Below are 42,340 nucleotides of genomic sequence, written 5' to 3' on the forward strand. Positions count from 1 at the left end.
CCCTCTATCGGGCCGGCGCCTGGCTCGTCATCGACGGTTCACTGGCTCAATCCTGCATCCGCCAGGCGAGGAGCCTTGCAAATGGGTGAAGTCGAGCGGCTCCGGACGCGATTTGCCAGGGTGCTGATCGCGATCCTGTGGGCCAATGTCGTCCTGCTCCTGGTCGGAACTCCGTCTGGCGGGCCGGCGCAGTCGAACCTCACCGCGACGGGCGTGGCATTGGCGATCCTGGGAACCCTCGCCTGGCGGATCGACCGGATCGGCTGGATCACGCGCCAGGTCTCCAGCGTGGTGCTGGTCGGCCAGGTCATGCTGCTGGTCTACGCCTTTGGCGGGCACCCCTATCAAGCCGACCTGCACATGTATTTCTTCGCGATGTTGGCGGTGCTGGTCGGCTGGCTGGACTGGCGCATCTTCGTGCCGGCGACGCTCGCCATTACCGCTCACCACCTCGTCCTGAGCGCCGTCAATTCGCTGGGCGTGTTCCCCGGCGGCGGCGATCTGCGCCGCGCTTTGCTGCACGGCGCGATCGTGGCAGTCCAGGCGATAGCCCTGAGCTGGATCGTCTGGTCGCTGCGGCAGGCGGTGGAGGCATCCGAGCGGGAGCGGAGCGAGGCGCTGGCGGCGCGTTCCATCGCCGATGAGGCGCGCCGGGACGTTGCCGAGACGACGGCGCGGGCGGCGCATGAGCGGCGGCGCATCCTGCATGACCTCGCCAACGAGTTCGAGCGCAAGATCGCCGGCATCGCGCGGGCGGTGATCGCCTCGATCGCCTCGCTCAGAGCCGCATCCGTGCAGATGCGGACCGGCGCGGAGGAGGTGTCCCAGCGTTCCGTCGCCGCATCGCAGGCATCGCGCTCTTCGTCCTCGAACGTCGTCGCCATCACCGAGGCGACCTCGGAGCTCGCAAGCTCCTTCATCGAGGTCGACCGCCAGGTGAATGAAGCGGCCCGGCTCGTCGGCGACACCACGCAGCAGGCGCTGACCGTGCTCGACCGGGTCGGCGATCTCTCGCGCAAGGTGCACGAGATCGGCAACGTCACCCATGTGATCTCGACCATCGCGCGCCACACCAACCTGCTGGCGCTGAACGCCTCGATCGAGGCCGCCAGGATCGGCAATATGGGCGGCGGTTTCGCCGTGGTCGCGCACGAGATCAAGGGCCTGGCCGACGAGACCTGGCGGGCGACCGAGCAGATCCAGAGCCAGATCGACGCGATCGGCCTTTCTGGCGCCGATGCGATCAGCGCGATCGACGCGATGACGGCGACGATCGACACGCTCAACCAGATTTCGATCGCGGTGGCGGCGGTGGTGGAGAAGCAGAACGTGGCGACGGCGGGGATCGCCGAGAATGTCCGGCGCGCTGCCGACGAGACGGTCACGGCCGGCGGGCATATCGACATCGTCAGCCGCGTCGCCGAGGAGACCGGCGAGGCGGCGAATCATGTGGCGGATTCGGCCGATGTGCTGTCGCTCCAGTCGGCCGATCTCGACAGCGAAGTCGCCGATTTCCTCGGCCGGATCCGGGCCGCTTGAGGCGCCGCTTTCGGCTGGGGCGCGGCGGCATCGGAGCGGGACGGGCAGTCCTCCGGAGCGTCGGAACCCGGCCACGCTTTTCAAAGCTGCGGTGGTCCTGTCCGGAAACGGAAAAAGCCCCGAAGGGCTGTTTTCGCAAAATCTTGAATTATCTCGGGAAATTTTGGTCGGAGTGGCAGGATTTGAACCTGCGACCCCCTCGTCCCGAACGAGGTGCTCTACCAGGCTGAGCCACACTCCGATCAACTGGTGGCCGGCTTATAGCCAGCCGCTCGCCGCAGCGCAACAGCCAAGGAGATGGGTTGGACGATCTTTTTCCGCAAAGGCCCTGAGTGCGCGCGGCGCTGCGCAGATGCCGACCCGGGGACCGGCGATCCGCTGTTGCACGCCGCGGCGGCGCGCTCTAGAAGGCAGCGCAGATTGGGGCGTCGCCAAGCGGTAAGGCAGCGGTTTTTGGTACCGCCATTCCCAGGTTCGAATCCTGGCGCCCCAGCCATTTTCTCATAAAACGCTGATTTTCAAGCGGTTTTTCTGCCTCTACCGGCTCGGCAATGCGATTTGCCCACCCGGTTGCATCGCCAGTACAGATATGAGGTTCTAACACACTGGGCGAGTTTAGCTTTTCGCGGTCGTTTTCCAGAACCGTTCCAACTCGATTGTGGAAGCGCTTCAACCCCAGTCTACGCCCGGTAGAGGAGGCGGCCGATGGCCCAGGGCGGACACCCGGCATGTCCGCTTCCTAGCCGTTCAATTTGGTTACAGGCAGCGCGGGCGGTCTCTGATCTGATTTCCAAACCAACTTATGCGGTCGAACATCCATATCGCGCATCCGACGGAAGCAAGTTGCTCCCGAGTCGCTTTCCGATCGTCGAAAATCGGGCTCGCGGTTCGAGGAGACAGATCGTCTTGCGTCGGCGCCCGGGCCGATGCGGCATTTATCCCATCGCGGAAGTGAAACCCACACAAAGTCGCCTTAGTGCGACGACGTAGGGGTTGCGCGCCAAAAAGCTGGCTTCGCCGAAGTAGATCGGAATTTCGGGTAATTCCGGCAAGCCGATCACAGTAACCGTGTTTTCGGTACTATCCATGCACCAAGCGGGGATGATCGCGTAGCCGAGCCCGGTCTCGACGCAGCGCTTCACGCTCGAACTGCCGGAGGTCGAGATCGCAATCTCCATCTCCGATCCGTCCGGGCGCAGATAGTCGATGGCGAGGTTGCGCAGCAGCTGGCCGGGCTCATAGGTCACGAAGGGGCGGCCCTTTGCCCATTCCCGGATCGCGCCCGGTGCCGGCGCCGCTCCCCAGGCGGTCGGGAAGACCAGCGCCGGCCGATAGGTGCAGACCAGATGCTGCGGCACGTTTGGGTCGCCGAAATAGCGCTCGGTGATGCACAGGTCGAGGCTGCCATCCTTGATCATCTCCGGCAGAGCGGTGTCGCGCTCATAGGCGAGGATCTCGACCTGCGGGAAGAGCTCGCGGAACCGGGCCAGGATCGGCGGCAGCAGATAATAGAAGATCGCCTGCGGCAGGCCGATGCGCAGCACCGGCCGCTCCTTGTCGAGCGTGCGGTCGAGCCTTGCCAGCACCGTGTCAAGCTCCGGCAGCAGCAGCTTGTAGAGGCTGCGCCCACGCGGTGTCAGCGTCACCGTCTTGGCGCCCTGCTCGGACAGGACGAGGCGCTCCTCCAGCACCTGCTCGAGTCGGCGGACATGGTTCGCGGCCGACTGGTAGCTCATCCCCAGCTTGCGTGCCGCGGCCGAATAGGAGCCGTCGCGCGCGACGATGAAGAAGGTCTGTATCAGCGTCAGATTGGCTTCGCGCATGGTTCGTTCCGCGGCGGGGAGCCCCACTCTTATCCATAGGCGGCCCGTTTCCGCCACTTGCAAACAATGGTGCAAGTCGGGGTGGATCATTTGGATCGACCCGAAAGGCCAAGCGAACGAGGTTCGCGCATCGCTTTTCAGGACGCCCGTCGCCTCGCATGGCTCGCTCTCCTTCCCTCCATGTCGCTGTGATCGGCGCCGGAATCGTCGGCGCCGCCGCCGCGCATTTCCTGGCGGCCGCCGGGGCGCGGGTGACGCTACTCGACGCTTCCGGTCCGGCCGCCGGAGCGACTGGGGCTTCGGATGGCGCAGTCTCGGTCGCGAGCAAGAAGCCCGGGCCGATGATGGATCTCGCCCGCCACGCCCGCGCCTTCTATGGAAGCTGCGAGGCCGATGGATTGCTGCGCGGCTTGTTCCATCGCCGTTCGACCTTTCTGGTCGCCCGCACGCCGCTCGAAGCTAAGCTCGTCGCCGAGCACGGCGTCGATCTCGCCGCAGCTGGCGAGCGCGTGCTCGATGTCGACCGGCCGACGCTGCTCAACCGCATTCCCGGCCTTGGCGACGGTGTCTGTTTCGCCCTCGAAATCCCCGATGACGGGCATGCACTCGGCTACGAGATCACCCAGCGCCTGCTGCAGAGGAGCAGCGTCACGGTTCGGCGCAACACACACGTCTCCGAGATCGTCATGCGGGCCGGACAGGCCGTCGGCGTCGCGGTCAGGGGCGAAATGCTGGCGGCCGATGCCGTGCTGGTCGCGGCCGGAATTGGCTCAGTCGGCCTGCTCGGGCTCGGCGACATCCTGATCCCGCGCAAGGGCCAGATGGTGGTGACCGACCGCGCCGCCGCCGGTCGGCCGGCGATCGACGGGCATCTGATGGCGGCCTCTTATCTTGCCGCCAAGCGCGGCATCGTCCGTGACAACGCCCATATCGGTCTCGTCATCGATCCCCTGGTCACCGGCCAGTTCCTGATCGGCGGCAGCCGCGAGGACCATCGCTCCGACCAGACGACCGACGCCGTGACGATTTCGGCGATCTTGCGCGATGCGCTCGATCTCTACCCGCCGCTCCGCGAGCGCCGCGTGCTGCGAACCTTCGCCGGCGTCCGCACCGCATCGCGCGACGGCCTGCCTATCATCGGCCCGCACCCGCATTTCGGCGGCGTCACGGTCGCCACCGGCTTCGAGGGCGACGGCATCTGCCTTGGCCCGTTCATGGGCGCTTGCGCTGCCCGGATGATCCTCGGCGAGGCCCCGGGCGTCGATCTTTCCCTGCTCGCGCCGCAGCGCTTCGCCGCCGTCGAGGCCCTGGCATGAATCCCTGCTTCTATTGGATCGACCGCCCGGTTTTCTTCCGGCCGGGCGAGACCATCGCCGCCGCATTGCTGCGCGCCGGTATCGCCGATCTCGGCGCCGAGGGCAGCACCGTGCGCGGACGCGTCTTCTGCGGGATCGGCGCCTGCCAGGCCTGCGTCGTCGCGGTCGCGGGTGAGGGCGCTGTCGAGGCCTGTCTGACTCCGGCGCGCCCGGGAATGCGCCTCGCTCCGCCGCCCAGCCTCGGACAGCGCCATGAGTGAGCAGGCCATGACTGAGTTGCCGGTTCTTGTCGTCGGAGGCGGGCCTGCGGGGGTCGCTGCGGCCGTGACCCTGGCGGAAGCCAGTCTGCGGGTCCTGCTGATCGAGCAGCGCGACCGGCTTGGCGGCGCCATCCATCGTCAGCCGGCACCCGGTGCGCCACAGATCTGGAGAGGTCCGGCTCGGCATCGGCGCAACTGGACCGAGCTGACGTCCCGCTTGGAACGGGTCGCGGCACGGATCGAGCTGCGGACATCCAGCGTTTTCCTCGGCGTCGATGGCGCAGGGCGGTTCCTCTTCGAGGATTGCCGGGTCAGTCAGGTCTTTGCGCGCCGTGTCCGGGCAGCGATCGTCGCGGTGGGCGCGATCGAGAGGATCCGCCCGTTCGAAGGCTGGGAACTGCCGGGCGTGATGAGCGCTGGTGGCGCCCAGATCCTGCTCAAGGAGACGGGCCGGCCGCCCGAAGGCCCGATCGTCGTTGCTGGCAGCGGGCCGCTGCTGCTTGCCGTCGCGGCGCAGCTAGCCCGCGCCGGCAATCCGCCGCTGGCGGTTCTGGAGCGCGGAAATCCCTGGCGCCGGCCGAAGGCCCTGGCCAGCCTGATGACGGCTGGGCCGCAGCTCGCCGAGGCGGCTGCCTATGGAACGGTGCTCGCCTTGAAACGCGTGCCTTATCGCATTGAAAGCGAGGTGCTCGGCGTCACCGAGACAGGGCAGGGGCTGACGATCCGCGTCCGGCTCGGCAAGGTCGAACGCCTGCTGCAGGCCCGCCACCTGCTGGTCCATGACGGGCTCGAACCGAACCGCATCGGCATCCCCTTGCCGGCTCCGGAGGCGGACGTCCCGGTCTTCCTCGCCGGGGACGGTCGCGAGATTCACGGCGCCGATGCGGCTATGCTCGATGGCCAGCGCGCTGCCGCCGCAGTGCTTGCGAGCTTAGGGCGCACGGCACCCGTTGCAGCGCTGGAAACAGCGCTCGGCAAGGCGCGCGCTTTCCAGCGCGATCTTGCCGAAGCGCTGCGCAGTCCGCCCACGCTCCCGTCGCCCGAAACCATGATCTGCCGCTGCGAGGGGCGTCGCTATGCCGATTTCACGGCGCTGCCGGCCGACGCCTCAGCCCGGGAAATCCGGCTGATGGGTCGCTTCGGGCTGGGTGCCTGCCAAGCGCGCTTCTGCGGCCCGATGCTGGCGGAACTGCGGGGCGAGCCACTGTCCTCGGCTTCGCCGCCGCGCTGGCCGCTGCGGCCGGTTTCTCTCGCCGCGCTCGCCAATTTCTCGATGGATCAAACGGAGACCTAGAGCCGTGAATGGCACTCTCGCAAAATCGTTCAGAAATCGCGCCCGGCCGATGATCGACGTCTTCAACCCCTTTTCCAGTGCGAGCGTCGGCAAGGTCGAGGCCGCCGATGAGGTCGCGGTCGCCGATGCGCTGCGTGCGGCCCGCAAGGCCTGGCGCGCCTTCCGCTTCAGCACGCCGGCCGAGCGCAAGGGCCTGCTTCACCGCCTCGCCGAGCTGCTCGCCGAGGATGCCGAAGGGATGGCGCTGATCATCTGCGCCGAGGTCGGCAAGACCATTGCGGAAGCGCGCAACGAGGTCCGCCGCGCCCAGAACACGCTGCGCCTCAGCGGCGATGCGATCACCGTGCTGCATGGCGAGGTGCTGCCGACGGCGATCGTGGCGGGCACCCCGAGCAAGCTTGCCGCGATCACCTATGAACCGGCCGGCGTCGTCGGCGCGATCACGCCCTTCAACTACCCGCTCAACCTGCTCTGCCACAAGCTCGGCCCCGCCATCGCTGCCGGCAATGCCGTTGTCGCCAAGCCGTCGCCGAAGGCTCCGCTCGCAGCCAATCGCCTCGGCGAGCTCGCGGCCGAGGCGGGCTTCCCGGAGGGGTTGTTCAGCGTGGTTCATGGCGGGGCCGAGGTCGCCGCCATGATCGCCAGCGGCGATATCGACCTGCTGAGCTTTACCGGCGGGCCTGGCGCGGGCCTCGCGCTTAAGAACGCCTCCGGCCTCGTGCGCTGCCTGATGGAGCTCGGTGGCAACGACCCTCTGATCGTGATGCCGGATGCCGATCTCGACCGTGCCGCGCAGACCGCGATAGCGCATCGCTTCGAGATCGCCGGCCAGAGCTGCGCCGCGGTGAAGCGCCTCTATCTGCATGAGGAGATCCGGGGCACGATGATCGAGCGCATTGCGGCGCGGATCGGGGATGTCCGCACCGGCGATCCCGCCGACGAGGCGACCGTGATGGGTACGCTCATCGACGAGCCCGCGGCGGCGGAGGTCGAGCGGCGGGTCAAGCTCGCCGTTGCGCAGGGCGCCAAGCTGGTCGCAGGTGGTCGTCGCCGGGGAACGGTGTTTGCGCCGACCCTGCTCGACGATGTCCCGGCGGAAGCCGAGCTCGTTCGCAGCGAGACCTTCGGCCCGGTGCTGGCGGTGCGGCGGTTCAGCGATCCCGACCAGGTGATCGGCGAGGTCAGCGACAGCCCCTACGGGCTGCAGGCCGGCGTCTTCACCAACGATCATGCGCTGGTGAAGCGCTTCTCGCGCGAGCTGCGGGTCGGCGGCGTGATGATCAATGAAGGCCCGGATTTCCGCGCCGAGAACGTCCCCTTCGGCGGCATCAAGTCCAGTGGGCTCGGCCGCGAAGGCATCCACATGACCTTGCGCGAAATGAGCGAGACCAAGGTCGTCATCGACTGATTGAGAGGGAAGAGAAAGCCATGATCGATTCAGAGCTGCGCCGGCGCCTCTCCGGCGTCTTCACCGCCCTCGTCACCCCGTTCCGCGACGGCGCGGTCGACGTGCCCGCCCTCGAGCGCCTGATCGCAGTCCAGCTTGCTGCGGGTGTCGTCGGCCTGGTGCCGGTCGGGACCACAGGCGAGGCCGCTACCCTGTCCGATGAGGAGGCCGACGAGGTCATCCGCATCACGGTCGTCGCCGCCAAGGGCCGCGCCTTCGTCATGGCCGGCACCGGCTCGAACGCGACCGCTCTTGCCGTCGCCAAGGCGAAGCGCGCGGAGGCGCTCGGAGCCAACGGCATCCTCGTCGTCACGCCCTATTACAACAAGCCTTCGCAGGATGGGCTGTTCGCGCATTTCGCGGCCGTTGCGGAAGCCGTGACCATCCCGATCATGCTCTACAGCGTGCCCGGGCGGACCGGCGTCGAGATCGCTCCGGCGACGGCGGCGCGGCTGGCCAAGGCCTATCCCAATATCGTCGGGATCAAGGAGGCCGGCGGCAGGACCGAGCGGATCACCGAGCTGCGGCGGGCGCTCGGCGAGGATTTCGTCATCCATTCCGGCGATGACGGGCTGACCCTGCCATTCCTCGCGGTCGGCGCCGATGGCGTCACCAGCGTCGCCTCGAACCTGCTGCCGCGGGAGATCGTGGCTCTGTGCGCCGCCTGGGGCAAGGGCGAGACGCGCGAGGCGCGCCGTCTCCATCAGGCTCTGTTCGATGTCACCGGCCACCTTTTCATCGAGAGCAACCCGGTGCCGGTCAAGACGGCCCTGGCGCACAGCGGCGCGATTTCGGCCGAGGTGCGCGCTCCGCTCGCGCCGCTCCGGCCTGAGAACCTGAAAGCGCTCGAAGCCAGCCTGGCGGCCTTCGAAAGCGCCCGGAACATATAAGAAAACCGGTAGGCGAGCGGCCTACTCTCGCATTGTTTGCGGAGGTGCCTTCCTTAGGCTCCTCCGATAACCCGGCAAGCCGGGGGCAAGACCGAAGATCATCGGCAAGGGAACGGAGGCAATTATCGTGAAGAAGATCATCAGTGCCATTTTTGCGGCCGGCCTGGGGCTGGCGGCATTCCAGTCGCCGGTTCAGGCGCAGGACAGCATCGAAGCCGTGCGTTCGCGCGGCGTGCTCCGCATTCCCGGCATCATCAACGAGGACCCGTATTTCAACAAGGATCCGCGCACCGGCGAATGGCGCGGCTTCGCCATCGAGATGGCGCGCGACATCGCCAAGACGCTCGGCGTCAAGCTGGAAGTGGTGGAGTCGAGCTGGCCGAACTCGATCCTCGACGTGCAGAGCGGCAAGGTCGACCTTGCGCTCGGCGTAACCGCGACGCCGCAGCGCGCCATGTCGGTGGCCTTCTCGGCGCCGACCTATTTCAACAGCTTCGTCATCGTCTCACCGAAGCCGGAGCTGTCCAAGCTGAGCTGGGCCGAGCTCAACGACCCCAAATATACCTTCGCGGTCGATCTCGGCTCCTCGCAGGACCTGATCGCCCAGCAATATCTGCCCAAGGCCAAGATGCTGCGCTTCAAGACGCGCGACGAGGCGATCGTCGCCGTCGTCAGCGGCAAGGCGGATGGCCTCGTCAACACCATGCTCAACGGGCTGGTGATGACCAAGAAGGCCAACGGTATCGGCAAGGTGATGGTGCCGAGCCCGGTTCTCTCGACGCCTTCGGTCGTCGCGCTGAACTGGAAGGGTGACGAGAAGTGGCGCTCCTTCATCTCGGCCTGGGCCGAGTACAACCGCCGCATCGGCAACAACCAAACCTGGATCGTCAACAGCCTGGCGCCGTTCGGCATCACGCTCGACGACATGCCGGAAGGTTTTGGCTTCGGCGGTTGAAGCATAGGGCGGCCCGAAAAGGGCCGCCCTCCAAGGAAGGCTAGCAAGACATGTATACTTGGAGCTTCGCCCCGATCATCCAGGCCAGCGATCTCTTCCTGTGGGGGGCGTGGATCACCGTCCTCTACACGGTGGGCTCGATCGCGATCGGCCTGGTCCTCGGCCTCGCCGTCTGCTTCGCCAGGCTCTCGGGCATCGGGCCGCTGAACTGGTTCGCGCAGGGCTTCCAGGAGCTGTTTCGCTGCACGCCCCTGCTGGTCCAACTGCTCTGGATCTATTACGCGCTGCCGCTGCTGCTCGGCTTCGACATGCCCAACTGGGCGGCGGCGCTGCTGACGCTCTCTCTCTACGCGGCGGCGTTCTATGCCGAGGTCTTCCGCGGCGGCATCGTTTCGATCGACAAGGGCCAGTTCGAGGCCGGCGCGGCGATCGGCATGTCCGGCTGGCAGGTGATGCGACGCATCATATTGCCCCAGGCCATCCGCCGGATGATGCCGGCTTTCATCAACCAGTCGGTCACCCAGTTCAAGAACACCTCGCTGGTCTCGGTGATCTCGGTCGCGGACCTGACCTACATGGCTAGCATCGTGAACGGCCAGACCTATCGGCCGCTCGAATCTTACACGGTCGTCGCAGTGCTCTACTTCGTCATTCTCTTCCCGATGATGAAGTTCGCCGACTACATCGAATACCGCATGCGCCGCGGCAACTGAGCGAGAGCGCCCATGACCTCCGTTTCACCCGCACCTGCTTCCCCGGCATCGGCTTCTCCCCAGAACGCCTCCGACATCGTGCTCGAGGCCCGCGGCATCACCAAATGCTTCGGCGCGCTGACCGTGCTCCACGGCATCGATCTTGCCCTCAAGGCCGGCGAGGTCGTCTCGATCATCGGCCCTTCGGGCTCCGGCAAGTCGACCTTCATCCGCTGCATGAACATGCTGGAGAAGCCGGATGCCGGCGAGATCCTCTTCCGCAACCGCCGCGTCGGCGAGAAATATCGCGGCAGCGGCGATCTGCTCGGGCAGGGCGAATTGCGTCGCCATGTCGGCATGGTCTTCCAGCACTTCAACCTGTTTCCGCACATGAGCGTGCTGGAGAACGTGATCGAGGGCCCGGTGATCGTGCAGCGGAAGTCGCGCGCCGAGGCCGTCGAGATCGCGATGGACTACATCGCCAAGGTCGGCCTTGCTGAGAAGCGCGACGCCCGGCCGGACCAGCTCTCGGGAGGTCAGAAGCAGCGCGTCGCCATTGCCCGGGCGCTCGCCATGCAGCCGGACGCCCTTCTGCTCGACGAGGTTACCAGCGCGCTCGATCCCGAACTCGTCGGCGAAGTGCTCGGCGTGGTCCGCGATCTCGCCAACCAGGGCATGACCATGGTCATCGTCACCCACGAGATCTCCTTCGCTGCCGATGTCTCCGACCGGGTCGTGTTCATGGAGAACGGCCGTATCGTGGCACAGGGCTCGCCCGAGACCATCCTGCGCCGCCCCGACAATGAGCGCCTCAAGGCGTTCCTCTCGCGCTTCCATGGCTGAGCCCGTGCGACAGGCCGAGCATCCGTTCAAGGTCGTCATCGTCGGCGCCGGCCGCGTCGGCTCGGCGTTGGCGCTGCTCCTGAAGGAGGCACCGGAGTTCGAGGTCATCCTCGTCGACCCAACCGAGCCGGCCCGCCGCAGGAGCGAGGAACTCGGTCTGCCGATGGCGGAGGTCGATCCAGGCAATAGCGCTCTGTTCGACCGCCTCCTGGCGCAATCGCAGGCCGTCGTCGCGGCCCTGCCGGCCTCGGCGACGCCGATGGTCGCCGCCGCCGCGCGCCGCAGCGGCATTCATTATCTCGATCTCGGCGACGATACCGCCGGCCTCGATGCCGTTCGCAATGAAGCCGGCATGGCCGCCGGCTGCTTCATCCCGCAATGCGGCATTGCGCCGGGGCTCGTCTCGCAGCTGGTGCTCGATCTGGTCTCCCGGACCTCGGGGTCGGCCGAGGTCGATGTCCGCATCGGCACCTTGCCGCGCGAGCCGGCCAATCGGCTCGGCTACGGGCTGACCTGGGATGTCGATGCCCTGCTGCGCGAATACATCCAGCCCTCGACGGCGCTGGTCGACGGCAGGCGTGCCAGCCTGCCGGCCCTCAGCGATCTCCGCCGCTTGCGCCTCGGCGGGCGCGACTATGAGGACTTCGTTTCCGGCAATATTCCGGCGAGCCTGTGCGCGCGCCTGGAAGGCGAGGTCGCCCGGCTGACCTCACGCACGATCCGCTATCCCGGCCATCTCGACTATATGCGCTTCCTGCTCGACGACCTGAAATTGCGCGGCAGGATCGACCTCCTGCGCAACCTCTTCCTCAACGCGCTGCCGGAGATCGTCGACGATCACCTGCTGGTCTCGATCAGCGCGACCTCCCGGCAGGATGGGCGCAGCGTCGAGGAGCAGTTCACCCGCGAGGTCGTCCCGGCGCAGATCGGCGGCAGCACGGTCAGCGCGATGCGCCGCACCGCCGCCGTCCATGTCGCGGCGGTGCTCGATCTCTTGCGTACCGGCGTGATCGGCGCGCCAGGTCTCTGCGCACAGGAAGAGATTCCATTCTCTGCACTGAGCGCCAACCGCTTCCTCTCCTGGTTCTTCGCGGCTGGTGCGGAGGAGGGCGGGTTGACGAATCCGAGGAGCGCGGCATGACCAACGGCACGGACAGATCGCGCGCGCAGGCGGGGACGGTCGGGGATCTCGGCATCGGCATCCTGATGCTCGACACGCATTTCCGTCGGCTTCCGGGCGACATCGGCAATGCCAGGAGCTGGTCCACCCCGGTGCAGTTCCGCGTCGTGCGCGGCGCCGACCCAGCCGCGATCGTGCATGGCCGGCCGGGGGATTTCCTGCAGCCCTTCATCGATGCGGCGCTCGATCTCGTCTCCTGTGGGGTGCGCGGCATCACCACGAGTTGCGGCTTCCTCGCCCTGTTGCAGAAGGAACTCGCGGCGGCGCTCCCCGTACCGGTCGCGACCAGCAGCCTGCTGCAGGCGCCGCTGATCGAGGCGATGCTGCCGGCCGGGCAGCAGGTCGGGATCCTGACCTTCGCGCCCGAGGCCTTGAGTGCCCGTCATCTCGCTGCCGTCGGCGTGCGGACGGATACGCCGATCGAGGGTCTGGCGCCGGACAGCCTGTTCCGCCAGGTCTATGGCGCCAAGGGCGGCGTCTCCGATTTCGCAACGCTGGAGCAGGAGGTCGTCGAGGCGGCGCTCGCTCTGGTCGACAAGCATCCGAATGTCGGGGCGATCCTGTGCGAATGCACCAATCTGCCGCCGCATTCGGCTGCCATCGCCAGGGCGACGGGGCGTCCGGTCTTCGACATCATCGGCTTCGTCGAGTGGTTCGGGCACGCGATATCCCCGCCGAATTTCCGATGAGATTTCGCGAAGAGCGCGGCCTAGCTTGCGCCCTAGAGACAAGGTCGTGTGCGATTGAGGTGCTCGTCGCACGGAGGGACTAGGCGTATTCCTCGGGGAAGGTCGGGCCGCCTCGCCCGGATTCGCGAAAATCTCCCCTCCGATCTGTTCATTGCGCCAACCGACTATTCTGCAAGCCGATACGTGACCTATTTCAGTAGCGGGCGAGAGCGGGCGCTACCGACGTCGACGGAGAAGGACCGCTTTCGGGCGAAGCGCCAACGTCCGCTCCTGGCGCGGTCCGACAGCATAAGGGTGGCGCGTGCAAACGCGTAGGTCAGGGGCGATCAGCCTACAAGGTGAAGGCGATCGCTTGCCCAGGATGCGATAACCGGCCGGCCGACAGACAGCCCATCCGATTCCCCGCTCGGCCGGCAGGCGATGAGCATACCTCCATGCGCCGGCTGGAGATGGTACTCGGTCATTGAGCCGCGGTGAACGATCCGTGATACCGTCGCCAGCACGGCATCGACACCCGGCTCGGCGCCCGCCGTCGCGGGAGCGATGCGGATCGCTTCGGGGCGCAGGCACAGAACGACGGTCTCACGGTCTGCGGCCGCACGCGCGGTCATCAGGATGCCGCTCTGCGTCGTCGCCAGCGGCCCGTGCGGACCTGACTGCGTGACCTTGCCTTCGAACAGGTTCGACACGCCGATGAACTGCGCGACGAAGCGCGTCGCCGGCCGATCGTAGATCTCGCCAGGTGGCGCATATTGCTCGATGCGGCCGTTGTTCATCACGGCGATCCGGTCGGACATGGTCAGGGCCTCTTCCTGATCATGCGTCACCATCAACGTGGTGATGCCGATCCGCCGCTGCAGATCCTTGATCTGGATCTGCATCTCTTCGCGCAGCTTGCGGTCGAGCGCCGCGAAGGGCTCGTCGAGCAGCAGAATCTGCGGCTCGATCGCCAGCGCCCGTGCCAGCGCGACGCGCTGCTGCTGGCCGCCTGACAATTCGTGCGGATAGCGCTCGGCGAAGCGCGAGAGCTGCACCATGGCCAGCGCCTCATCGACCAGCGCGCGGTTGCGGCGCCGGTCCTTGCTGCGCATTTCGAGCCCGAAGGCGACGTTGCCCGCCACGGTCATGTGCGGGAAGAGCGCATAGTTCTGAAACAGAACGCCAACATTGCGGTGATGGACCGGGACGCCGGTGACGTCCCGCTCGCCGAACCGAATCCTGCCGGTGCTCGGTGTGATCAGGCCGGCGATCATGCGCAGCGTCGTCGTCTTGCCGCAGCCCGAGGGCCCGAGCAGCGAGATCAGCTGTCCAGGTTCCACATCGAGATCGACGCCGTCGACCACCGCCGCCGCGCCGTAGGTCTTGCTCAGGCCCGAGAGGCCAAGCGCGACGGCAGCCATGCGCTGGCTGCCGGGAACCATCATGTTCATGCGGAGAAGATGCGGTTGGCGCTCTCGGTCCAGGCCGCGCGCTGCTTGTTGATATGGGTCCAGTCCGGCATGAACAGGCTAAGCTCGTCCATACGCTTGTCCGGATAGGCGACGTATTTCTGCGCCTGAGCCGAGAGCTCGACGCCGGAGACCGGCGGCGACACCAGCGCGAATTCGGCGAGCTCCTTCTGCACCTGCTTTGAGAGCATCCGGTTCATGAAGGCGGCACCCAGATCCTGGTTCGGCCCGCCCTTGACCAACACCTGGCAGTTCACGCCTGCGAAGCAGCCCTCTTTGAGGAAGACCATGTCGATCGGCGCGCCCTTGGCGGTGTAGGGGTAGATGAACTTGGAGTAGTCGATGCCGCCGAGTATGGCCTGGCCCTGGGCGATCTCGTTGGCCGCCTCGACGCCGGAGGTGTAGACGTTTTGGATATTGGGCTTGAGCTCGGCGAGTTTGGGCCAGATCTTGTCGACCTCGTACTGTGCTTCCGCGAAGGGCTTGCCCGTCACGATCGCCGCAGTGGCGATCAGGAAGAACAGCCCCGAGGTGTTCTGCCAGCTGTTGAGCTTGATGCCGTTCTTGTAGCGCGGATCCCAGAGTTCGGCGAAGCTGGTCGGCGCCTTCCCAGAGGTGTTGCGATACATGGTGCCGATCGAGATGCCGAGGCCGGTGCTGTAGCCGTTCTCGTAGTTGAAGCGCGGGAACAGGTTGGCCATGTTCGGCATCTTCTCGACCGGCAGCGGCGCGATCAGATCCTCGCCCTTGCAGATCGGCACGGCGAGGTCGTCGACGAACATCACGGTATATTTCGGGTTCGATTTCGTCGCCCGCATCTTGGAGATGTTGGGCAGGGTGAAGCCCTCTTCGGCCAGAACCTTGCAGCCGAAATCCTTCTCGAAGGCCGGGATCACCTGCTTGCGGATGAATTCGCCCTGGGCGCCGCCCCAGATGCCGATGACGATCTCCTTGCCCTGCGCCCAGGAGTTGCGGGTCATCAGTATCGGCGCGGCGATGGCCGTCGCCGTGGCGGCGATGAAGCGGCGGCGCGTCGGAGCGAAGCGGGTCGACAGGGATGCGGCTGAAACTTCGGTCATGATTTGTCCCCTTGTTCGCGTGTCTTAGGCATGAGGTTCAACCAGCGACGATGCGCTGCATCTTCAGGCCGAGGGCGCGTTCGACGACGAGCAGCAAAGCGAGTGAGAAGGCGACCATCAGCGCCGAAATCGCGGCGACGCTCGGGTCGAAGGAGCGCTCGATGAAGACGTGGATCTGCAGCGGCAGCGTGAAATTGCGCGCATCCGCTAGCCACATCGCCATGGCGTAGTCGTCGAACGAGGTGATGAAGGCGAAGACGCAGCCGGCCAAGATGCCGCCGCGGATTTGCGGCAAGGTGACTCTGCGAAAGGTGGTGAACTGTCCGGCGCCCAGCGTGCGTGCGGCGTCCTCCGTCGAGGGAACGACCAGCAACAGCGCGCCCGAGACGGTGCGCACGAGATAGGGCAGGCAGATCACCGTATGGCCTGCGAGAATCTGCAGGAATGAGTCGTTCGAGCCGAGCCGCGAGGCGAACTGCAGCAGCGCGACGCCCGTCACCAGAACCGGAAAGACGATCGGCGACAGGATCAACGCAAAGACGAGGCTGCGGCCCGGAAAGCGGAAGCGCGTCAGCCCAATCGCGCAGGGAACGCCAAGGAGCACGGTGAGCGCGGTCACCAGCACGGCTAGCTTGAAGCTGAACAGGAAGGTCGTCTGGAATTCCGCATCGGCCAGAACCTGCGCGTACCAATTCAGCGTGAAGCCGCGCGGCGGGAACGAGACGAACATGCTGTCCGAGATCGAAACCGCGATCGGGATCAGCATCGGTGCCAGGATGGCGGCCGAGAGCAGGGCGCAGCAGAGCGCCAGCGCGATCGGGATACGCGGGTTCTCCGGGTTCATCGGGCTGCTCCGGCGCCGGCCCAGCGTGCGAAGCGGTGCTCGAACAGGCGCAGCAGCACGAGATTGACGAGGAGCGTCACGATCAGCAGCACCGTCGCCAGCGCGGCGCCGAAGGGCCAGTCGTTCACCGAGAGCACCTGCTGCTGCACCAGCGTACCCAGCATCGAGGCGAAATTGCCGCCGAGGATCTGCGGCGTGACATAGGACGCAGCTGTCAGCGAGAAGACGAGCGTGACGCCGACGGCTAGGCCCGGGAGGCTGAGCGGCACGGTGACGCGCCAGAACACCGCCCGCCAATCGGCGCCGAGCGTGCGTGCCGCATCCTCTACCCCGAGATCGATCTTGCCGATGGCTCCGGCGATCGGCAGCACTAGGAAGGGCAGGAAGACATGGGCTGACGCGATGATCACCGCCCATTCGGTGTAGAGCAGTGCCGGCGGCGACTGGGCGATGCCGAGGTTCTGCAACAGCCAATTCAGGAAGCCCTGCTTGGCGAGGATAAGCTTCCAGCCATAGGCGCGCACGACGACGAGGACGAGCAGCGGCGAGATGACGGTGAACATCACCAGCCGCGACCAGAACGCCGAGCCGCGCGCCATGACGTAGGCTAGTGGATAGGCGATCGGAATGCAGATCAGGCTGGTGATCACGGCGATGCGCAAGGTCCGGACCAGCACGATCCAGTACAGGTTCGAGCGGAACAGCCTGGCGTAGTTCTCAGTGGTGAGGCCCGGAACCGCGACGCCCTGATCCATATGCGCAGTTACGCTGTAGCCGACCATCTGGGCGATCGGCACGACGAAGCAGGCGAGCAGGAAGATGACGGCGGGCGCGACAAGGATCGCGCCGCTCGACAGCACAAAGCGCCGGTGCGGACCGTTTGCGACTAGCAGAGCCTGCGCCGGCGCAGCAGCCCGATCCTGCACCGCCGCACTCATTCGGCGAGGCCGAGCAGGCGGGCGGGGTTGCGCTTGGTAAGAAGCGCGATCTCGTCGATGCCGAAGTTGAGATCGAGCAAGGTGCTGATCAGGAGGCGCATGCCCTCGACCGGCGTCGGGCCTGAGCCGATGCCGTAATCGGTGCCCAGCACGATCTGGTCGAGGCCGATCTGGCGCAACTGGCGGGCCCAGGGCACGACGCCGGAAAATTGCGGCGCATTGGCGATGCCGGCGATCTCGTCGGCATATTCGCGCTCGATATAGTAGTTGGTCCGTGGCAGGCCGCGATGGAACATCCAGTCCGAGCAGCAGCCTTCGAGGAAGACGCCGCGCGCGGCAAGGTTCTTCTGCTGGTCGAGACCGAGCAGCGCCCGCGCCGGATGAGCGACGACCATGCGGCGGATGCCGAAGCGCTCGGCGAGGTCGGCGAGCCGCATCACCTCCTCGGGCGAGACATGGCCAGTGTTCATGTAGATGTCGGGATGCTCTGCGATGAGCGTGAGGATTTCCTCGAGTTCCGCCGGGACGGGATCGACCAGCGGAATGCGAATGGCGCGCGACAGCTCCTCCTCGGCGAAGCGGGGATAGAGATCCTTGAAGGGCACCGGCCGGCCATCGACCATCGCGCCTTCGCGGCTCGCCATGTGATGGGTGCAATGCGCGCCGAAATGCACGAATCTGGCGCCGGCCCCGTAATAGAGCGCCGTCTTGACCGCGCGCGGGTTCATCCCGCCCTGCGCCGAGGTCAGGATAATGCCGCCGAAGATGTCGATGTCCGGCACCGCTCGGCCGGCCAGCCAGGCCGTTCCGCAGCTGTTGCCGAGGGTGTGATCGTAGAACACGACGCCGGCCATGCCAGCCGCCTTGGCCTGCTGCGCGATCTGGAACGGGTCGACACGGCCCGGGCACGAGGTCAGCCAGGGGCCGCTGTGGATATGCGTGTCGATGGTGCCGACGAGAAGTTCGTCGGGCAGCTCGATGGTGCGGCGCACGGGCTCTCGCTCCGCCACCGGCATCCGCTCATAGCAATTCATTTCAAGAAACGATCTCTTCTTGCGACGAAATCCACGCAAACATTGTTTCTTTTGGCGTGCAAGCGCGTTCGCTGGCGCTGCAAACAATTTGCGCGCAAACAGCTTGAAAGCTCAAAAATCGATCAGATTGGCGGCTCTGAATGCCCGAAATCGCGCCAGACCTAGGCGTCGTCGAGCGCCTCGTTAATTGCTTCGAAAGCTCTCAGCCGCGCGGCTGCTTCCGGCCCCGCCTTCTCGATCACGCCTTCGGCGATGGCATGGCAGGCGGCAAGGACGCCGACATGGCTGAACAGCGGCCCGGGCGAGGTGGTGGAGCAGCGGATATGCCAGGTCGCATCCTCATGGAACGCGACGCCCTCATCGGTGATGTAGAGGATGCGGCAGCCGCGATTGCGGATGGCGGAGAGGATGGCGTCCATCGCGACGACACGGCGGCGCAGCCCGAAGACGATGGCGACATCGTCCGGCTTGAAGCCGACGACATGTTCACCGAGCGTCTGGCCGGCGGCCGGCAGCAGCGCGACCTGCTCGACCACCTGCAGCAGCTGCCAGTGCATGTAGACGGCAAAACCCTGCCCCGCCCGAAGCCCGATCGTCCAGACGCGCCGAGCCGCCAGCAACGCGCTTGTCACCGAATCGAGCATGGCCGGGTCGAGCCATTGCGCCGTGCCGTCGAGATTGGCGCGGTAATGATCGAAACGATCCGCCAGCGATGGGCTATCGCCCTTCCTGGTGCGGCTGCCCAGATAAAGCCGCGAGCCGCTCTCGCGCTCGAGCCGAGCCTGGACACGGGCTTCCTCATAAGAAGCGTAACCGAGCCGCCTGATGAAGCGCGAGACGGTCGGTGTGGAGACGTTCGCCAGCCGAGCCAGTTCGACGGTCGAATAGCTCGCCAGATCGCCTGGAAAATCGCAGAGCATCAGCCCGAGCTTGCGTTCGGCCGGATGGAGTTTTGGCAGCGCTTCCTGAACCCGCGCAAGGAAGGACGCTTCACGCGGGCTCATGCTGATCCATGTGGATTGGACAGGACATCGATCCAACTAGATAGCAGGAGACACGCCGATGTCAGCCCATTGCGATGGACGCTGCTATGTCCGCTTCCGGGCGCCTCGCAATGTCTGCAGTTGGCACATCCGAGCCAACTGACTTGGTTCGGCCAACGATGTTTCCACCGAAACCCGCATTTTGAGCGTGACCGCAACAACGCTCTACGACTGACGCGACGCGACGGCGCCCAGCTGCTGTCGAACTGCTGCGTTCGAGGCTTTATTGAAACATGCCCCCGCCATCCTCGGCTGCCGGAATCCTCTTCCGCTGCACCTCTTCTCGAAGGTCGCCCTGCGGCATGGAGTGAGACCGTATCGCGGCCAAGCCGGCCAGACCCGTGAGCGCGATTCTGCGGCACTCCCTGAAAACGGAGGGAAGGCGGGATGAACCCGCCTTCGATAACTGGCACTATCGGGGGCGCCTCCGGCCTCCGCTCACTTGCCGTATTGCTGGATCAGCGCGCGGGCCTCGGCGAGCAGCTTCTTGCCGTCCGCACCCTTGGCGCCGACCTCCTTGACCCACTCCTCCTCGACCGAGGCGGTGGCGTCGACCCAGCGCTTGTACTCGTCCTGCGGCAGGTCGTAGAAGACGCCTCCGAGATCGGCCGCCTGCTTCTTGAAGGGCTCGACCACCGCGTCGAAACCGGTCTCGCCGGCCCAGGCCGAGGTCTCCGGCCCGCTATTGGCGTCGATCACCTTCTTCAGATCGGCCGGCAGGCTGTCGTATTTCGCCTGGTTCATGCCGAACAGGAAGATCGTGTTCGAGATGCGCGGCGCCCCCGCGGGGACGTTGAGATGGTATTTGGCGATCTCGGCGAGCTTGATCGCCGGCGATCCCTCCCACGGCACCGCCGCGCCGTCGACGACACCCTTGGCCAGCGATTCCGGCACGGCCGGCAGCGGCATCTGCACCGGGGTCGCACCGAGCGCCGCGAGCATCTTCGAGTTGGCGCGCGTCGCGGCCCGGATCTTCAGGCCCTTCATGTCGGCCAGCGTCTTCGGCTGCTTGCTGGTGAAGTGGAAGAGCGCGCCGTCATGCACATGCATGAACAGGGGCTTCACACCCTTGAACTCGTCCTGCGCGTTCTTCTGGGCATAGTCCCAGAAGGCGCGGCTGCCGGCCTTGGCCGTCACCACCATCCAGGGCAGTTCGAAGACCTCGGACTTGGCGAAGCGGCCGGCGGCATAGGTCGGCACGGTCCAGATCACGTCGACGACGCCGTCGCGCACCTGGTCGAAGAGCTGAGCCGGCGTGCCGCCGAGCTGCATCGCCGGATAGATCTGGCATTTCAGCTTGTCGCCGGATTCCTTGTTGACCTTGTCGCACCAGGGCTGGATCAGCTTGACCTGCGCGCTCGAGGTCGAGGGCAGGAAATGGTGGACGCGCAGGATCACCTGCTGCGCGGCCGCCTGCGAGATACCCGCCAGGCTCGCCAACCCGCCGAGGACGAGACCGGCGCAGAGCCGGTTGAGGATGGATGTCTGCTGCTTGCTCATATTGCACCTCCCTGTGCGTTTTCTGCCTGTGTGTTTGCTTCTTGCTTGGGTGAATGGCCTCACAGCGCGCCGAAGGTCTTGACCAGGACGAGCGAGATCGAGGGGAAGGCGACGAGAAGGATGATGCGGGCGAGGTCGGAGGCCAGGAAGGGCATCACGCCCTTGAAGGTCTCGACCAGCGGCACGTCCTTGGCGAGGCGATTGATGATGTAGACGTTCATCCCGACCGGCGGATGCACCAGGCCGATCTCGACCACCATCAGCGCCAGGATGCCGAACCAGATCGACTTGTCCTCGACCGACATGCCGTAGAAGTCGAGCCCGATGATCATCGGATAGAAGATCGGGATCGTCAGCAGGATCATCGCCAGCGAGTCCATGACGCAGCCGAGCAGGATGTAGATCAGGAGGATCATCGCCAGCACGAAGAGCGGAGCGAGGCCGCTGTCCTTGACCCAGGCCGCGAGCTCGGCCGGCATCTGCGACAGGGCAAGCGCCGTGTTCAACATGTCGGCGCCGAGCAGGACGAGCAGGATCATCGCCGTCGCCTGCGCCGTGCCGAGCGCGCTGTCGATCAGCCCACGCCAGCGCATGCCGCCGCTGATTACCGCGATCGCGCCGCAAGCCGCCGCGCCGATCGCCGCCGCTTCGGTCGGCGTCGCCCAGCCGCCATAGATGCCGACGATGACGAGCACGAAGACGAGGATCACCGGAAACACGCCGGCGAGGACCTTGAGCCGCTCCGGCCAGGGCACGCGCGGGCCGGCCGGACCGGCTTCCGGATTGCGCCTGACGATGAGCTGCACCACGAACATGTAGCCGAACATCGCGATCAGGCCGGGCAGGACGGCGGCCATGAACAGCTTGCCGATCGATTCCTGGGTCAGGATCGCGTAGATCACCAATGGCACCGAGGGCGGGATCATGATGCCGAGCGTGCCGCCGGCCGCGAGCGCGCCGGTGGCGAGGCTGCCGGAATAGCGGTAGCGGCGCAGCTCCGGCAGCGCGACCTGGCCCATGGTCGCGGCGGTCGCAAGCGAGGAACCGCAGATCGCGCCGAAGCCGGCGCAGGCGCCGATCGCCGCCATGGCGACGCCGCCGCGGCGATGGCCAATGAAGGCGCTGACGCAGCGGAACAAGCTTGCCGACAGGCCGCCATGGGTGGCGAACTGGCCCATCAGCAGGAAGAGCGGGATGACCGTCAGGTCGTAATTCGACAGACGAGCGTAGGGGATGGATTTCAGGATGTTGAGCCAGGGCGCGAGGTTGCCACCCATCAGGTAGACATAGCCGCTGGAGCCCGCGACGAACATCGCAATGCCGATCGGCACGCGAAAAGCCATCAGCGCGAGCAGGCCGGCGAAGATGGTGAAGCCGATCGAGATCCCGCTCATAGACGGATCTCCTCGCGACGCGCCGCTTCCTGGGCATGGCGCGTCGCCATGTAGAAGCCGGCCAGCGCCAGCATCGCAAAGCCCGGAACCATGGCGATCTGCGCCCACCAGATCGGAATATCGAGGATCGCCGAGGTTTCACCGTCCTCGCGGACGCCGATCGCGCCGACATAGACGCGCCAGGTCAGGACCGCCCCGACCAGCCCGACCAGCAGCGAGCCGAAGGCGTCGAGCGCATGGTTGACCCAGGGCGGGGCGGCGGCGGTGAAGAAATCGACCTTCACGTCGCCATGGTTGAGATGGCAATAGGCGAAGAAGGCGGCGGAGGCTGCGGCTGCGATCATCTGCAAGAGCTCGACATCGCCGGGTACGGGAGCGGACAGCAGCTTGCGGCCGACGATCGAGACGATCGACATCACGACGAGGCCGACGAACAGCAGCCCGCCGGTGATTGCCAGGACCTTCGCGACCGCCAGCAGCACACGCCCTGACGGCCCGAAAACGATCGGATCGTTCGCCGGCGCGCCTGGCACGGGTTCCTGCATCGGCCTTCCTCCCCTTGTCCGCCTTCGGCGCGCTTGGTTCCGCGCGTCCGGTCGCCGGGCGGCTCGCTCCGCCCTTGTCCTGGTTCGCTGGGACAAGGCTGGACCCTGTTCCCTTGCGCACGCGTCAGCCGCGCGATCCCTCTTCGCCCGGCGTTCCGAAAATTATTTCACATGTTAAATAATGTGCAACAGGAAAATCGAGCGGCGGACGTAGCGCCTGGGCGCCTCTCTCGCGGATGATCCGACTGGTGCTCACGTGCTCTGTTCCGCCATTTTCACGAGGGCGTAGAGCGCTTCGGTCCGCGGCGCCGCGATGACGTGCTTCTCGGCGGAGCGAACGACCGCGCCGTTCAGCGTCTCGATCTCGGTCGGGCGCTTCGCCAGCAGGTCCTGCAGCATTGAGGGCTTGTGCCCGCCATGATGGTCAAGCGCATGATCGATCGTTGCATGGGTGCGCTGGGCTAAAACTGCGAGCCCTTCCGCCTGCGCCACTTCGAGGACCTCGTTCGCGACGGCGTGGGCGAGCCGGCGCCCTTCGGCCGTACTCCCGAGGCCCCCGACCGTGCGCTGCGTCACCGCGCACAGGCTGTTCAGCGCGACATTGAAGGCGACCTTCTCCCAGATCGCGACGACCGCATCGGGATCAACAGCGCAGGGCAGGCCGGCCGCGTCCAGCGCCGCCGCCAGTGCTGCGAGCGCGGCATCCCGGCTGCCATCGAGCATGACCACGCGGGTCTTGCTCTCACCATGCGACTGCACTTCTCCGGGAGCTACGAGGTCGGCCGGGACCGTCGTCATGCCGATGGCGATGCGCGAGGCGTCGGCGAAATCAGCCAGCTTCTCGGCATTGCCGAGGCCGTTCTGCAGGCTGAGCAGGCGGGTCTGCGGGCCGATCAGATGCCTGGCAGCCGCGAGCGCGCCTTGCGTGTGCATCGCCTTGGTGAAGACGATCAGCCAGTCGGGCTGTGTCGTCGCCTGCTGCGGCCGCATGATCGGGAGGACAACCCGCCGCTCGCCGGCATCGTTGCGGATCAGCAGGCCATGCTCGCGTACCGCCGTGATCTGGGCCGGGTTGACGTCGAGCAGCTCGACGCCATGGCCCGCTTCGGCGAGGAGCCCGCCGAACAGCGAGCCCATCGCGCCGGCGCCGAGTATCGAGATCCGGATCGGGCTCATCATCGCGCCTAGAACGGATAGTGGCGCTGCGTGGTCTGCAGCGTCAGCCAGCGCAGTTCGGTGAAGGCCTCGATGCCGGCGCGTCCGCCGAAGCGGCCATAGCCGCTGTTCTTGACGCCGCCGAACGGCATCTGCGCCTCGTCATGCACGGTCGGGCCGTTGACATGGCAGATGCCGGATTCGATGCGGGCTGCGACGCGCCAGCCGCGCGCGGTGTCGCCGGTGAAGACGGCGGCCGAGAGCCCATAAGGATTGTCGTTGGCGCAGGCGATCGCGGCCTCCTCGCCGTCGACGCGGACGATCGCCTTGACCGGGCCGAAGCTCTCCTCGCCATAGATCCGCATCGCAGGGGTGACATGGTCAAGCAGCGTCGCCGGGAACAAGGTCGTCTCCGCCTTGCCGCCGCAGACCAGCGTCGCGCCCTTGGCGAGCGCGTCGTCGATCAGGGCATTGCAGCGCTCGACCGCTTTCATGTCGACGACCGAGCCGAGCACCACCGGCCCCTTGCGGGGATCGCCGAGCGGGAGCTTCTGCGCTTTGGCAGAGAGCCTGGCGACGAAATCGTCGGCGATCTTGCCGTCGACGACGATGCGCTCGGTCGACATGCAGATCTGGCCGGAATTGGCAAAGGCGCCGAAGGCGATGCCGGCGACCGCCGTATCGAGATCGGCATCGTCGAGGACGAGCGCCGGCGCCTTGCCGCCGAGCTCCAGCACCACCGGCTTCAGATGCTCGGCGCAGAGTTTTGCGATGATCCGGCCGACATGGGTCGAGCCGGTGAAGTTGACCCGCCGGACCGCGGGATGGCCCACCATCGCCGCGACGACCTCGGCAGCGTCCTCAGGCGCATTGGTGACGAAGTTGACGACGCCCTCCGGCAGTCCCGCCTCCTGCAGCGCCGCGATGATCAGCCCATGCGTGCGCGGGCAGAGCTCCGAGCCCTTCAGCACGACGGTATTGCCACAGGCGAGCGGCACCGCGACGGCGCGGGTGGCGAGGATGACCGGCGCATTCCAGGGCGCCATGCCGAGCACGACGCCGGCCGGCTGGCGCACCGCCATGGCGAGGCTGCCGGGCACATTCGAGGGGATGACCTCGCCGCTGATCTGCGTCGTCAGCGCGGCGGCCTCGATCAGCATGTCGGCGGCAAGATGGACGTTGAAGCCGGCCCAAATGGCCGAAGCCCCGGTCTCGGCCGACATCGCGGCGGTGAAATCGGCGGCACGGGCTTCGAGCGCATGCGCGCCCTTGACCAGCAATTCGCGACGCTTGGCCGGCGGCGTCTGCGACCAGGCCGGGAAGGCGCGAGCGGCGGCCTCGACCGCTGCGCGCGCATCGTCCGGCGCCGCCGCAGCGGCGCGGCTCGCGACGGAGCCGTCGAGCGGGTTGCGGCGCTCGAAGACGCGCCCGCCCGTGGCTGCGACCGCCTTGCCGCCGATCAGGAGATTGATGGTGTCGGTGCTGGTCATCTCTGGGCCTCGCAAATCAGGCGATCACGATGTCGATCAGGTTCGGGCCGGACGCAGCGAAGGCGGCGCGCAGGCGCGGGGCGAGGTCTTCGGGGCGCTCGACACGCTCGCCCGGCACGCCCTGTCCACCCGCCAATTGCGTGAAATGGATGCCCGGCAGTTCGGTTCCGGCGGGCTTGTCGTTCGGCGCGTAGCCGAAGACCGGTGCGAAATCCTGCAGCGCCGCATAGCGGCGATTGTTGAGGATCAGGAAGGTCATCGGCAGGTTGAGCTGCGCGGCGCTGTAGAGCGCCTGGATCGAATAGAGGCTGGAACCATCACCGATCAGCGCGATCACCCGCCCCGGCAGCTTCATCCGCTGGCGTGCCAGGGCGATGCCGACCGCCGCCGGCATGCTGTGGCCGAGCCCGCCGCTCGCCATGGTGTAGAAGCTGTCGGCGCCACTCATCGGCAGATAGGTCTGGATGGTCGAGCGGGTGCTCGGCGCCTCCTCGACGACGACGTCGTCGGCATGGCGCTCCCGGTCGATCACCGAGAGCGCATAGGCCGCCGACATCGGCACGCCGGGGGAGGGGACCGGCGGGACGGGGCGGGACAGCGCCGCCTCGCGCCCGGCGCCGGGTGCACTCGCGGCGAGCAGTGCCCGTACGCCCAGATCGAGGCTGGCGACGACGCTGTCGCCGACCGGCGCCCAGGCCGCCTGCTGCGGATCGTCGACGATTTGTGCGAGCTGTGCTCCTGGGGGGACATGCGGCCCGTTGCCCTCGACATGATAGGTGAAGGCAGGCGCGCCGAGCACGAGGATGAAGTCGTGCGGGGCGAGGCGCTCGACGATCTTCTCGCGCATTGCCGGCAGGAAGCCGCAGAACTGGGGATGGCGCTCGGGGAAGCCGCAGCGCGCGCACATCGGCGGGACATAGACCGAGGCCTGATGGCGCTCAGCGAGCGCGACGACATCGTCGACGGCCAGGTCGCGCGCGACGCCGGCGCCGACGACGAAGGCCGGCCGCTTGCTGGCGTTGAGGCGTTCGGCGATCGCCGCGATCGCGTCGGGCGCCGGCGCCAGCGCCTGGCTGACCCGGCGCGGCACGACGAACTCGCCCGGCTGGTCCCAGTCATCAGCCGGGATCGAGATGAAGACCGGGCCGCGCGGCGGCTGCATGGCGATGTGATAGGCGCGCGCCAGGGCAAGCGGCAGGTCGGCGCCGCGCGCCGGCTCGATCGCCCATTTGACGTAAGGCTTGGGCAATTCGGTCGCCTGCACCGAGGCAAGGAAAGGGTCGAAGGGCAGGATCGAGCGCGCCTGCTGGCCGGCGGTGATCAACAGCGGCGTCTGGTTCTTGAACGCCGTGAAGATGTTGCCCATGGCATGGCCGACGCCGGCGGCCGAATGCAGATTGACCAGCGCCGCATTGCGCGTCGCCTGGGCATAGCCGTCGGCCATCCCGACCACGACCGCTTCCTGCAGGCCGAGCACATAGCGGAAGTCCTCGGGGTACTCGCGGAACATCGGCAATTCGGTCGAGCCGGGATTGCCGAAGACCGTGTCGATCTTGAGCTGGCGCAGCAGGTCGAGCACGGCTTCGCGGACGCTCGGGCGGGCGGAGGATGATGTGCTGTCGGCTGGCATGCGCGTCCCTCGGATCGCAGGCACTGTGGCGGCATGCCCGCCATTGCTCAATTAGATGAAGCGACTAAGTATTATTCGCATGGCGAATATCGATACGATCGACCTGAACCTGCTGAGGCTGTTCGACGCGGTCTACCGCACCCGCAATGTCAGCCGCGCCGCCGAGGAGCTCGGGCTCTCGCAACCGGCGACGAGCCAGGCCCTGACGCGGCTGCGTCTCCTGCTGCGCGACCCGCTGTTCGAGCGCGTCGCCGGCGGCGTCAGGCCGACCGCCCGCTCCGAACGCCTCGCGCACTCCGTCCAGGCGGGCCTCGCGCTGCTGGAAGCCGGCCTCACCGAGGGCGAGAGCTTCGACCCCGCGACAACCGATGCCAAACTGCGCCTGCATCTCAGCGACATCGGCGAAGGCCGCTTCCTGCCGCCGCTGATGACGACCTTCCGCGAGATCGCGCCGAACCTGCGCATCACCGCGCGTGCCTGGCCGCATGAGGCGATTTCCGAGGCGCTGGACAATGGCCAGCTTCACTTCGCGCTGGGCTTCCTGCCGACCGTGGGCGGCACTGCGCATGCGGAGATGCTGAGCGACCGCTACCAGGTCTTCGTCCGCGCCGACCATCCGGTGACACGGCAAGTCGTCGATGGCGCCTTGAGCGCCGAAGCCATCGCGAAGCTCGACTTCGTCGCCGTGCGCTCGCACGCCCAGACGCAGCGTATGCTGGAGATGCTGCATCTCGACCCGCGCATCCGCCTGGTCGTCTCCAGCTTCATGGCGCTGCCGCCGATCATCCGCGCCACCGACCTCGCCGTGCTGATGCCGCGCCAGATCGGCCTGCACCTCGAGCCGCTCGGCGCCTTCGCGCTGCTCGAGCCGGCCCTGCCGCAGCGCGATTTCAGCGTCGCGCTGCACTGGAGCCGGCGTCATGCCCAGAACGCGATGCTGCGCTGGGCGCGGGAGGTCATCCTGGACCTGTTCCGGACCGGCGAGCGGTCCGATTAGGTCAGCGAGGCATCAGATAGGCTGCGTTCCGCGATAGCGTGCGAAGACGTTCTGTCGGCCGGACGAGAAGACGACGACGTCATACGTGTCGGGTGCCTGGCCCGGCACTTCCATGCCGGGCGAGCCGACCGGCATGCCGGCGACGGCGAGGCCGATCACCTTCGGCTTCTCGGCGAGCAGCCGCTTGATCGCCTGCGCCGGGACATGACCTTCCAGCACATAGCCGCCGATTTCGGCGGTGTGGCAGGAGGCGAGCGCATCGGGCACGCCGAGCTTCAGCTTGAGCGGCGCGACGTCCGCGACCTCGATTACCTCGACCGGGAAGCAGGCGGCCTGCACATGCTTGACCCAGTTGCCGCAGCAGCCGCAGTTCGGATCGCGCGTCACGACCATTTTAGGCAAGGCCTCGGCGGCACCCGTCGGGCGCGACAGCCCGAATGCGGCGGCGCCAAACAGCAGGCCGCGGCGGGAGAGGCTGAGCTCGTTCGCCATGTCCCGCCTCAACCGACCAGTTCCGCGCTCGGCGTGTAGCCGGCCGCGGTGATGGCCGACCTGATCGCGGCGATGTCAGCGCTGCCCTCGACGCTGACCAGCTTCGAGCCGGGGTCGGCGGTGACGGAGGTGCCTGGAATCTTGCCCTCGATCGCCTGCTTGATCGTGCCGGCGCAATGGCCGCAGGTCATGTCCTCGACGTGAAAGCTGATGGCCCCGCCGGGAGCGGGCGCCGCGGCCGAGGTGGTGGTCGAATGCTGCTGGCAGGAGCACATGGCGGCAAGGTCCTTCGTTTGACGATTGTCACACCCTGCACCTTCCAACGATGGTAAGGTCAAGCGCCTTTTGCACTTTTGTTGCCGGTGCCGACCACGCCGTGGGACTCATGCCGGATATGCGGCATGGGGCTGGCCGGGCGGCGCAAAGCCTGCATTGTTCGCGCGAGCGACGCCGCAGCCACGAACGCCCATGTCCGAGACGCAAGCCCCGCGGCCGACGCCGCTGCAGCTCTTCCTGATTTTCGCCCGCATCGGCCTGACCAGCTTCGGCGGCGGCCTCAGCGGCTGGATGCTCCGGGAGTTCGTGCAGCGCCGCCGCCTGCTGAGCGAGGAGGATTTCCTCAACGGCCTCTCGATCGCGCAGGCGCTGCCGGGCGTCAACGTCACCAATATGGCGATCTGGATCGGCTACAGGCTCGCCGGGCGGGCCGGCGCCGCTGCCTCCTGGCTCGGCATCATCGTTCCGGCCGCGATCGTTATCGTCCTGATCGGCAGCGCCTTCGCCTCGATCTCCGGCTATGAGCTCAGCCATGTCGCGCTCGACGGCGCGGCTGCTGCGGCGATTGGCCTGTCGCTGGCGATGGGGCTGACGGCGGCGCGGCGCGTGCCGCGGCGGGTCTTTCCGCTTGCCGTCATGGCCGCGACCTTCATCGCGGTCGTGGTGCTGCACTGGCCGCTGCTCTGGACGGTGCTGGGCATCGGCTCGCTCAGCGTCGCAGTCGCCTACCATCAGGCCTGAGGACGCGATGATGCCGCCCACCGCCTTCAGCATCCTCATCGTCTTCCTGCCGCTGTCGCTGGTCACGATCGGCGGCGGCCAGAGCGCGATCGCCGACATGCATCGCCAGATCGTCGACGTGAACCACTGGCTGACCGCCTCGCAATTCGTTGACGCCTTCGCCATCGCCCGCCTGGCGCCCGGCCCGGGCTCGCTGCTGGCGACGCTGATCGGCTGGCAGATCGCCGGGTTCTGGGGGGCGCTTGCCGCGACGGTCGGCATCTTCGGGCCGACCGCCGTGCTGATCTATGCCGTCACCAGCCTCTGGTCGCGCTATCAGGGCGCCCGCATCCTGACCGCGCTGGAAACCGGCCTCAGGCCGGTCGCAGCCGGGATGATCCTGGCGGCGAGCTATGTCCTGATCCAGGCGCTCGACGGCGGCTGGTTCGCGCGTGGCCTTGCGCTGGTCTCGACGGCGCTTCTGATGCTGACCCCGGTCAACCCGCTGCTGCTGATCGGAGCCGGGGCCGGCTGCTTCGTCGGCCTGCACATGCTGGCGTTGATCTAGAAGATCAGACGTTCCGACCTCACACGCCGTTCCTGACGGCGCGGAACTGGGCGATGAAAGCCTGCGGCTCCGGCAGCGAGGCCATGCGCGCGACCTCGCGGTCCTTGGGCGCTTTCGCCGCGAGCCCGGCGGTGCTGGTCGGGAAGAACTGGATCGCCGGGGTGCCCTCGATGCCGTAATGCTTGGCCAGCGCCTTCTCGGTCAGCTTGCTGCCATCGAAATCGGTGACCTCGCGGGCGCCGAGGATGTTGAGGTGCAATACCGCGAAATTGTCGCGGATATAGGATTCGATCGCGGGGTCGGCGAGATGGACCTCGTGCATGCGCCGGCAGGCCGGGCAATTGCGCAGCCCCCAGAGAATCACGAAGCGCTTGCCGCCCTGGCTCGCATTGGTCAGGTCGTCGGCAAGATCGAGGAAGCTTTCGAGATACCAGTCCTCCTGGTAGAGCCCGTCCTCGCCGAGCTTGGCCTTGGCCAGGGCCGGCGATGCCGCCATGGCCACCATCGTGCTCGCCAGCAGGCTGCGTCGTGTGATCATGGCATCGCCTCCGCACCGAGCCTCGGCGGGCTCTGGTATAAACATATGAATACGACTATGTTCGGCCGATGATTGCAAGCGGGCGATATCGCGCGGGGCTGGCGGCGGCGTTCACGTTGCCGCTATTGCTGTCGCTGCCGGCCTTTGCGGCTGAGCTCGTGATGTACACGCGCAATGGCTGCCCCTTCTGCGTCCGCTTCGAGCGCGAGGTCGCACCGGTCTATGCCAAGACGCCCGAAGGCAGGGCCGCGCCGCTGCGCCGGATCGACTTGCCGGCAGGCGGCGTCCGCGGCGAGGGTCTGCGCGAGCCGGTCATCGCGACGCCGACCTTCGTGCTGGTCGAGGATGGCCAGGAGGTCGGCCGCATCACCGGCTATCTCAACGACGACATGTTCTGGGGTTTGCTCGGGCGGCTGGTTGCTGTCATTGAGACTCCTCAGGTTCAACGATCAGGCGCACAGACCCAATGACCGCGATCGTCTCGAAAGCGCTCGAAACCGAACTGCGCGACGGCGCCGAGTTCTCGCCCGAGCTCGACCAGCTGATGCGCAAGGCCCGCAAGGCCAGCGATTTCCTCAAAGCCCTCTCGCATGAGAACCGGCTGCTGCTGCTCTGCCTGCTCGCCGAGCGGGAACGGACGGTGACCGAGCTCGAGAATCTGCTCTCGCTGCGCCAGCCCATGGTCTCGCAGCAGCTCGCGCGCCTGCGGCTCGACCAACTCGTCACCACCCGCCGCGACGGCAAGGCGATCTATTACAGCCTCGCCAGCGACGATGTCCGGCGTGTCATTGCCGTGATCTACGACATCTTCTGCAACCCGCCTGGACCCGAAGCCGGCAAATCGTGAGCAACCATAGCCGCCAGCGGCGACTGCCATGATCGAGCTGCCGGCCTGGGGCGCGGCACTGGCTGGTGTCGGCGTCGGCGCGATCTGCGGCTTCACCGTCCGTCGCGCCCGGCTCTGCTCCTTCGGAGCGGTCGAGGATGCCTGGATGGGCGGCGACACCCGCCGCTTGCGGATCTTCGGCCTTGCCCTGGCGATCGCGCTGATCGGCACGCAGGCGCTGATCGGGCTGCATCTGCTCGATCCTGCGAGTTCGACCTATGTGCAGCCGGCGCTGCCCTGGCTCTCGATCATCGTCGGAAGCACCTTGTTCGGGCTCGGCATGGCGCTGGTCGGCACCTGCGGCTTCGGCTCGCTGATCCGCCTCGGTTCCGGCGACCTGCGCAGCCTGATCGTGATGATGGTCTTCGGCGCGGTCGCCTATGCGACGCTGCGCGGCATGTTCGCGCCGATCCGGATCGAGGTGCTGGAGAAGGTCTACTGGCCGCTGCCCGGCGGCCTCAAGGGCGACCTCGCAGGGATTATGACCTATCTTGGCGCTCCCGCCGCGCGTCTTCTGATCACCGCAGCCGGCGCACTCGTCCTCATCGCCATCGTTGCCATCGATCCAAGGCTGCGACGCTCGCCTCGGCTGCTGCTGGCGGGTGCGACGCTCGGGCTTGCCGTCGTTGTCGGCTGGTGGGTGACGGGCGTTGCGGTCGACGCCTTCGCCACCGTGCCGCGGGCGCAGAGCCTGACCTTCGTCTCGCCGGTCGGGCGGGCGCTCTATGCCGTGCTGAGCGCGCCTGCCGCCTTGCTCGAATTCGGCATCGGCACGCTGGCCGGCGTCACGCTCGGCTCGTTCCTGTCGGCGCTCTATGATCGGGAGTTCCGCTGGGAAGCCTTCGACGACGACCGCGAGATGCGCCGCCATCTCCTCGGCGCCGTGCTGATGGGCGGTGGCGGCGTGCTCGCCGGCGGCTGCACGATCGGGCAGGGCATCTCGGCCGGCTCGATGCTGGCCCTGTCCTGGCCGCTGGCGATCGCCGGCATGATGATCGGCGCGCGAATCGGCATCGCCTTCCTGGTCGAAGGCTCGATCAGGGGGCTGTGGCAGCGCGGCTGATGGCTTGCGATCAGCCGGCCGCGACGAAGCGATAGGCCGTGCCCTGTCGCTCGACGCGCCCGACGGCGCCGGGCAGATGGTAGCCGATGATCTGCCCCTTCTCCTGGGCAAGCCGGTCGAGCAGCTTGCGCCGCGTTGCGACGGCGAGATCGGCGTCCTGGTCCGAGGCGGGCCGCCAGTCCGGCCGTGCGAACGAGACCAGCGGATGCGTCAGCGCATCGCCGAGCACCATGACCGGGCCGCCGGCCGCCTTGAAGGCGAAGGAGATATGGCCCGGCGTGTGGCCTGGCGTCGCCACCGCCTCGATCCCCGGCAGCCATTCGCGGCCGGGCTCGACCCGCTCGAGCTTGTCGCCGAGCTCCTTGGCGATGCGCTGCGCCCCGGCGGCGAAGGCGTGCCGGTCCTCGGGCAGCCCCGCATAGACCTTGGGATCGGTCCAGAACCTGATCTCGGGCGCGGCCACCAGCCAGCGCGCATTGGGAAAGAGCGGGCTGTCGAACTCGTCGAGCGCACCCCAGAAATGATCGGGATGGAGATGGGTGAAGAGCACATGCGTCACCGCATCGGGCTCGATTCCGGCGGCCTTCAGGCTCTCGGCGAGCTTGCCGGAGCCGGCCAGGAAGTTCGCGCCCGAGCCGCAATCGAACAGGATGACGTCCTTGCCGCGCTTCAGGCAGGTGACGTTGAGCACCGAGCGCGTCGGCCCGCTCTGCTTCGCCTCGGCAGCGAGCTCTGCCGGCGCGATATCGCGCGCCAGCATCGAGAGCGGCAGTTCGAAGCTGCCGTCGCTGAGGACGGTCAGCGTCTCATCGCCGGAGCCGAGCGTCGCCACGACCTGCGCCAGGGCCGGTGAGGCGAGGGCGCAGGCGCCGGCAGTGACGAACAGGCGACGCGTCAGCATGGGCTGCTCCGGCAAGGCTTACTTGTTCACCGGTGATTCCGGATCGAACAGATAGGCCATCACGTCCTTGATCTGCTGCTCGTCGAGCACCTTGTTGACGCCGAAGCGCGGCATGTTCGAGCAGGGCACCACCGCCATCGAATTGTAGATCTTGGTGTAGGCGTCCTTGATCGTCTCGGGATCGTATTTGCGGTCCTTGCCGTAGGCGGACAGGCTCGGGCCGAGCGTGCCGTAGCTGACCTCCTTCGGGTCGAGCTGGTGGCAGGCGAAGCAGTTGCCACCGGCGACCGTGCCCGGCGGATCGGAGAACTGGCCGCCGCGGCCGTTATTGGCGACCTGATAGCCCTTCTTCCAGTCGCCGAGGAATTTGCCGTCAGCGGGATAGACGACGCGGGCGCTCTCGCGCTTCAGCATCGCGTCGGATTCGGCCGAGGACGGGTTGTTGCGAGTCGTGTTGCAGACGGCGAGCGAGTCGTCCGGCTTGATCCTGGCCTGCCATTCGGCCGAGGCCTTGCCGAAGGTCGACTTCAGATAGGCGTCGATCACGGCCTGGGCCGGGCGCTCCTGGGCGCTGGCGGCCCCTGAGGCGAGCAGCAAGGCCGCGAGGGGAATGAATGTCCTGATCATCACGTTTCCCCTCAGCGCTTGATCGACGGAACTTTGATCTCGCCGCCTTCGGCCTGCTTCTGCAGGAAGACGGTGAGCGCGGTCAGGGCCTCGGAGCCGTATTCGGGCACCGGCCAGCGCTGCTGGCGATAGCAGTCCCAGAGCCGGTGCTGCATCGTCCGCAATGCGCTCTGCGAGACGCGATAGGTTGGCCAGGTGCCCATCGTCTCCTGCGCGGCCTTGCCCTTGGCCGAGAGATTGGGCAGGCCCTGCAGGCGGATGCGCTTGCCTTCCTCGGCATGGCAGGTGGCGCAGGAGAAGTCGTTGACGCCGCCGCGGGTGTAGAACAGCGCTTCGCCGACCGCCGCCATCTCCTTCTCCTTGGGATGGGAGAGCTGCGGCTGGATCTTCATCTCGCTCGACTTGTTGGCGATGAAGGCGACGAGGTCCTCCATGTCGGATGCCCGCGCCGGGCCGGAGAAGCGGCGCAGGACGACCTCCTTGGTGTCGAGCCCCTGCAGCTTGTCCATGCACCAGAGCAGACGCTGCTCGGTGTCCATCACCTTGTCGGCGTCGGCGAAATAGCGCGGCAGCTTGGCGAAGGCGCCCTCGAGCTTGCCCGGCCCCTCGCCGAGATCGCAGCCTTCCAGCGAGACGTTCTTGCTGCCGCGCTTCTCCGCCCACAGGCCCTCGCCGCGATCGACCGCGAGGAAGCCCGGATTCGAGAACGGATCGGAGAGCATCTGGCGATAGCGCTCGATCTCCTTCTCGCTGTCGTCCTGCGGCGGCGATTGCGCGGTCAGCGGCCCGGCCGCCATGATCATGACGGCCGCCAACGCGGCCGCTCCGAGGATCGGAAGCTTCATCCCTCGCCCTTTCGTTTCCTCTACAGCCGCTTATGCTGCGGCTTGGTCGCTGGCCCTCTCGGGGGCTTTACATTCACAAAAAACAATATCACGATACGTGCAAATGATTGGCGACCCGGCGCGGCGCCGTCAAGCCTTAAAACAAGACGAATTCCAGGGAGGAGCCCTCGCATGCAGACCCAACCGTCGACGCTGTCGCGCCGCGATGCGGTAAAGGCCGCCGCCTGGGCTCTCGCCGCCGCCGCGATCGCGCCGAAGCTCGCCTTCGCCGACGAGAAGGCGGTCGCTGCCGAGATCAAGAAGCTCTACGGCGACAAGCCGATGGCTTCCGGCAAGATCAAGCTCGACGTGCCCGAGATCGCCGAGAACGGACTGGTCGTGCCGATCAATGTCGAGATCGAGAGCCCGATGACCGAGGCCGACTACGTCAAGGCCGTGCACGTCTTCGCCGAAGGCAATCCGCTGCCGGGCGTCGTCAGCTACCAGTTCACCCCGGCCTGCGGAAAGGCCTCGGCAGCGACGCGCATGCGGCTCGCGCAGACGCAGGACATCATCTGCGTCGCCGAGATGTCGAACGGCGCTCTGCACACGGCCAAGGCCAACATCAAGGTCACGATCGGCGGCTGCGGCGGCTGACGCCGCGCCGACAACCGACCAGAACAAGGCGAGGAAACACCCATGACCACCAAGCCCACGCCGCGCGTGCGCGTTCCGGCCAAGGCCACCGCCGGCGAGATCATCGAGATCAAGACGCTGATCTCGCACGAGATGGAATCCGGTCAGCGCAAGGACGCCAAGGGCGAGACCATTCCGCGCAAGATCATCAACAAGTTCTCGGCGAGCTTCAACGGCAAGCCGGTCTTCTCGGCCGATTGGTTCTCGGCGATTTCAGCCAATCCCTACCAGTCCTTCTTCTTCAAGGCGACCGAATCGGGCGAATTCACCTTCACCTGGAAGGATGACGACGGCTCGGAATACACCTCGAAGAACAAGCTGACGGTCGGCTGAGCCTTTTTGAAATCGTATCGCCGCCGGCCTCCGGCGGCGCCTTTCGCCTTGCATTCCCTGGATCGCGATGTGCGCGCATCCAAAGGATGAGTCATGATCTCGAGACGAGACTTCCTGCAGGCGACGGCGGTCGCCGCGGCCTTGACGACCACCTCCGGCCTCGGCCCGCTCGGGCGCGCCGCGGCCCAGCAGAAGCTGTCGCAGGCCGATATCCTGCGCTTCGAGCCGCAGGGCCAGGTCACCATCCTGCATGTGGCCGATATCCACGCCCAGCTGATGCCGCTGCAGTTCCGCGAGCCCGCGGTCAATCTCGGCGTCGGCGAGGTCAAGGGCCTGCCGCCGCATCTGACCGACGCTGCCTTCCGCGAGCATTTCAAGATCGCGGCCGGCTCGGCCGACGCTTTCGCGCTGACCTCGGACGACTTCGTCTCGCTTGCCCGCAACTATGGCCGGATGGGCGGGCTCGACCGGATCGCGACGCTGGTCAAGGCAGTCAGGGCCGAGCGCGGCGACGACAAGGTCCTGCTGCTCGACGGCGGCGACACCTGGCAGGGCAGCTGGAGTTCGCTCCAGACCAAGGGCCAGGACATGGTCGACGTGATGTCGGCCCTGAAGCTCGACGCGATGACCTCGCACTGGGAGTTCACGCTCGGCGCCGAGCGAGTCAAGGAGATCGTCGAGGCCGCGCCCTTCGCCTTCCTCGCCCAGAACATCCGCGACAAGGAATGGAACGAGCCGGTCTTCCCGCCGCGCAAGGTCTTCGAGAAGGGCGGCGTCAAGGTCGCGGTGATCGGCCAGGCGCTGCCGCGCACCGCCGTCGCCAATCCGCGCTGGATGTTCCCGGATTGGGAATTCGGCATCCGCGAGGAGGAAATCCAGAAGCAGGTCGAGGAAGCCCGTGCCGAGGGCGCCGCGATCGTCGTGCTGCTCTCGCATGACGGTTTCGATGTCGACCGCAAGCTGGCGAGCCGGGTCAAGGGCATCGACGTCATCCTGACCGCCCATACCCATGACGCCATGCCGGGGCTTATCCGCGTCGGGCAGACTGCCCTCGTCGCCTCCGGCTCGCATGGCAAGTTCGTTTCGCGGCTCGACATCGCGGTGAAGGACGGCAAGGTCGCCGATATCCGCTTCAAGCTGATGCCGGTCTTCGCCGATGCGATCGCCCCTGATGCGGAGATGGCGGCGCTGGTGACCAAGTTGCGTGCACCCTATGCCGCCGAACTGGCGAAGGAGATCGGCCGCACCGACTCGCTGCTCTACCGGCGCGGCAATTTCAACGGCACCTTCGACGACCTGATCTGCGGCGCCATGCTGAGCCAGCGCGACGCCGAGATCGCGCTCTCGCCCGGCTTCCGCTGGGGCGGTTCGCTGTTGCCGGGCGAGGCGGTCACCTGGGAGGCGATCACCAACGCGACCGCGATCACCTATCCGAACTGCTACCGGATGGAGATGACCGGCGCGCAGCTCAAGGAGATCCTCGAGGACGTCGCCGACAACATCTTTCACCCCGACCCCTATTTCCAGGGCGGCGGCGACATGGTCCGCATCGGCGGCATGGGCTACGCCATCGATGTCGGCAAGCCGATGGGCAGCCGCATCTCCGGCCTGACCCATCTCAAATCCGGCAAGCCGATCGACGCCTCCCGCAAATATGTCGTCGCCGGCTGGGCCAGCGTCAACGAGGGCACGCAGGGGCCGCCGATCTGGGACGTGGTCCGCGACCATGTCGCCGCGGCCAAGACCATCACCATCAAGCCGAACGATGCCGTGAAGGTGAGCGGGGCATGAGCGCCTCCGCCATCACGCTCGTCAAAGAGCAAGGAGACGAGGCATGACCTCTCCCGCAAAGCCCGATCCGCTCAGCCGCCGCCGCTTCCTCGGCGGGGCCGCGGTCGCCGGAGCCGGCCTCGCCGGCACCGGGCTCGCCCGCGCCGAAACGGCCAAGCCCGATCCGCTGATCACCGAGGTCCAGGACTGGAGCCGCTATCTCGGCGAGGGCGTCGACAAGCGGCCCTATGGCACGCCGTCGCGCTTCGAGAAGAACGTGATCCGCCGCGATGTCTCCTGGCTGACGGCCTCGCCCGAATCCTCGGTCAACTTCACGCCGCTGCACGAGCTGGATGGGATCATCACCCCGTCCGGCCTCTGCTTCGAGCGCCATCACGGCGGCATCGCCGACATCGACCCGGCCAATCACCGCCTGATGATCCATGGCCTCGTCGACAAGCCGCTGGTCTTCACCATGGAAGACATCAGGCGGATGCCGCGGCAGAACCGCATCCACTTCCTCGAATGCGCGGCGAATTCCGGCATGGAGTGGCGAGGCGCGCAGCTCAATGGCTGCCAGTTCACCCACGGCATGGTCCACAACGTCATGTATACCGGCGTGCCGCTGAAGCTGCTGCTGGCCGAGGCCGGGGTGAAGACCAACGCGAAGTGGCTGATGCTGGAGGGGGCCGATTCCTCCGGCATGAACCGCTCGCTGCCGATCGAGAAGGCGCTCGACGACGTGCTGATCGCCTTCGCCATGAACGGCGAGGCATTGCGGCCCGAGCAGGGCTATCCCTTGCGCGCCGTCATCCCCGGCTGGGAGGGCAATCTCTGGGTCAAATGGCTCAGGCGCATCGAGGTCGGCGACCAGCCCTGGCAGGCGCGTGAGGAGACCTCGAAATACACCGACCTCCTGGCCGATGGCCGCTCGCGTCGCTTCACCTTCTTCATGGACGCCAAATCGGTGGTGACCAACCCATCTCCGCAGGCACCGTTGAAGCAGAAAGGTCGCAACGTCCTCTCCGGCCTCGCCTGGTCGGGGCGCGGCACGATCAAACGCGTCGACGTCACCCTCGACGGCGGCAAGAACTGGCAGCACGCCAGGATCGACGGACCGGTGCTCGATAAGTCGCTGACCCGCTTCTATGTCGATTTCGACTGGACCGGGCAGGACCTGCTGATCCAGTCGCGCGCCATGGATTCGACCGGCTATCTCCAGCCGACCAAGGAGGAGCTGCGCAAGATCCGCGGCACCAACTCGATCTACCACAACAACGGCATCCAGACCTGGCATGTGAAGGCGAACGGGGAGACCGAAAATGTCGAGATCGGTTAATCCCGTCCTGCTCGCGGGGCTAGCGGCGATCGCCGTGCTGGCCGCGGCGCCGCTGATCGCCCAGACCAAGCCGGCAGCCAAGCAGGCTCAAGCGCATCCGCCCGCCAAGGCTGCCCAGGCTCCAGCGCCGGCGGCCAAGCTCGGCCTCGGCCGCGAGGCGCTGCCGGAGGAGATCAAGGCCTGGGACATCTCGGTCCGCCCCGACGGCAAGGGCCTGCCGCCCGGCAAGGGCACGGTCAAGCAGGGCGACGAGATCTTCCAGGCGCAATGCGCCAGTTGCCATGGCGAATTCGGCCAGGGCAACAATCGCTGGCCGGTGCTGGCCGGCGGCATGGGCTCGCTGAAATCCGACAGGCCTGAGAAGACGATCGGTTCGTTCTGGCCCGATCTCTCGACGGTGTTCGACTATGTCCGCCGCGCCATGCCCTATGGCAACGCCCAGTCGCTGTCGCCGGACGAGCTCTACGCCGTCACCGCCTATTTGCTCTACCTCAACGACATCGTGAAGGACGAGGACTTCGAACTGTCCGATAAGAACTTTACCAGTGTGAAGCTGCCGAACGCGGCCGCCTTCTACGACGACGACCGCGAAACCACGGAGAAGGCCTTCTGGGGCAAGGAGCCGTGCATGACCAACTGCAAGCCGGAGGTGAAGATCACCGGACGGGCGGTGATCCTCGACGTCACCCCGGATTCCAAGACGGCGCCGAAGGTCGACTGATGCGAGGAGCCGGCGCCGTCCGTCTCGCGGTGTTCGGCTTCGTCCTGGCCTGCGTCCCGGCGAACGCCGCCGGGGACAGGGCGCTGGGGGAATATCTCTCCGCCGAATGCACCAGCTGCCACCAGAGCAGCGGCAAGCAGGTCGGCGGCATTCCGGCAATCGTCGGCCATCCGGCCGAGCAGTTCGTCGCGCTGATGAACGCCTATCGGCAGCGCCAGCGCGACAATCAGGTGATGCAGGCGGTGGCCGGCAAGCTCTCCAGCGAGGAGATCGCCGCGCTGGCCGCTTACTATGAAGGTCTGAAGCCCAATCCGTAGCCGGGCATATGGCCCGAGCCGAGGAGGTCATGATGTCGGAGGAAACCCAGCAGGCTTCGCGCCGGGCGCTGATGCTGGCGGCGGCCAGCGGGGTCGTCGCGGTCGCAGCGCCAGCGCTCGCCGCGCCCCGGCAGACGGCGCTCGCCGACCTCAAGAAGGAGGCCGATATCGCCTGCCTCTATCATTGCGATTTCGGCGATCCGCAGCGCTTCATCCAGATGCTGCAGAACATCGCCAACCACTATTCCGCCTATGGCGCCGATCCGTTCGCACTGCAGCTCGCCATCGTCGCGCATGGCGCCGGCGTGAAGTTCTTCCTGGAGAACCTCGACGGCACGAGCTGGAGCGAGGAGGCCGCCGCGATCCCGAAGATCTTCGAGCGGGTCGAGGATGTCGCCAAGAACGGGCTGAAGGTCCATCTCTGCGAGATCACCTTCTCCCGGCTGAAGATCGACAAGAGCAAGGCGCGCAAGGCCGAGTTCGTCAGCTTCGTGCCCTCCGGCGTCGCCGCCGTCGCCGCGATGCAGGCTAAGGGTTTTGCTTATTTGAAGGTCGGATAGGGCCCGCAAGAGGACTGCGCGAAGGATGGGAAGGGGAGAGGAAAGCATGTCGACCAGCCGCCGCACATTCCTGACCGGGTTCGCTGCTGCAGGCAGCTTCGCCATCGCCTCGCCGGCCGTGCTCGGCCAGAGCAAGCCGCGCGTCGTGGTGATCGGCGGTGGCGCCGGCGGCGCGACCGCGGCTCGGTACATCGCCAAGGATTCGAACGGCGCCATCGCCGTGACGCTGGTCGAGGAGAATGAGGTCTACCAGACCTGCTTTCACTCCAACCTCTTCATCGGCGGCTTCAAGTCCTATGAGGAGATCAGCCATCGCTATGACGCGCTGGCGAAGAACCATGGCATCACGCTGGCCCGCGCCCGCGCCACCCAGATCGACCGCGACAAGAAGGAGGTCGTGCTCTCGACCGGTGATCGCCTGCCTTATGACCGGCTCGTCGTCTCGCCAGGCATCGACCTGAAATACGATTCCGTCCCTGGCTGGTCGAAGGAGGTCGAGGAGGCCATGCCGCATGGCTGGAAGCCCGGCCGGCAGACGCAATTGATCAGGCAGAAGCTCGAGGCGGTGCCAAATGGCGGTACGATCCTGATGATCGCCCCGCCCAACCCCTATCGCTGCCCGCCCGGCCCCTATGAGCGGGCATCGATGTTCGCCCATGTGCTCAAGGCGACCGGCCGGCGCGACTGTAAGATCTTCATCCTCGATCCGAAGGACAGCTTCTCGAAGCAGGGCGTCTTCCAGGAGGGCTGGGAGAAGCATTACGGCGCCATGATCGAATGGCTTGGGCCGAAGGTGCATGACGGCATCAAGTCGGTCGACCCCAAGACCAACACCGTCGTCACCGGCTTCGAGACCTACAAGGACTGCGCCTTCGTCAACGTCGTCCCGGCACAGATGGCCGGCGAGATCGCCCGCTCGGCGGGCCTGGCGCCGGCTGGCGGCTACTGCACCATCGACCCCGCCTCGATGAAATCGGTCGCCGATCCCAACATCTTCGTGCTCGGCGATGCCTGCATCGGCGGCGACATGCCCAAATCCGCCTTCTCCGCCAACAGCCAGGCCAAGGTCGCGGCGATGGTGATCCGCGGCGAGCTCGCTGGCGGTCGCACCTTCCCGGCGCGCTACATCAACACCTGCTGGTCGCTGATCGAGACCGAAGACACCATCAAGGTGGGCGGCCGCTACGAGCCCAAGGACGGCAAGATCGCGGCAGCCGAGACCTTCGTCTCGCAGCCCCGCGAAAGCGCCGAACTGCGCAAGGAAAACCAGGCCGAGAACATCGGCTGGTACGCGGCGATCACCGCCGACATGTTCAGCTGAATCCAGTCACCGCGTGGCCGCCTCGGGAGGCCGCGCCGAGCATTCCTTCCTCACCAGGGTCCCAAACGCATGAAACTGCCTGCCGTCGCTGCTGCCTTTGCTGCCGCTTTCCTCGCCACCAGCGCCCAGGCGCAGGACGTCTCGGCCGGCGAGCGTTCGTGGAACAAGTGCCGGGCCTGCCACCAGATCGGCGAAGGCGCCAAGAACCTGGTCGGTCCGCAGCTCAACGGGCTGTTCGGCCGCCATACCGGCGAGGTCGAGGGCTACAGCTATTCGACCGCCAACAAGGGCGCCAACATCACCTGGGACGAGGCGGTCTTCGCCGAATACATTCGGGATCCCAAGGCCAAGATCCCCGGCACC

At 66.6% G+C, this 42,340-nt stretch carries 46 protein-coding genes and 2 tRNA genes (1 of these 48 only partly in view); 28 read left to right on the plus strand and 20 right to left on the minus strand.

Features of this window, described 5'->3' with window-relative positions; all coding sequences use genetic code 11:
* Both VGV58_RS15300 and VGV58_RS15305 read left to right on the plus strand, forming a co-directional pair.
* Positions 1-89, plus strand: partial view of a hypothetical protein gene (locus VGV58_RS15300; RefSeq protein WP_326874861.1) — the 3' end only. Its footprint begins 229 nt before the window's first position; 89 of the gene's 318 nt are visible here — the last part of the coding sequence; its start codon lies off the left edge, out of view; it ends in the stop codon at positions 87-89.
* Positions 82-1,539 (plus strand): methyl-accepting chemotaxis protein, encoded by a 1,458-nt coding sequence (locus tag VGV58_RS15305; protein WP_326874862.1) that lies wholly within the window; start codon positions 82-84, stop codon positions 1,537-1,539. The genes VGV58_RS15300 and VGV58_RS15305 overlap by 8 nt, the downstream gene beginning before the upstream one ends.
* 164 nt (positions 1,540-1,703) lie before the next feature.
* Here the strand turns inward: VGV58_RS15305 and VGV58_RS15310 are convergent.
* Positions 1,704-1,780: transfer RNA gene (locus VGV58_RS15310), tRNA-Pro, on the minus strand.
* Between the two features lie 180 nt (positions 1,781-1,960).
* On the opposite strand from VGV58_RS15310, the gene VGV58_RS15315 reads away from it, so the two are divergent.
* Positions 1,961-2,035: transfer RNA gene (locus VGV58_RS15315), tRNA-Gln, on the plus strand.
* Positions 2,036-2,474: 439 nt separating this feature from the next.
* Here VGV58_RS15315 and VGV58_RS15320 read toward each other — a convergent pair.
* The gene (locus VGV58_RS15320; protein ID WP_326874863.1) at positions 2,475-3,362 is read right to left on the minus strand and encodes a LysR family transcriptional regulator; all 888 of its coding nucleotides are present in this window, start codon (positions 3,360-3,362) and stop codon (positions 2,475-2,477) included.
* Between the two features lie 158 nt (positions 3,363-3,520).
* Here VGV58_RS15320 and VGV58_RS15325 point away from each other — a divergent pair, with 158 nt between their 5' ends.
* From VGV58_RS15325 to VGV58_RS15370, 10 genes are all read left to right on the plus strand, one after another.
* Positions 3,521-4,678 carry an NAD(P)/FAD-dependent oxidoreductase gene (locus VGV58_RS15325; protein ID WP_326874864.1) on the plus strand — a complete coding sequence of 386 codons (1,158 nt, stop codon included), beginning with the start codon at positions 3,521-3,523 and terminating at the stop codon, positions 4,676-4,678.
* On the plus strand, positions 4,675-4,938 hold the full coding sequence (locus VGV58_RS15330; protein WP_326874865.1) for a 2Fe-2S iron-sulfur cluster-binding protein: 264 nt from the start codon (positions 4,675-4,677) through the stop codon (positions 4,936-4,938). Before VGV58_RS15325 ends, VGV58_RS15330 begins: the two co-directional genes overlap by 4 nt.
* A 7-nt stretch (positions 4,939-4,945) precedes the next feature.
* A complete protein-coding gene (locus VGV58_RS15335) occupies positions 4,946-6,232 on the plus strand; it encodes an FAD-dependent oxidoreductase (protein ID WP_326874867.1) in 1,287 nt (428 codons plus the stop codon).
* 49 nt (positions 6,233-6,281) lie between these two features.
* A complete protein-coding gene (locus VGV58_RS15340; RefSeq protein ID WP_326874868.1) occupies positions 6,282-7,640 on the plus strand; it encodes an aldehyde dehydrogenase family protein in 1,359 nt (452 codons plus the stop codon).
* 20 nt (positions 7,641-7,660) lie between these two features.
* Positions 7,661-8,569: a 4-hydroxy-tetrahydrodipicolinate synthase gene (gene dapA / locus VGV58_RS15345; RefSeq protein WP_326874869.1), complete on the plus strand. Its 909-nt coding sequence runs from the start codon at positions 7,661-7,663 to the stop codon at positions 8,567-8,569.
* 127 nt (positions 8,570-8,696) lie between these two features.
* Entirely contained in the window at positions 8,697-9,524 is an 828-nt protein-coding gene (locus tag VGV58_RS15350) for a transporter substrate-binding domain-containing protein (RefSeq protein WP_326874870.1), read from the plus strand.
* 50 nt (positions 9,525-9,574) lie between these two features.
* Positions 9,575-10,237, plus strand: coding sequence for an amino acid ABC transporter permease (locus VGV58_RS15355; protein ID WP_326874871.1), 663 nt, complete (start codon positions 9,575-9,577; stop codon positions 10,235-10,237).
* Between the two features lie 12 nt (positions 10,238-10,249).
* The gene (locus VGV58_RS15360; RefSeq protein WP_326874872.1) at positions 10,250-11,059 is read left to right on the plus strand and encodes an amino acid ABC transporter ATP-binding protein; all 810 of its coding nucleotides are present in this window, start codon (positions 10,250-10,252) and stop codon (positions 11,057-11,059) included.
* A complete protein-coding gene (locus tag VGV58_RS15365) occupies positions 11,052-12,200 on the plus strand; it encodes a saccharopine dehydrogenase family protein (protein WP_326874873.1) in 1,149 nt (382 codons plus the stop codon). The genes VGV58_RS15360 and VGV58_RS15365 overlap by 8 nt, the downstream gene beginning before the upstream one ends.
* Positions 12,197-12,928 (plus strand): aspartate/glutamate racemase family protein, encoded by a 732-nt coding sequence (locus VGV58_RS15370; RefSeq protein WP_326874874.1) that lies wholly within the window; start codon positions 12,197-12,199, stop codon positions 12,926-12,928. Before VGV58_RS15365 ends, VGV58_RS15370 begins: the two co-directional genes overlap by 4 nt.
* A gap of 326 nt (positions 12,929-13,254) precedes the next feature.
* On the opposite strand, the gene VGV58_RS15375 is transcribed toward VGV58_RS15370, so the two are convergent.
* From VGV58_RS15375 to mdlC, 12 genes are all read right to left on the minus strand, one after another.
* A complete protein-coding gene (locus VGV58_RS15375; protein WP_326874875.1) occupies positions 13,255-14,358 on the minus strand; it encodes an ABC transporter ATP-binding protein in 1,104 nt (367 codons plus the stop codon).
* Positions 14,355-15,455 carry an extracellular solute-binding protein gene (locus VGV58_RS15380; protein ID WP_326874876.1) on the minus strand — a complete coding sequence of 367 codons (1,101 nt, stop codon included), beginning with the start codon at positions 15,453-15,455 and terminating at the stop codon, positions 14,355-14,357. Before VGV58_RS15380 ends, VGV58_RS15375 begins: the two co-directional genes overlap by 4 nt.
* 37 nt (positions 15,456-15,492) lie before the next feature.
* Positions 15,493-16,299: an ABC transporter permease gene (locus VGV58_RS15385; protein WP_326874877.1), complete on the minus strand. Its 807-nt coding sequence runs from the start codon at positions 16,297-16,299 to the stop codon at positions 15,493-15,495.
* Complete coding sequence (locus VGV58_RS15390) at positions 16,296-17,225, minus strand: ABC transporter permease (protein WP_326874878.1); 930 nt, start codon at positions 17,223-17,225, stop codon at positions 16,296-16,298. Before VGV58_RS15390 ends, VGV58_RS15385 begins: the two co-directional genes overlap by 4 nt.
* A gap of 8 nt (positions 17,226-17,233) precedes the next feature.
* Positions 17,234-18,229 (minus strand): DUF6282 family protein, encoded by a 996-nt coding sequence (locus tag VGV58_RS15395; RefSeq protein ID WP_326874879.1) that lies wholly within the window; start codon positions 18,227-18,229, stop codon positions 17,234-17,236.
* Positions 18,230-18,432: 203 nt separating this feature from the next.
* Entirely contained in the window at positions 18,433-19,275 is an 843-nt protein-coding gene (locus tag VGV58_RS15400) for a MurR/RpiR family transcriptional regulator (RefSeq protein ID WP_326874880.1), read from the minus strand.
* Positions 19,276-19,752: 477 nt separating this feature from the next.
* Positions 19,753-20,814 (minus strand): TRAP transporter substrate-binding protein, encoded by a 1,062-nt coding sequence (locus VGV58_RS15405; RefSeq protein WP_326874881.1) that lies wholly within the window; start codon positions 20,812-20,814, stop codon positions 19,753-19,755.
* Positions 20,815-20,873: 59 nt separating this feature from the next.
* The gene (locus tag VGV58_RS15410) at positions 20,874-22,208 is read right to left on the minus strand and encodes a TRAP transporter large permease (RefSeq protein WP_326874882.1); all 1,335 of its coding nucleotides are present in this window, start codon (positions 22,206-22,208) and stop codon (positions 20,874-20,876) included.
* Positions 22,205-22,753: a TRAP transporter small permease gene (locus VGV58_RS15415; RefSeq protein WP_326874883.1), complete on the minus strand. Its 549-nt coding sequence runs from the start codon at positions 22,751-22,753 to the stop codon at positions 22,205-22,207. Before VGV58_RS15415 ends, VGV58_RS15410 begins: the two co-directional genes overlap by 4 nt.
* Positions 22,754-23,005: 252 nt before the next feature.
* Entirely contained in the window at positions 23,006-23,929 is a 924-nt protein-coding gene (locus VGV58_RS15420) for a ketopantoate reductase family protein (protein WP_326874884.1), read from the minus strand.
* Between the two features lie 8 nt (positions 23,930-23,937).
* Positions 23,938-25,398 (minus strand): aldehyde dehydrogenase, encoded by a 1,461-nt coding sequence (locus tag VGV58_RS15425; RefSeq protein ID WP_326874885.1) that lies wholly within the window; start codon positions 25,396-25,398, stop codon positions 23,938-23,940.
* A gap of 16 nt (positions 25,399-25,414) precedes the next feature.
* On the minus strand, positions 25,415-27,028 hold the full coding sequence (mdlC, locus tag VGV58_RS15430) for a benzoylformate decarboxylase (protein ID WP_326874886.1): 1,614 nt from the start codon (positions 27,026-27,028) through the stop codon (positions 25,415-25,417).
* A gap of 79 nt (positions 27,029-27,107) precedes the next feature.
* On the opposite strand from mdlC, the gene VGV58_RS15435 reads away from it, so the two are divergent.
* The gene (locus tag VGV58_RS15435) at positions 27,108-28,025 is read left to right on the plus strand and encodes a LysR family transcriptional regulator (protein ID WP_326874887.1); all 918 of its coding nucleotides are present in this window, start codon (positions 27,108-27,110) and stop codon (positions 28,023-28,025) included.
* A 12-nt stretch (positions 28,026-28,037) separates the two neighbouring features.
* Here VGV58_RS15435 and VGV58_RS15440 read toward each other — a convergent pair whose 3' ends face one another.
* Entirely contained in the window at positions 28,038-28,517 is a 480-nt protein-coding gene (locus tag VGV58_RS15440) for a DUF411 domain-containing protein (protein ID WP_326874888.1), read from the minus strand.
* An 8-nt stretch (positions 28,518-28,525) separates the two neighbouring features.
* Positions 28,526-28,792, minus strand: a complete 267-nt coding sequence (locus VGV58_RS15445; protein WP_326874889.1) for a heavy-metal-associated domain-containing protein — start codon at positions 28,790-28,792, stop codon at positions 28,526-28,528.
* A gap of 193 nt (positions 28,793-28,985) precedes the next feature.
* On the opposite strand from VGV58_RS15445, the gene VGV58_RS15450 reads away from it, so the two are divergent.
* On the plus strand, positions 28,986-29,534 hold the full coding sequence (locus VGV58_RS15450) for a chromate transporter (RefSeq protein WP_326874890.1): 549 nt from the start codon (positions 28,986-28,988) through the stop codon (positions 29,532-29,534).
* Positions 29,535-29,541: 7 nt separating this feature from the next.
* Positions 29,542-30,081, plus strand: a complete 540-nt coding sequence (locus VGV58_RS15455) for a chromate transporter (protein ID WP_326874891.1) — start codon at positions 29,542-29,544, stop codon at positions 30,079-30,081.
* A 19-nt stretch (positions 30,082-30,100) separates the two neighbouring features.
* Here the strand turns inward: VGV58_RS15455 and VGV58_RS15460 are convergent, their stop codons facing one another.
* The gene (locus tag VGV58_RS15460) at positions 30,101-30,619 is read right to left on the minus strand and encodes a thioredoxin family protein (RefSeq protein ID WP_326874892.1); all 519 of its coding nucleotides are present in this window, start codon (positions 30,617-30,619) and stop codon (positions 30,101-30,103) included.
* Between the two features lie 161 nt (positions 30,620-30,780).
* On the opposite strand from VGV58_RS15460, the gene VGV58_RS15465 reads away from it, so the two are divergent.
* From VGV58_RS15465 to VGV58_RS15475, 3 genes are read left to right on the plus strand one after another with little or no spacing between them, the layout of a single operon-like run.
* Positions 30,781-31,089: a thioredoxin domain-containing protein gene (locus VGV58_RS15465; protein ID WP_326874893.1), complete on the plus strand. Its 309-nt coding sequence runs from the start codon at positions 30,781-30,783 to the stop codon at positions 31,087-31,089.
* Positions 31,086-31,466: an ArsR/SmtB family transcription factor gene (locus VGV58_RS15470; protein ID WP_091837552.1), complete on the plus strand. Its 381-nt coding sequence runs from the start codon at positions 31,086-31,088 to the stop codon at positions 31,464-31,466. Before VGV58_RS15465 ends, VGV58_RS15470 begins: the two co-directional genes overlap by 4 nt.
* A 28-nt stretch (positions 31,467-31,494) precedes the next feature.
* Positions 31,495-32,568, plus strand: coding sequence for a YeeE/YedE family protein (locus VGV58_RS15475; protein ID WP_326874894.1), 1,074 nt, complete (start codon positions 31,495-31,497; stop codon positions 32,566-32,568).
* Between the two features lie 10 nt (positions 32,569-32,578).
* Here the strand turns inward: VGV58_RS15475 and VGV58_RS15480 are convergent, their stop codons facing one another.
* The 3 genes from VGV58_RS15480 to soxA are packed head-to-tail and all read right to left on the minus strand — an operon-like array spanning position 32,579 to position 34,899.
* Positions 32,579-33,469 carry an MBL fold metallo-hydrolase gene (locus VGV58_RS15480; RefSeq protein WP_326874895.1) on the minus strand — a complete coding sequence of 297 codons (891 nt, stop codon included), beginning with the start codon at positions 33,467-33,469 and terminating at the stop codon, positions 32,579-32,581.
* Between the two features lie 18 nt (positions 33,470-33,487).
* Positions 33,488-34,096 carry a sulfur oxidation c-type cytochrome SoxX gene (soxX, locus tag VGV58_RS15485; protein ID WP_326874896.1) on the minus strand — a complete coding sequence of 203 codons (609 nt, stop codon included), beginning with the start codon at positions 34,094-34,096 and terminating at the stop codon, positions 33,488-33,490.
* Positions 34,097-34,107: 11 nt separating this feature from the next.
* Positions 34,108-34,899 (minus strand): sulfur oxidation c-type cytochrome SoxA, encoded by a 792-nt coding sequence (gene soxA / locus VGV58_RS15490; protein ID WP_414643986.1) that lies wholly within the window; start codon positions 34,897-34,899, stop codon positions 34,108-34,110.
* A 213-nt stretch (positions 34,900-35,112) separates the two neighbouring features.
* Here soxA and soxY point away from each other — a divergent pair, with 213 nt between their 5' ends.
* The 9 genes from soxY to VGV58_RS15535 form a co-directional block, all read left to right on the plus strand.
* Positions 35,113-35,577: a thiosulfate oxidation carrier protein SoxY gene (soxY, locus tag VGV58_RS15495; protein WP_326874898.1), complete on the plus strand. Its 465-nt coding sequence runs from the start codon at positions 35,113-35,115 to the stop codon at positions 35,575-35,577.
* 42 nt (positions 35,578-35,619) lie between these two features.
* Positions 35,620-35,949, plus strand: a complete 330-nt coding sequence (gene soxZ / locus VGV58_RS15500) for a thiosulfate oxidation carrier complex protein SoxZ (protein ID WP_091837539.1) — start codon at positions 35,620-35,622, stop codon at positions 35,947-35,949.
* A gap of 93 nt (positions 35,950-36,042) precedes the next feature.
* A complete protein-coding gene (gene soxB / locus VGV58_RS15505) occupies positions 36,043-37,740 on the plus strand; it encodes a thiosulfohydrolase SoxB (protein ID WP_326874899.1) in 1,698 nt (565 codons plus the stop codon).
* A gap of 43 nt (positions 37,741-37,783) precedes the next feature.
* On the plus strand, positions 37,784-39,058 hold the full coding sequence (soxC, locus tag VGV58_RS15510) for a sulfite dehydrogenase (protein ID WP_326874900.1): 1,275 nt from the start codon (positions 37,784-37,786) through the stop codon (positions 39,056-39,058).
* Positions 39,042-39,779: a c-type cytochrome gene (locus VGV58_RS15515; RefSeq protein WP_326874901.1), complete on the plus strand. Its 738-nt coding sequence runs from the start codon at positions 39,042-39,044 to the stop codon at positions 39,777-39,779. Before soxC ends, VGV58_RS15515 begins: the two co-directional genes overlap by 17 nt.
* Positions 39,779-40,096, plus strand: a complete 318-nt coding sequence (locus tag VGV58_RS15520) for a c-type cytochrome (RefSeq protein WP_326874902.1) — start codon at positions 39,779-39,781, stop codon at positions 40,094-40,096. Before VGV58_RS15515 ends, VGV58_RS15520 begins: the two co-directional genes overlap by 1 nt.
* A 32-nt stretch (positions 40,097-40,128) precedes the next feature.
* A complete protein-coding gene (locus VGV58_RS15525; protein ID WP_326874903.1) occupies positions 40,129-40,656 on the plus strand; it encodes a DsrE family protein in 528 nt (175 codons plus the stop codon).
* Between the two features lie 46 nt (positions 40,657-40,702).
* Positions 40,703-41,977: an FCSD flavin-binding domain-containing protein gene (locus VGV58_RS15530; protein ID WP_326874904.1), complete on the plus strand. Its 1,275-nt coding sequence runs from the start codon at positions 40,703-40,705 to the stop codon at positions 41,975-41,977.
* A 69-nt stretch (positions 41,978-42,046) separates the two neighbouring features.
* A partial coding sequence (locus VGV58_RS15535) for a c-type cytochrome (protein WP_326874905.1) occupies positions 42,047-42,340 on the plus strand: 294 nt, incomplete at its 3' end.

The organism is Allobosea sp., assembly GCF_035944895.1.
GTDB lineage: Bacteria > Pseudomonadota > Alphaproteobacteria > Rhizobiales > Beijerinckiaceae > Allobosea.

Excerpts from the sequence above, each read along its gene's own strand:
- VGV58_RS15415 (WP_326874883.1), bottom strand. The coding sequence starts at position 22,753 with ATGCAGGAACCCGTGCCAGGCGCGCCGGCGAACGATCCGATCGTTTTC.
- VGV58_RS15525 (WP_326874903.1), top strand. The coding sequence starts at position 40,129 with ATGTCGGAGGAAACCCAGCAGGCTTCGCGCCGGGCGCTGATGCTGGCG.
- VGV58_RS15400 (WP_326874880.1), bottom strand. The coding sequence starts at position 19,275 with ATGAGCCCGCGTGAAGCGTCCTTCCTTGCGCGGGTTCAGGAAGCGCTG.
- VGV58_RS15340 (WP_326874868.1), top strand. The coding sequence starts at position 6,282 with ATGATCGACGTCTTCAACCCCTTTTCCAGTGCGAGCGTCGGCAAGGTC.
- VGV58_RS15370 (WP_326874874.1), top strand. The coding sequence starts at position 12,197 with ATGACCAACGGCACGGACAGATCGCGCGCGCAGGCGGGGACGGTCGGG.
- VGV58_RS15325 (WP_326874864.1), top strand. The coding sequence starts at position 3,521 with ATGGCTCGCTCTCCTTCCCTCCATGTCGCTGTGATCGGCGCCGGAATC.
- VGV58_RS15530 (WP_326874904.1), top strand. The coding sequence starts at position 40,703 with ATGTCGACCAGCCGCCGCACATTCCTGACCGGGTTCGCTGCTGCAGGC.
- VGV58_RS15360 (WP_326874872.1), top strand. The coding sequence starts at position 10,250 with ATGACCTCCGTTTCACCCGCACCTGCTTCCCCGGCATCGGCTTCTCCC.
- VGV58_RS15330 (WP_326874865.1), top strand. The coding sequence starts at position 4,675 with ATGAATCCCTGCTTCTATTGGATCGACCGCCCGGTTTTCTTCCGGCCG.
- VGV58_RS15480 (WP_326874895.1), bottom strand. The coding sequence starts at position 33,469 with ATGCTGACGCGTCGCCTGTTCGTCACTGCCGGCGCCTGCGCCCTCGCC.
- soxZ (WP_091837539.1), top strand. The coding sequence starts at position 35,620 with ATGACCACCAAGCCCACGCCGCGCGTGCGCGTTCCGGCCAAGGCCACC.
- soxX (WP_326874896.1), bottom strand. The coding sequence starts at position 34,096 with ATGATCAGGACATTCATTCCCCTCGCGGCCTTGCTGCTCGCCTCAGGG.
- VGV58_RS15470 (WP_091837552.1), top strand. The coding sequence starts at position 31,086 with ATGACCGCGATCGTCTCGAAAGCGCTCGAAACCGAACTGCGCGACGGC.
- VGV58_RS15355 (WP_326874871.1), top strand. The coding sequence starts at position 9,575 with ATGTATACTTGGAGCTTCGCCCCGATCATCCAGGCCAGCGATCTCTTC.
- dapA (WP_326874869.1), top strand. The coding sequence starts at position 7,661 with ATGATCGATTCAGAGCTGCGCCGGCGCCTCTCCGGCGTCTTCACCGCC.
- VGV58_RS15455 (WP_326874891.1), top strand. The coding sequence starts at position 29,542 with ATGATGCCGCCCACCGCCTTCAGCATCCTCATCGTCTTCCTGCCGCTG.
- soxB (WP_326874899.1), top strand. The coding sequence starts at position 36,043 with ATGATCTCGAGACGAGACTTCCTGCAGGCGACGGCGGTCGCCGCGGCC.
- VGV58_RS15445 (WP_326874889.1), bottom strand. The coding sequence starts at position 28,792 with ATGTGCTCCTGCCAGCAGCATTCGACCACCACCTCGGCCGCGGCGCCC.
- VGV58_RS15375 (WP_326874875.1), bottom strand. The coding sequence starts at position 14,358 with ATGAACATGATGGTTCCCGGCAGCCAGCGCATGGCTGCCGTCGCGCTT.
- VGV58_RS15420 (WP_326874884.1), bottom strand. The coding sequence starts at position 23,929 with ATGAGCCCGATCCGGATCTCGATACTCGGCGCCGGCGCGATGGGCTCG.
- VGV58_RS15465 (WP_326874893.1), top strand. The coding sequence starts at position 30,781 with ATGTACACGCGCAATGGCTGCCCCTTCTGCGTCCGCTTCGAGCGCGAG.
- VGV58_RS15385 (WP_326874877.1), bottom strand. The coding sequence starts at position 16,299 with ATGAACCCGGAGAACCCGCGTATCCCGATCGCGCTGGCGCTCTGCTGC.
- VGV58_RS15440 (WP_326874888.1), bottom strand. The coding sequence starts at position 28,517 with ATGGCGAACGAGCTCAGCCTCTCCCGCCGCGGCCTGCTGTTTGGCGCC.
- VGV58_RS15425 (WP_326874885.1), bottom strand. The coding sequence starts at position 25,398 with ATGACCAGCACCGACACCATCAATCTCCTGATCGGCGGCAAGGCGGTC.
- VGV58_RS15435 (WP_326874887.1), top strand. The coding sequence starts at position 27,108 with ATGGCGAATATCGATACGATCGACCTGAACCTGCTGAGGCTGTTCGAC.
- VGV58_RS15405 (WP_326874881.1), bottom strand. The coding sequence starts at position 20,814 with ATGAGCAAGCAGCAGACATCCATCCTCAACCGGCTCTGCGCCGGTCTC.
- VGV58_RS15410 (WP_326874882.1), bottom strand. The coding sequence starts at position 22,208 with ATGAGCGGGATCTCGATCGGCTTCACCATCTTCGCCGGCCTGCTCGCG.
- VGV58_RS15520 (WP_326874902.1), top strand. The coding sequence starts at position 39,779 with ATGCGAGGAGCCGGCGCCGTCCGTCTCGCGGTGTTCGGCTTCGTCCTG.
- soxA (WP_414643986.1), bottom strand. The coding sequence starts at position 34,899 with ATGATCATGGCGGCCGGGCCGCTGACCGCGCAATCGCCGCCGCAGGAC.
- VGV58_RS15515 (WP_326874901.1), top strand. The coding sequence starts at position 39,042 with ATGTCGAGATCGGTTAATCCCGTCCTGCTCGCGGGGCTAGCGGCGATC.
- VGV58_RS15380 (WP_326874876.1), bottom strand. The coding sequence starts at position 15,455 with ATGACCGAAGTTTCAGCCGCATCCCTGTCGACCCGCTTCGCTCCGACG.
- VGV58_RS15450 (WP_326874890.1), top strand. The coding sequence starts at position 28,986 with ATGTCCGAGACGCAAGCCCCGCGGCCGACGCCGCTGCAGCTCTTCCTG.
- soxY (WP_326874898.1), top strand. The coding sequence starts at position 35,113 with ATGCAGACCCAACCGTCGACGCTGTCGCGCCGCGATGCGGTAAAGGCC.
- VGV58_RS15475 (WP_326874894.1), top strand. The coding sequence starts at position 31,495 with ATGATCGAGCTGCCGGCCTGGGGCGCGGCACTGGCTGGTGTCGGCGTC.
- VGV58_RS15460 (WP_326874892.1), bottom strand. The coding sequence starts at position 30,619 with ATGATCACACGACGCAGCCTGCTGGCGAGCACGATGGTGGCCATGGCG.
- VGV58_RS15365 (WP_326874873.1), top strand. The coding sequence starts at position 11,052 with ATGGCTGAGCCCGTGCGACAGGCCGAGCATCCGTTCAAGGTCGTCATC.
- VGV58_RS15335 (WP_326874867.1), top strand. The coding sequence starts at position 4,946 with ATGACTGAGTTGCCGGTTCTTGTCGTCGGAGGCGGGCCTGCGGGGGTC.
- VGV58_RS15320 (WP_326874863.1), bottom strand. The coding sequence starts at position 3,362 with ATGCGCGAAGCCAATCTGACGCTGATACAGACCTTCTTCATCGTCGCG.
- mdlC (WP_326874886.1), bottom strand. The coding sequence starts at position 27,028 with ATGCCAGCCGACAGCACATCATCCTCCGCCCGCCCGAGCGTCCGCGAA.
- VGV58_RS15305 (WP_326874862.1), top strand. The coding sequence starts at position 82 with ATGGGTGAAGTCGAGCGGCTCCGGACGCGATTTGCCAGGGTGCTGATC.
- soxC (WP_326874900.1), top strand. The coding sequence starts at position 37,784 with ATGACCTCTCCCGCAAAGCCCGATCCGCTCAGCCGCCGCCGCTTCCTC.